This window comes from Streptomyces sp. 3-6 (genome assembly GCF_056323165.1).
This window is the reverse complement of sequence record NZ_JBWHZP010000027.1, coordinates 1-51,221: the sequence shown is the minus strand read 5'-3', so window position 1 is coordinate 51,221 and position 51,221 is coordinate 1. Positions and strand designations below refer to the sequence as shown.

Sequence of the window (51,221 nt, the reverse complement as noted above, 5' to 3'; positions counted from 1 at the left end):
CTCCCGGCCCGGTGACACCACCCCCCGGGTCATGGTCGACAGGGGGCAAAAGTCATGCCGGGCCAGAAGGCCGGGAGCCTCATGATCGAGGCCGTCTAGAAGGTAACGGGGCCGTCGACTCCGGGAGTGGCATGACTGCCTCAGTGCCTTCGCGGAGTTTTCGCGGAACTCGTGGCGGCGCGAACCGGTGCACCGCGTGCGGCGACGTACGTCGCGGACCGTCCGGCGGGGGCGGCCGGGTCGTCGTCGGACCGCCGTGGCCGGCGGCGCGGCGGCCCGGTGGCGTCCCGAAACCGATGCCGTCACGTCTCAAATGGCGGACGTTCCGGCCGGGGCCCTTGGCCTTCCCGTTTACACATGGGTAACACTGAAGGGTCGACTGTTGTCCGGAGCGACCGCCCGGACCGTCGTGTCCTGCGCGCGGCAATGGCGCCGAGCGCCCATCACCGGTTCCCGGAACCGGTGTCAGCCGCGCCAGAAAGGGACCGCCGTGACCTCACGCCACGCCTCCACGCCCGCCATCGACCAACTGCGCACCGACATCCTGCGGCGCAACCCGGCCGAACCCGAGTTTCACCAGGCGGCGCGCGAGGTGCTGGACACGCTGGCGCCGGTGCTCGCGGCGCGGCCCGAGTACGCCGTGCCGGGGCTCGTCGAGCGCTTGATCGAGCCGGAGCGGCAGATCATCTTCCGGGTGCCGTGGGAGGACGACAACGGTCGCGTGCACGTCAACCGGGGCTTCCGGATCGAATACAACAGCGCCCTCGGCCCCTACAAGGGCGGGCTGCGGTTCCACCCCTCGGTGAACCTCGGGATCGTGAAGTTCCTCGGCTTCGAGCAGGTCTTCAAGAACGCGCTCACCGGCCTCGGCATCGGCGGCGGCAAGGGCGGCAGCGACTTCGACCCGCAGGGCCGCAGCGACTCCGAGGTCATGCGCTTCTGCCAGTCCTTCATGACCGAGCTGCACCGGCACATCGGTGAGTACACCGACGTGCCCGCCGGTGACATCGGCGTCGGCGCCCGCGAGATCGGCTACCTCTTCGGCCAGTACCGGCGCATCACCAACCGGTGGGAGGGCGGCGTGCTCACCGGCAAGCGGGCCGGCTGGGGCGGTTCGCTGATACGGCCGGAGGCCACCGGCTACGGCAACGTGCTGTTCGCCGAGGCGATGCTGCGGGTGCGCGGCGAGGACCTGCAGGGGCAGACGGCCGTCGTGTCCGGCTCCGGCAACGTGGCCATCTACACCATCCAGAAGCTGGCGGCCCTCGGCGCCAACCCGGTGACCTGCTCCGACTCCAGCGGCTACGTCGTGGACGAGAAGGGCATCGACCTGGAGCTGCTGCGCCAGGTCAAGGAGGTCGAGCGCGGGCGCGTGAGTGACTACGCCGAGCGCCGGGGCGGCTCCGCCCGGTTCGTGCCCGGCGGGCGCGTCTGGGAGGTCCCGGCGGACGTGGCGCTGCCGTCGGCCACGCAGAACGAGCTGAACGCGCAGGACGCCGCCACCCTGATCCGGCACGGTGTGAAGGCGGTGTCCGAGGGCGCGAACATGCCGACGACGCCCGAGGCGGTCCAGCTGCTCCAGCAGGCCGGGGTCGCCTTCGGCCCGGGCAAGGCGGCCAACGCGGGCGGGGTCGCGGTGAGCGCGCTGGAGATGACGCAGAACGCCTCGCGCACCTCCTGGAAGGCCGACCAGGTCGAGAACGAGCTGGCCCGGATCATGACCGACATCCACACCACCTGCGCCGAGACCGCCGAGCGCTACGGCTCCCCCGGCGACTACGTGACCGGCGCGAACATCGCCGGGTTCGAGCGGGTGGCCGACGCGATGCTGGCCCAGGGCGTCATCTGACGCACCCGCGTCATCACGGAAGGGGCGGCGGTCCCAGGTGCCGCACGAGCGGACCTGGGACCGCCGCCCTTTCGCGCCGCTCGGTGGACCGCACGGCAGTACCCGGCTGCGGCCGGCGGCGGTACGGGCGCCTGCCGCCGCCGGCGGCCACCACGGGGACGTGGGGCGCGCTGCACCGAGCCCGGCGCCGTACGGCCGTCCCGTCACGCGCTGAGCAGCCCTTCCGGTCACCGGGGCGGGACGACGGGCCGGGCACCGATGGATCCCGCCCCCACCTCGGCCCAGACGGTCTTGAGCGGGGGCGGGCCGGGGACGACTCCCCACCGGTCGGCGAGGGCGTCCACGAGCAGCAGACCACGGCCGGACTCGGCGTCGGTGATGGAGGTCTGCGGGCACGGCAGCCGGTCACCGCGCGTGTCCGTGACCTCGATGCGGAGCGTGTCGCCGACGACGTACAGCAACAGCCGGAAGTCTCGGCCGGAGACACGGCCATGGGTGACGGCGTTGGCCGCCAGCTCCCCGACGATCAGCTCCGCGGGTTGGGACGGCATCCCCCACGTGCGCAGTCGCTCGGTGGCGAGCAGCCGGGCGAGACGGGCGCCGCGAGGTGTGGAGGACAGCTTGAGGCTGAAGTTCCGGACCGGGACGGCGGCAGTTCGGCGCGTGAAGTCGCTGATTTCCTGATTCACGTCACTCAGCGTGTCGGAGCCTGCTTCCGTGGAGGAGTGACAACGTCACCACGTACCGTCACTGTCCCGGCTTTTGTCTCGGCTGTCTCGGCTGTCCCGGGCGTTGTACGAGTACAAGCACGCGTACGCGCGAAGGAGGAGCCGTGGACGAGGGCGTCGACGAGGCGGGCTGGGACGTCGAACCGGACGACGAGATCGAGCCGGCGGTGCAGGCGGTGGGCCGCCTGCTCAAGGTCTGCCGGGAGTCCGCCGGGACGAGCGTGTCCGAGCTGGCGGCCTCGCTCGGGTACGGCGAGGACATGATCCGCAAGATCGAACGCGGGGCCCGCATCCCGCGCCCCGAGTTCCTGGACCGGGCGGACCGGATCCTGAAGGCGCAGGGGCATCTGCGGGCCTTCATGGAGGACATGCGGAAGGCCCGGTATCCGAAGAAGGTGCGGCAGCTGGCCGAGCTGGAGGGGCGGGCGGTGGACGTGCTGCTGTACAGCAACCTCCACATCCACGGACTCTTGCAGACCGAGGAGTACGCACGGTCGATGTTCGGGGTCTATCGGCCTGCGCACTCACCGGACGTGCTGGAGGCCGGTGTCGCTGCGCGCATGGCCCGGCAGTCCATCTTCGAGCGAACTCCCATGCCGGAACTGAGTTTTATCCAGGAGCAGGCGACACTCCAACGCCCGGTCGGGGGGACAATGGTGCTGCGTGGGCAGCTCGAACGCCTCCTTCAGGTGGCGGAACGGCCCAACGTGGAGCTCCAGGTGATGCCGACCGCGCGGTGGGACCATCCTGGACTGAACGGCCCGATCGAGTTGCTGAGGTTCGCGGACGGCACGGCCATCGGGCGCTCCGACGGAATGTTCAACGGCCGTCCGACCCGGGACCCCCGACAGCTGCGGGTCCTCGAACTGCGGTATGGCATCATCCGGGCGCAGGCGCTCTCGCCAGGGGAGTCCCTGGCCTTCATCGAGCAAGTGCTGGGAGCACTATGAGTACCCCTGAACTCCACTGGTTCAAGAGCAGCTACAGCAGCGGCCCCGATGTGAACGACTGCCTCGAAGTCGCCCCCACCCCCACCGCCGTCCACGTCCGAGACACCAAGAACGTCTCCGGCCCGCGGCTGGTGCTCACGCCGGCGGCGTGGGCGGACTTCGTCACCTACGCCTCGCGGGGCTGACCCTCGCCCGGCGCACATTGTCGAATACGGAGCGCCTTAGCGGTGGGGTCCGCGCGCGACCCCGGCCGGTCACGGTGTGGCGGCCGCGCCGGCCCCCCGCGGGGCGGGGATGGTCCCGTCGCCGACCAGCTCCGCCACCGCATCGCCGTGGTTGCGGACGAGGTAGTCCATGGCGTGCTCGTTGGAGGACTGGTACTCCAGCTGCTCGCTGTGGAAGCGCAAGCGCTCCTGACAGTCCTCGATGATCTCTCCCCACGTCTTCACCATGATCCGGAAGCCGGGAGTGGAGACCGCACATCCAGGGACGCGGTCCGTCTGGTGGGCCAGCTGCCGCAGGGTGTTGTCCACGGCGTTACCGACGAGCCAGAAATCCCAGATCACCGTCGGATCGCGGAACCGGTCGTCGGACATCACCGCTTCCGCGTAGCTGTTGATCTGGCCGAACTCGGCCATTCCGAGAACCAGGCCGGGGCGTTTCAGCTCGACGACCAGATGGTGGCGCTCCCCCTTCCGATGCCGTGCGGCGCGGGACAGCATGAGATCGACCCGGCCGGGCCGCCCGTCCTCGCGCAGTACAGGACCCGGCGTGGGAGCGTCGCGACCGAGGAGCCGGCAGTGCTGGACGAGCACTTCGTTGAGGCTGCGGTCACTGACGTGCAGCGCGTACTCCTCGCCGAACACCCAGCAGCTGTCCTCCAGAATGCGGTGGAGTTCGTCCCGCTCCTTGACGCGCGGTTTCGCCTCCGGGGCGAAGACGAGATGCTCCAGAGCGGCCAGGAAATCGATGCGGTCGGCCACTGCGGTCGAGGCCTTGATCAGAGCTGACAGGCTGGTCCGCTCCAGAAGGCGGTTCAGCTCCTCCCTCTCCTGCCTGGACAGGGCGAAGAGCTCGTCCGCGATCCGCAGAACATCCGAGGGCTCATGAGCCAGTACGGATCGAAGGAGTGCGAAGGTTGTCCTGCGTGTGCCCTTCGATTTCGGCAGGTGCCGGAAGACGGTAGTGGCCACCGCGTCGAAGGTTTCACGCTCCGCTCGCTCCCTCTCGTCGGCCGGATCGGCGGAGTACGGATAGATGCCGTCGCGCTGCCACCCGGCGACCTGCTCACGTCGGCGCTCGTCGACACGGGCGCGGAAGTGCGCGCGCAACTGTTCACGAGCTGCCGCAAGCATTTCGCTCAGGGGGCCTTCCGTCGCCCAATCGGTGAAGGCGAGTTCCTCGGGGTCCACGTCGTCGAAGCCGCCCCAGCTCAGATGAGCAGTGAACTCGAAGCCGGGAGCCTGAATGCCCGGTTTGAGCTGGGCCCGGGACATGCCCTCGGCGTCGCACAGGAAGAGTGCGCGGGGGACCGGCCTGCGCCACTCGACGACCCTGAGTTTCGCGGGTCCGCCGCTCCCGTTGAAGGGCACGTCGAGGGCGTAGTCGACGGCGTACAGCTGTTCGGCTGCGGGGTCGAGGGCACGGCCGTCGTACTCGATCCGGACGTCCGGGTACTTCTCCAGGTAAGTGGCGAACGTCGTGGTGAGCGATGACCTGGCCCGTTCGTCGCCGAGCCCGTCCAACTCATCACTGCCGAAGGCCTCGAACAACGTGCCGGTGGGCTCGTCCGTCGGCTCCGGCTCCCCGATGTCGAACTCGTCCATGGATTGCCTGTCGGCCTCGATGACAAGCTGGCGTCTGCCCTGAGGGGTCTCGCTCACGCTGGTCCAGCGGACGAAGGACCCCAGGGCGAAGGCACGGACTCGGCCTCGTCCATTCTTGCCGTGCAGTGCACGGTTCCTGACCGGCGTGCCCTTCGCCCGCTTCTTCCAGGACGAACCGATGGGCCGGAAGTACTCCTCGCACTGCTCGGCGGACATGCCGCATCCGTCGTCCTGGATCTGGACACGGTCCACACCACCGAGATCGTTGCGTTCCAGGCTGACGACGACGCATCCGCCGTCCGCGTCGAGCGCGTTCCACAACAGCTCTTCGACCGCACCGACCGGATCCCGCAGGCGTGCCAGTTCGGCGACATGCTCACGGCTGGTCTCCAGCCTCACCCTGACCATGATCGGGCCCTCCCGGCCTCCATGAATGCGTGCGGGGTCAGTCTGCCCTGCTCATACCGGGCCGTGTGCCGCAACTCATGGGGGTCACCCGGCGGGGGAGGGAGGTAGTTACGGTGGTCGCCAGGACTGGAGCCGCCGATCCGGCGGCCGTCCCTGTCGCCCGGCGTCCGCCCGTGTCCGGGCCGTGCGCGCGGCGGGCGTTTGACCTACGTCACCCTCGGGGTATTCTCTCCGGCTCGATTGGCCAGGCTCCCGCCCGCTGTGGCAGACTGTCCGAGTTGCTCGGTCGAGTGTTGATGCTGCGCGCCTCCCGCCGGGAGGACCGGAAGCGAGTCCCACAGTACTCGTCGTCCCATGCAATGCGCCGGAAGGCGTAGGGGCGGACGTACGGGAATCTTCCGGGAAGCGTGGGCGCGGCGCCGGCCAGGCGCCCGGTGGGCCGTCCGCCCCCGGTCCGCGGTTCTGGTAGGGCCGTGTCAATCCCGCAGGGATGTTCGAACAAGGGACATCTGTGTCAGCGGGACTGCGACACGCCCGACCGCGTGGGTCGGAGGAACGGGCATCAGGAACCACCGGGTACCAGAGCGTTCACGAGAGACAGGACTACGAAGTAGCCATGGCGGGACAGAAGATCCGCATCCGGCTCAAGGCCTACGACCACGAGGTCATCGACTCCTCGGCGAAGAAGATCGTCGAGACGGTGACCCGTACTGGTGCGTCGGTCGCGGGCCCGGTGCCGCTGCCCACTGAGAAGAACGTGTACTGCGTCATCAAGTCGCCGCACAAGTACAAGGACTCGCGCGAGCACTTCGAGATGCGCACGCACAAGCGCCTGATCGACATCCTCGACCCGACTCCCAAGACCGTTGACTCTCTGATGCGACTCGACCTCCCGGCCGGTGTCGACATCGAGATCAAGCTCTGAGGGCCGGTGATCTGAGAATGGCTAAGCAGATCAAGGGCATCCTGGGCGAGAAGCTCGGCATGACGCAGGTGTGGGACGAGAACAACCGCGTTGTTCCGGTCACCGTCGTCAAGGCCGGCCCCAACGTCGTCACCCAGGTCCGCACGAACGACGTCGACGGCTACGAGTCGGTCCAGATCGCCTTCGGCGAGATCGACCCGCGCAAGGTGAACAAGCCCCTCAAGGGTCACTTCGCCAAGGCCGACGTCACCCCCCGTCGTCACCTCGTCGAGATCCGCACCGCAGACGCCTCCGAGTACACGCTGGGCCAGGAAGTCACCGCCGAGGTGTTCGAGGCCGGCGTGAAGGTCGACGTGACCGGCAAGAGCAAGGGCAAGGGCTTCGCCGGTGTCATGAAGCGCCACAACTTCCGTGGTCTCGGCGCCGGACACGGTACCCAGCGCAAGCACCGCTCGCCCGGTTCCATCGGTGGCTGCGCCACCCCGGGTCGTGTGTTCAAGGGCCTGCGCATGGCGGGTCGCATGGGCAACGAGCGGGTCACCACCCAGAACCTGACCGTCCACGCCGTTGACGCGGAGAAGGGTCTGCTGCTCATCAAGGGCGCGGTTCCCGGTCCGAACGGCGGCCTCGTCCTGGTCCGCACCGCGGCCAAGGGGGCCTGAGGTAACCGATGAGCACTGTTGACATCCTTTCGCCGGCGGGCGACAAGGCCGGTACCGTCGAGCTCCCCTCGGAGATCTTCGACGTCGAGAAGGTCAGCATTCCGCTGATCCACCAGGTCGTCGTCGCACAGCTGGCCGCTGCCCGCCAGGGCACGCACAAGACGAAGACGCGTGGCGAGGTCCGCGGCGGTGGCCGCAAGCCGTACCGCCAGAAGGGCACCGGTCGCGCCCGCCAGGGTTCGACCCGCGCCCCGCAGTTCGCCGGCGGTGGCGTCGTCCACGGCCCGCAGCCGCGCGACTACTCGCAGCGGACCCCGAAGAAGATGAAGGCCGCGGCCCTGCGCCACGCCCTCACCGACCGGGCCCGCCACAACCGCATCCACGTCGTCACCGGCGTGGTCGAGGGCGAGACCCCCTCCACGAAGGCCGCCAAGAGCCTGTTCGGCAAGATCAGCGAGCGCAAGAACCTGCTCCTGGTCGTCGACCGCGCCGACGAGGCCGCGTGGCTGTCCGCCCGCAACCTGCCCCAGGTCCACATCCTGGAGCCGGGCCAGCTGAACACGTACGACGTTCTCGTCTCGGACGACGTGGTCTTCACCAAGGCCGCTTTCGAGTCCTTCGTCGCCGGCCCGAACAAGGCCAACGACAACGAAGGGAGCGAGGTCTGATGGCTGCCCGTCACCCCTCGATCGCCTCGAAGGCCGCCAAGGCGGCCAAGGCCCGTCGCGTCGCCAAGGCGCGCCGCCACGAGGCCGAAGGCAAGAACACCGTCGTCACCCCGGCGAGCAAGGCGTTCACGGACCCCCGTGACGTGCTGCTCAAGCCGGTCGTGTCGGAGAAGAGCTACGCGCTCATCGACGAGAACAAGTACACGTTCCTCGTCGCGCCTGGCTCCAACAAGACCCAGATCAAGGAGGCCGTGCAGGCGGTCTTCTCGGTCAAGGTCACCGGCGTCAACACGATCAACCGCGTCGGCAAGCGCAAGCGGACCCGTACGGGCTTCGGCCAGCGTGCCGCCACCAAGCGCGCGATCGTGACCCTCGCCGAGGGCGACCGTATCGACATCTTCGGCGGTCCGACCGCGTAAGCGGTCGGAATCGTCCAGATTTCGGAATCACTTCCGAGGACTGAGAGACAATGGGTATCCGCAAGTACAAGCCGACGACCCCGGGCCGTCGTGGCTCCAGCGTCGCCGACTTCGTCGAGGTCACGCGGTCCACGCCGGAGAAGTCGCTGGTCCGCCCGCTGCACAACAAGGGCGGCCGTAACAATTCCGGTCGTGTGACCGTCCGCCACCAGGGCGGTGGCCACAAGCGCGCCTACCGCGTGATCGACTTCCGTCGTCACGACAAGGACGGCGTGCCGGCGAAGGTCGCGCACATCGAGTACGACCCCAACCGCACCGCGCGCATCGCGCTGCTGCACTACGCGGACGGCGAGAAGCGCTACATTCTCGCGCCGCGCGACCTGAAGCAGGGCGACCGCGTCGAGAACGGTCCCGGGGCCGACATCAAGCCGGGCAACAACCTCGCCCTGCGCAACATCCCGGTCGGTACGACGCTGCACGCCATCGAGCTGCGTCCCGGCGGCGGCGCCAAGCTCGCCCGCTCCGCCGGCGCCTCGGTACAGCTGCTCGCGAAGGAGGGCACCATGGCCCACCTGCGCATGCCGTCCGGCGAGATCCGCCTGGTCGACGCCCGCTGCCGCGCCACGGTCGGCGAGGTCGGCAACGCCGAGCAGAGCAACATCAACTGGGGCAAGGCCGGCCGTAAGCGGTGGCTGGGCGTCCGCCCGTCCGTCCGCGGTGTCGTGATGAACCCGGTGGACCACCCGCACGGTGGTGGTGAGGGCCGGACCTCCGGTGGCCGTCACCCCGTGTCCCCCTGGGGCCAGAAGGAAGGCCGTACTCGTTCGCCCAAGAAGGCGTCGAACAAGTACATCGTCCGCCGCCGCAAGACGAACAAGAAGCGCTAAGGACGGGTTGAGATGCCTCGTAGCTTGAAGAAGGGACCCTTCGTCGACGACCACCTGATCAAGAAGGTGGACGCACAGAACGAAGCCGGTACCAAGAACGTCATCAAGACCTGGTCCCGTCGCTCGATGATCGTCCCGGCGATGCTGGGCCACACGATCGCGGTGCACAACGGCAAGACCCACATTCCGGTGTTTGTCACCGAGTCGATGGTCGGCCACAAGCTCGGCGAGTTCTCGCCGACCCGCACCTTCCGGGGCCACGTCAAGGACGACCGGAAGTCGAAGCGCCGCTAGTCGGCGGGGTGCAATCGACCATGACAGACACTGAAGGGACAACCATGGAAGCCAGGGCCCAGGCGCGGTACATCCGCGTCACGCCCATGAAGGCCCGCCGCGTGGTGGACCTCATCCGTGGCATGGATGCCACGGAGGCTCAGGCGGTCCTGCGTTTCGCCCCGCAGGCCGCGAGCGTGCCGGTGGGCAAGGTGCTGGACAGCGCCATTGCCAACGCCGCGCACAACTACGACCACACCGATGTCGACAGCCTCTTCATCTCCGAGGCCTACGTCGACGAGGGCCCGACTCTGAAGCGGTTCCGTCCGCGCGCCCAGGGCCGCGCCTACCGGATCCGCAAGCGGACCAGCCACATCACCGTGGTCGTCAGCAGCAAGGAAGGAACCCGGTAATGGGCCAGAAGGTAAACCCGCACGGGTTCCGGCTCGGTGTCACGACCGACTTCAAGTCGCGTTGGTACGCCGACAAGCTGTACAAGGACTACGTCAAGGAAGACGTCGCCATCCGTCGGATGATGACGTCCGGCATGGAGCGCGCCGGCATCTCCAAGGTCGAGATCGAGCGCACCCGTGACCGCGTCCGTGTGGACATCCACACGGCCCGTCCGGGCATCGTCATCGGCCGCCGCGGCGCCGAGGCCGACCGCATCCGCGGTGACCTCGAGAAGCTCACCGGCAAGCAGGTCCAGCTGAACATCCTCGAGGTCAAGAACCCCGAGACGGACGCTCAGCTCGTGGCCCAGGCCGTCGCCGAGCAGCTCTCCTCCCGCGTCTCCTTCCGCCGCGCCATGCGCAAGAGCATGCAGTCGGCGATGAAGGCGGGCGCCAAGGGCATCAAGATCCAGTGCGGTGGCCGCCTCGGTGGCGCCGAGATGTCCCGCTCGGAGTTCTACCGCGAGGGCCGCGTGCCCCTGCACACGCTCCGCGCGAACGTGGACTACGGCTTCTTCGAGGCCAAGACGACCTTCGGCCGCATCGGCGTGAAGGTCTGGATCTACAAGGGCGACGTCAAGAACATCGCCGAGGTCCGCGCCGAGAACGCCGCAGCCCGCGCGGGTAACCGCCCGGCGCGCGGCGGTGCCGACCGCCCGGCCCGTGGTGGCCGCGGTGGCGAGCGGCGCGGTCGCAAGCCGCAGCAGCAGGCTCCGGCCGCCGAGGCCCCCAAGGCCGAGGCTCCCGCCGCTGCTCCGGCTGAGAGCACCGGAACGGAGGCCTGACCGACATGCTGATCCCCCGTAGGGTCAAGCACCGCAAGCAGCACCACCCCAAGCGCACCGGTATGTCGAAGGGTGGCACGCAGGTTGCGTTCGGCGAGTACGGCATCCAGGCGCTGACCCCGGCGTACGTGACGAACCGCCAGATCGAGGCGGCTCGTATCGCGATGACCCGTCACATCAAGCGTGGCGGCAAGGTCTGGATCAACATCTACCCGGACCGCCCCCTCACCAAGAAGCCGGCCGAGACCCGCATGGGTTCCGGTAAGGGTTCCCCGGAGTGGTGGGTGGCCAACGTCAAGCCCGGACGCGTGATGTTCGAGCTGTCGTACCCCAACGAGAAGATCGCGCGCGAGGCCCTGACCCGTGCGGCCCACAAGCTGCCGATGAAGTGCAAGATCGTCAAGCGCGAGGCAGGTGAAGCGTGATGTCGGCCGGTACCAAGGCGTCAGAGCTGCGCGAGCTGGGCAACGAGGAGCTTCTCGCGAAGCTCCGCGAGGCCAAGGAAGAGCTGTTCAACCTCCGCTTCCAGGCGGCGACCGGGCAGCTCGAGAACCACGGCCGTCTGAAGGCGGTCCGCAAGGACATCGCGCGGATCTACACCCTGATGCGCGAGCGTGAGCTGGGCATCGAAACGGTGGAGAACGCCTGATGAGCGAGAACAACGTGACTGAGACGAACACTGAGGCTCGGGGCTTCCGCAAGACCCGCGAGGGCATCGTCGTCAGCGACAAGATGGACAAGACCGTCGTCGTCGCCGTCGAGGACCGCAAGAAGCACGCGCTGTACGGCAAGGTCATCCGCAGCACGAGCAAGCTCAAGGCCCACGACGAGCAGAACGCCGCCGGCGTCGGTGACCGCGTCCTCCTGATGGAGACCCGGCCGCTGTCCGCGACGAAGCACTGGCGCATCGTCGAGATCCTCGAGAAGGCCAAGTAAGCAATTCCCGCAAGGGAGTTGCACCAGTACGTTCCCGCGGGGCACCCCTCGCAGGACAAGTTCCGCCAGGCTCCGGGGGCCGTCCGCTCAAGGTGAGCGGCCCCCGGGGAACCGGCAGACATTCAGGAGATAGACGTGATCCAGCAGGAGTCGCGACTGCGTGTCGCCGACAACACGGGTGCGAAGGAGATCCTTTGCATCCGTGTGCTCGGTGGCTCCGGTCGCCGCTACGCGGGCATCGGTGACGTCATCGTCGCCACCGTCAAGGACGCGATCCCCGGCGGCAACGTGAAGAAGGGTGACGTCATCAAGGCGGTCATCGTTCGCACCGTCAAGGAGCGCCGCCGTCCGGACGGCTCGTACATCCGCTTCGACGAGAACGCCGCCGTCATCCTCAAGAACGACGGCGACCCTCGTGGCACCCGTATCTTCGGCCCGGTCGGCCGTGAGCTGCGCGAGAAGAAGTTCATGAAGATCATCTCCCTCGCGCCGGAGGTGCTGTGAGCATGAAGATCAAGAAGGGCGATCTGGTCCAGGTCATCACCGGCAAGGACAAGGGCAAGCAGGGCAAGGTCATTGCCGCTTACCCGCGCGAGGAGCGCGTCCTGGTCGAGGGTGTCAACCGGGTCAAGAAGCACACCAAGGCCGGTCCGACCGCAGGCGGTTCGCAGGCCGGCGGCATCGTGACCACCGAGGCGCCGGTCCACGTCTCCAACGTCCAGCTGGTCGTGGAGAAGGACGGCAACAAGGTCGTCACGCGCGTCGGTTACCGCTTCGACGACGAGGGCAACAAGATCCGCGTTGCCAAGCGGACGGGTGAGGACATCTGATGGCTACCACCACCACTCCGCGTCTGAAGACGAAGTACCGCGAGGAGATCGCGGGCAAGCTGCGTGAGGAGTTCTCCTACGAGAACGTCATGCAGGTTCCCGGCCTCGTCAAGATCGTGGTCAACATGGGTGTGGGCGACGCCGCCCGCGACTCCAAGCTGATCGAGGGCGCCATCCGCGACCTCACCACGATCACCGGTCAGAAGCCGGCCGTCACCAAGGCCCGCAAGTCCATCGCGCAGTTCAAGCTGCGCGAGGGCCAGCCGATCGGTGCCCACGTCACGCTCCGTGGCGACCGCATGTGGGAGTTCCTGGACCGCACCCTGTCGCTGGCGCTGCCGCGCATCCGCGACTTCCGCGGCCTGTCCCCCAAGCAGTTCGACGGCCGTGGCAACTACACCTTCGGTCTCACGGAGCAGGTCATGTTCCACGAGATCGACCAGGACAAGATCGACCGCGTCCGGGGTATGGACATCACCGTGGTGACCACGGCGACCAACGACGCTGAGGGCCGCGCGCTCCTTCGTCACCTCGGCTTCCCCTTCAAGGAGGCGTGAGCGAGATGGCGAAGAAGGCTCTGATCGCTAAGGCTGCTCGCAAGCCCAAGTTCGGTGTGCGTGGCTACACCCGCTGCCAGCGCTGTGGCCGCCCGCACTCCGTGTACCGCAAGTTCGGCCTGTGCCGCGTGTGCCTTCGTGAGATGGCTCACCGCGGCGAGCTGCCGGGCGTGACCAAGAGCTCCTGGTAAACCGGTCTTTCCGGACCACCAGGGCTCTCGGTAAGCAACCGGTACGGCAGGGGGCCCACTCCGCATGCCTTAGGCTTGTGGGGTTGGGCGCCTGCCGTACCCGTACGCCACGCGGGCACACCGCCCGCCAATGATTGCTTACTACGCCGTAGGTCCACCGCGCCGCACCCGTCCCGTCTCGGATCGGGGAGAGGGATGGCGCACCAGGAAACCACGGCGAGAGAGGCCGAAGGCCAATTCATGACCATGACTGATCCGATCGCAGACATGCTGACGCGTCTGCGGAACGCGAACTCGGCATACCACGACTCCGTGGCGATGCCGCACTCGAAGATCAAGTCGCACATCGCGGAGATCCTCCAGCAGGAGGGCTTCATCACGGGCTGGAAGGTCGAGGACGCCGAGGTCGGCAAGAGCCTCGTCCTGGAGCTGAAGTTCGGCCCCAACCGTGAGCGCTCCATCGCGGGCATCAAGCGGATCTCCAAGCCCGGTCTCCGGGTGTACGCGAAGTCCACCTCCCTGCCGAAGGTGCTGGGCGGCCTCGGCGTGGCGATCATCTCCACGTCGCACGGGCTCCTCACCGACAAGCAGGCCGGCAAGAAGGGCGTGGGTGGGGAAGTCCTCGCCTACGTCTGGTAGCAGAAGGGAACGGAGGAAACAGCTATGTCGCGCATCGGCAAGCTCCCCATCGCGGTTCCCGCCGGCGTGGACGTCACCATCGACGGCCGTACGGTCGCGGTCAAGGGCCCGAAGGGCACGCTGACCCACACCGTCGTGGCGCCGATCGAGATCGCCAAGGGTGAGGACGGCGTGCTCAACGTCACCCGCCCCAACGACGAGCGTCAGAACAAGGCCCTGCACGGCCTGTCGCGCACGCTGGTGGCGAACATGATCACCGGCGTGACCCAGGGTTACGTGAAGAAGCTCGAGATCAGCGGTGTCGGTTACCGCGTGCTCGCCAAGGGTTCGAACCTGGAGTTCTCCCTCGGTTACAGCCACCCGATCCTGGTCGAGGCCCCCGAGGGCATCACCTTCAAGGTGGAGTCCCCGACCCGTTTCTCGGTCGAGGGCATCGACAAGCAGAAGGTCGGCGAGGTTGCGGCCAACATCCGCAAGCTGCGCAAGCCCGACCCGTACAAGGCCAAGGGCGTCAAGTACGAGGGCGAAGTCATCCGCCGCAAGGTCGGAAAGGCGGGTAAGTAAGCCATGGCATACGGGCAGAAGATCCTCAAGGGCGACGCCTACAAGCGCGCCGCGATCAAGCGCCGTCACATCCGGATCCGCAAGAAGGTCGCGGGTACGGCGGAGCGTCCCCGTCTCGTCGTGACCCGCTCGAACCGCCACATCGTGGCGCAGGTCATCGACGACCTGAAGGGCCACACCGTGGCGTCGGCGTCCACCCTGGACAGCTCGATCCGCAGTGGCGAGGGCGACAAGTCCGCGCAGGCCAAGCAGGTCGGTGCCCTGGTCGCCGAGCGCGCCAAGGCCGCCGGTGTCGAGGCCGTCGTGTTCGACCGTGGTGGCAACCAGTACGCCGGGCGCATCGCCGCCCTGGCGGACGCCGCCCGCGAAGCCGGGCTCAAGTTCTGAGCCGGTTCCGGAGCTAGCGGAAACAGAGAGAGGTAATTCCAATGGCTGGACCCCAGCGCCGCGGTGGCGGTGGCGGCGAGCGGCGGGACCGGAAGGGCCGTGACGGCGGCGCTGCTGCCGCCGAGAAGACCGCGTACGTTGAGCGCGTCGTCGCGATCAACCGCGTCGCCAAGGTTGTGAAGGGTGGTCGTCGCTTCAGCTTCACCGCGCTGGTCGTGGTGGGCGACGGTGACGGCACCGTGGGTGTCGGATACGGCAAGGCCAAGGAGGTGCCGGCCGCCATCGCCAAGGGCGTTGAGGAGGCCAAGAAGCACTTCTTCAAGGTCCCCCGCATCCAGGGCACCATCCCGCACCCCATTCAGGGTGAGAAGGCTGCCGGCGTCGTGCTGCTCAAGCCCGCCTCCCCGGGTACCGGTGTGATCGCCGGTGGTCCGGTGCGTGCCGTGCTCGAGTGCGCCGGTATTCACGACGTGCTGTCGAAGTCGCTCGGCTCCGACAACGCGATCAACATCGTGCACGCGACCGTGGCGGCCCTCCGTGGCCTGCAGCGTCCCGAGGAGATCGCGGCCCGCCGCGGTCTGCCGCTCGAGGACGTCGCCCCCGCGGCTCTTCTCCGTGCACGTGCCGGGGCGGGTGCGTAATCATGGCGCAGCTCAGGATTACGCAGGTCAAGTCCTACATCGGCAGCAAGCAGAACCACCGTGACACCCTGCGCTCCCTTGGTCTCAAGGGGATCAACACGCAGGTCGTCAAGGAGGATCGTCCCGAGTTCCGCGGCATGGTGCACACCGTCCGCCACCTCGTGACGGTCGAGGAGGTCGACTGATCATGGCGGAGCAGAACCCGCTCAAGGTCCACAACCTCCGTCCCGCCCCGGGCGCCAAGACCGCCAAGACCCGTGTGGGTCGTGGTGAGGCGTCGAAGGGTAAGACGGCCGGTCGTGGTACCAAGGGCACCAAGGCCCGCTACCAGGTTCCGGAGCGCTTCGAGGGCGGCCAGATGCCGCTGCACATGCGCCTCCCGAAGCTGAAGGGCTTCAAGAACCCGTTCAAGACCGAGTTCCAGGTCGTCAACCTGGACCGTCTCGCCTCCCTCTACCCCGAGGGCGGGGAGGTCACGGTCGAGGACCTGGTCGCCAAGGGCGCCGTTCGCAAGAACAGCCTCGTCAAGGTGCTCGGCCAGGGCGAGATCTCCGTGGCGCTGCAGGTGACGGTCGACGCCGTCTCCGGCTCCGCCAAGGAGAAGATCACCGCCGCCGGCGGCACCGTCACCGAGCTCGTCTGAACCCCTCGGACGAGCCGATGACTTGAGCGATCCCGACCGGGGATACCCCACATTTGGGGTATCCCCGGTTGGTCGTTCCTAGGGCGGCAGTCTCGCCGGTAAGGTGGCCTGCGCTGCCCAATTTCACCGGGCGCCCCACACGGGCACTCGGAGCGGCAGTTGACCGTTACGTATTTGTCGAACCTCAAGACCGTCACCCTTGACGCAGACGCGCGGGGGTCGCAGGAGGCACCGTGCTCACCGCGTTCGCCCGGGCGTTCAAGACGCCCGACCTGCGCAAGAAGCTGCTCTTCACGCTCGGCATCATCGTGGTGTACCGGCTCGGTACCAACGTGCCGATCCCGGGCGTCGACTACCGGAACGTCCAGGCCTGCATCGACAACGCCGAGGCCAACCAGGGTCTGTTCGGGCTGGTCAACATGTTCAGCGGTGGCGCGTTGCTTCAGATCACGATCTTCGCGCTGGGCATCATGCCGTACATCACGGCGGCCATCATCCTGCAGCTGCTGACCGTGGTGATCCCGCGCCTGGAGGCCCTGAAGAAGGAGGGCCAGGCCGGCACCGCGAAGATCACGCAGTACACGCGGTACCTGACGGTGGCGCTCGCCATCCTCCAGGGCACCGGTCTGGTGGCCACGGCCCGCAGCGGCGCGCTCTTCCAGGACTGCCCGGTCGCGAACCAGATCGTTCCCGACCAGTCGATCTTCGTGACCATCACCATGGTCATCACCATGACCGCCGGTACGGCCGTCGTGATGTGGCTCGGCGAGCTCATCACCGACCGCGGCGTGGGCAACGGCATGTCGATCCTGATGTTCATCTCGATCGCCGCGACCTTCCCCTCCGCCCTGTGGGCCATCAAGGAGCAGGGCAGCCTGGCGGACGGCTGGATCGAGTTCGGCACCGTGATGCTCGTCGGCTTCGTGATGGTCGGCCTGGTCGTCTTCGTGGAGCAGGCCCAGCGCCGGATCCCCGTGCAGTACGCCAAGCGCATGATCGGCCGGCGTTCCTACGGCGGGACGTCCACCTACATCCCGCTCAAGGTGAACCAGGCCGGTGTGATCCCGGTCATCTTCGCCGCGTCGCTGCTCTACATCCCGGCGCTGATCGTGCAGTTCGCCGGCTCCACGGCCGGCTGGGCGACCTGGATCCAGAAGAACCTGGCCGACCCGTCCGCGACGCCGCACATCATTCTCTACTTCTTCCTCATCGTGTTCTTCGCGTTCTTCTACGTGGCGATCACCTTCAACCCCGAGGAAGTCGCGGACAACATGAAGAAGTATGGTGGCTTCATCCCGGGCATCCGGGCTGGCCGACCGACCGCTGAGTACCTGAGCTACGTACTCAACCGGATCACCTGGCCGGGTTCGCTGTATCTGGGCCTGATCTCTCTCGTGCCGACAATGGCGTTGGCTGGTTTCGGGGCGAACCAGAACTTCCCGTTCGGCGGGACCAGCATCCTGATCATCGTGGGTGTCGGTCTCGAGACGGTGAGGCAGATCGAGAGCCAGCTCCAGCAGCGCAATTACGAAGGGTTCCTCCGCTGATGCGAATCGTCCTCGTCGGGCCGCCGGGTGCCGGAAAGGGTACGCAGGCCACCCGCCTTGCCGAGAAACTGCGCATCCCCCACATCTCGACGGGCGATCTGTTCCGCGCCAACATCAGCCGGCAGACCGAGCTCGGCAAGCTGGCGAAGTCCTACATGGACGCGGGCAACCTCGTACCGGACGAGGTGACGATCGCCATGGCCAAAGACCGCATGGAGCAGCCCGACGCCGAGGGCGGCTTCCTGCTGGACGGCTTCCCGCGCAACGTCTCCCAGGCCGAGGCGCTCGACGAGCTGCTGACCACCGAGGGCATCGAGCTGGACGCGGTGCTCGACCTGGAGGCTCCCGAGGCCGAGGTGGTCAAGCGGATCGCGGGTCGGCGCATCTGCCGCAAAGACTCCAGCCACGTGTTCCACGTGACCTACAGCCCGCCCGAGGTGGAGGGTGTCTGCGACCGCTGCGGCGGCGAGCTGTACCAGCGCGACGACGACTCCGAGGAGACCGTGCGCACGCGCCTGGAGGTCTACCACACGCAGACCGAGCCGATCATCGACTACTACAAGGCCCAGGGCCTCGTGGTGACGATCTCCGCGCTGGGTCCGGTCGACGAGGTCACCGGACGGGCGCTGGAGGCGCTCCAGCACGACAAGTAGCCGTCGTCGCCCGGCCGCGGTTCCCTGCGGGGGCCGCGGCCGAGCTGTGTGCGGGGCCGGGCGGCGTCCCCCGTATCGTTGAGGATGTCCGCCGTCGTCCGTCGACCCGCCGCCGGTCCCGTCACCGGCCGAGAAAGGCCCTGGCCCCATGGTGCAGATCAAGACCCCCGAGCAGATCGCCACAATGCGTGAGGCGGGGCTGGTCGTGGCGGCGATCCACGCGGCCACCCGCGAGGCCGCCGTGCCGGGCGCCACCACGAAGGACCTCGACGAGGCCGCCCGCAAGGTGCTCGCGGAGCACAACGCCAAGCCGAACTTCCTCGGCTACGGCGGCTTCCCCGCGACGATCTGCACCTCGGTCAACGAGGTCGTGGTGCACGGCATCCCCTCCGACGACGTGGTCCTCAAGGACGGCGACATCATCTCGATCGACTGCGGTGCGATCGTCGACGGCTGGCACGGGGACGCGGCCTACACCGCCTTCGTCGGCTCGGGTCACTCCCCGGAGCTGATCGAGCTCTCCCGGGTGACCGAGGAGTCGATGTGGGCCGGCATCGCCGCCATGAAGCAGGGCAACCGGCTGGTCGACATCTCCCGGGCCATCGAGACCTACATCCGCCGCCAGCCCAAGCCGGGCGGCGGCAAGTACGGGATCATCGAGGACTACGGCGGCCACGGCATCGGCACCGAGATGCACATGGACCCCCACCTGCTGAACTACGTCGACCGGCGCCGCGGCAAGGGCCCCAAGCTGGTCCCCGGCTTCTGCCTGGCCATCGAGCCGATGGTGTCCCTGGGCACCCCGAAGACGGAGGTCCTGTCGGACGACTGGACCGTGATCACCACCGACGGCACCTGGTCCTCGCACTGGGAGCACTCGGTGGCGCTGACCGAGCAGGGACCGCTGGTGCTGACCGCCCCGGACGGCGGCAAGGCCAAGCTGGCGGAGATGGGCATCACGGCCGCTCCCGACCCGCTCGGTTAAAGATCTCCCGGTCGGGGCAGACTTCTCCGATTCGTGTTTCCGGGGGCCCTGACGTAGACTGACTCGTCGGCTCTTGTGCACCCGCATGTCCGCATGCGCTTCGAATCCCGAAGGGTGCGCGCCCGAGCCGATCAAGGTAGTCGATTCGAAGGGCGAAGCGTGGCCAAGAAGCAAGGTGCCATCGAGATCGAGGGCACTGTCGTCGAGTCTCTTCCGAACGCCATGTTCAAGGTCGAGCTCCAGAACGGCCACCAGGTCCTGGCACACATCAGCGGCAAGATGCGCATGCACTACATCCGCATCCTCCCTGACGACCGGGTCGTGGTGGAGCTGTCTCCGTACGACCTGACGCGTGGCCGGATCGTCTACCGGTACAAGTAGATCTTGCCCGCGCCCCGGTCCGCCGGGGTGATGGCACTGACCCGGAGAACCTCACATCCCATGAAGGTCAAGCCGAGCGTCAAGAAGATCTGCGACAAGTGCAGGGTGATCCGCCGTCACGGCCGGGTCATGGTCATCTGCGACAACCCGCGCCACAAGCAGCGCCAGGGCTGATCGCAGCACGTCCACCCTCTGCGTCTTTTCCGCAGAACTTCGCGCGACGCGAGCAACACATGTTCATACGCAGGTCCCGAGCCGCACGGCTCGACACCCCCGGCTCGGAGGCCGGGGACCCGGTCCGTACCTGGTACGGCGGGCTGGGATCCGGTCCTGTGGAAGACCTCCGACAACTAACTGGAGCCATTGAATGGCACGCGTTTCCGGTGTTGACATTCCGCGCGAAAAGCGCGTGGAGATCGCCCTCACCTACGTGTTCGGCATCGGCCGGACCCTTTCGCAGCAGACGCTGGCCGCCACCGGCGTCGACCCGAACACCCGCGTCCGCGACCTCTCCGAGGAGCAGCTCGTCGCGATCCGCGAGTACGTCGACAACAACCTGAAGACCGAGGGTGACCTCCGTCGCGAGATCCAGGCCGACATCCGCCGCAAGGTCGAGATCGGTACCTACCAGGGTCTGCGTCACCGTCGTGGTCTGCCCGTCCGCGGTCAGCGCACCAGCACCAACGCGCGTACCCGCAAGGGCCCGCGTCGCGCCATCGCCGGCAAGAAGAAGCCGGGCAAGAAGTAGTCCGCAGCGGACGCCTGTCCACGGTCTTCGCTGTAGGACCGACCACCTCCCGTAGGAGTTAAGAGATGCCCCCCAAGGGACGTCAGGGCGCTGCCAAGAAGGTGCGCCGCAAGGAAAAGAAGAACGTCGCTCACGGCCACGCGCACATCAAGAGCACGTTCAACAACACGATCGTGTCGATCACGGACCCGTCCGGCAACGTGATCTCCTGGGCCTCCGCCGGCCACGTCGGCTTCAAGGGCTCGCGGAAGTCCACGCCGTTCGCCGCGCAGATGGCCGCCGAGTCGGCCGCCCGCCGCGCCCAGGAGCACGGCATGCGCAAGGTCGACGTGTTCGTCAAGGGCCCGGGCTCCGGTCGTGAGACCGCGATCCGTTCCCTGCAGGCCACGGGCCTCGAGGTCGGCTCCATCCAGGACGTCACCCCGACCCCGCACAACGGCTGCCGCCCGCCGAAGCGCCGTCGCGTCTGAGGCACCGGCTTCCTGAGGTTCCGGGCGGTACGGCTCACCTGGGCCGTATCGCCCGTACCCTTGCAGTACCCGCACTTTTCACCGGGTGCGGTTTCCGTCGGACGTCAAATAGCGGGCGTCCACGAATGAAGGAACTGATCCACACATGCTGATCGCTCAGCGTCCCTCGTTGACCGAAGAGGTCGTCGACGAATTCCGCTCCCGGTTCGTGATCGAGCCGCTGGAGCCGGGCTTCGGCTACACCCTCGGCAACTCCCTCCGCCGCACCCTCCTGTCGTCGATCCCCGGAGCCGCTGTCACCAGCATCCGCATCGACGGCGTCCTGCACGAGTTCACCACCGTGCCGGGCGTCAAGGAGGACGTCACCGACCTGATCCTCAACATCAAGCAGCTGGTCGTCTCCTCGGAGCACGACGAGCCGGTCGTGATGTACCTGCGCAAGCAGGGCCCGGGTCTGGTCACCGCCGCCGACATCGCGCCGCCGGCCGGTGTCGAGGTGCACAACCCCGACCTCGTCCTCGCCTCGCTCAACGGCAAGGGCAAGCTGGAGATGGAGCTGACCGTGGAGCGCGGTCGCGGCTACGTCTCCGCCGTGCAGAACAAGCAGGTCGGCCAGGAGATCGGCCGGATCCCGGTCGACTCGATCTACTCGCCGGTCCTCAAGGTCACCTACAAGGTCGAGGCGACCCGTGTCGAGCAGCGCACCGACTTCGACAAGCTGATCGTCGACGTCGAGACCAAGCAGGCCATGCGTCCGCGTGACGCCATGGCGTCGGCCGGTAAGACCCTGGTCGAGCTGTTCGGTCTGGCGCGCGAGCTCAACATCGACGCCGAGGGCATCGACATGGGCCCGTCCCCCACGGACGCCGCCCTCGCCGCCGACCTGGCGCTGCCGATCGAGGAGCTCGAGCTCACCGTCCGGTCGTACAACTGCCTCAAGCGTGAGGGCATCCACTCCGTGGGTGAGCTCGTCGCCCGCTCCGAGGCGGACCTCCTCGACATCCGCAACTTCGGTGCGAAGTCGATCGACGAGGTCAAGGCGAAGCTGGCGGGCATGGGGCTCGCGTTGAAAGACAGCCCGCCTGGATTCGACCCCACCGCTGCCGCCGACGCCTTCGGCGCGGACGACGACGCGGATGCCGGGTTCGTAGAGACCGAGCAGTACTGACTGCTCCGCGGAGGGGCCGCCGCACGGCGGCCCGCCGCACCCTCCGGACAGGTCCCCCCACCGGGGACCGGTCCGGATCTCCGACAGGCGGCCGCCTGCTCGGATACTGACTCCGGTACCTGATACGGCCGGGGCAGACACACGGGAGAAGAACCATGCCGAAGCCCACCAAGGGCGCCCGTATGGGCGGCAGCGCCGCGCACGAGAAGCTGATGCTCGCGAACCTCGCGAAGTCGCTCTTCGAGCACGGCCGCATCACCACCACCGAGGCCAAGGCGCGCAAGCTGCGCCCGTACGCCGAGCGTCTGGTCACCAAGGCGAAGAAGGGCGACCTTCACAACCGCCGTCAGGTGCTCCAGGTCATCACGGACAAGAGCATCGTCCACACGCTCTTCACCGAGATCGGCCCGCGGTACGAGAACCGTCCCGGTGGCTACACCCGCATCACCAAGATCGGCAACCGCCGTGGCGACAACGCGCCCATGGCCGTCATCGAGCTGGTCGAGGCGCTGACGGTGCAGCAGAAGGCCGTCGGTGAGGCCGAGGCCGCGACGAAGCGCGCGGTCAAGGAGGACGCCCTCAAGAAGGACGAGGCCGCCGAGGCCCCGGCCGAGGACGCCAAGGCCGACCTGACCAAGGACGAGGCCGCCGAGGCCCCGGCCGAGGAGTCGAAGGACGCGTAGGCGTTCCGCGGTTCCAGGGTCATCACGGGCCCGTTCCCTCCGGGGAGCGGGCCCGTTCCCGTGTTCTGAGAGGATGCCGAGGTGAGTGACGAAGTACAGCCCGGACACGTCCGCATCCGTCTCGACCTCTCCTACGACGGTGCCGCCTTCCACGGCTGGGCCAAGCAGGCCGGGGGTCGGCGGACCGTGCAGGGGGAGATCGAGGACGCCCTGCGCACCGTGACGCGGTCGGGGGAGCGGACGTACGAGCTGACCGTGGCCGGGCGCACCGACGCCGGGGTGCACGCGCGGGGCCAGGTCGCGCACGTGGACCTGCCCGGGGAGCTGTGGGAGGCGCACCGGGAGAAGCTGCTGAAGCGGCTCGCCGGAAGGCTGCCGCGCGACGTGCGGATCTGGTCCCTCACCGAAGCCCCGGCGGGCTTCGACGCGCGGTTCTCCGCGATCTGGCGGCGCTACGCCTACCGGGTCACCGACCACCCGGGCGGGGTCGACCCGCTGCTGCGCGGACATGTGCTGTGGCACGACTGGCCGTTGGATGTCGACGCCATGAACCAGGCGGCGCGGGCGCTGCTGGGCGAGCACGACTTCGCCGCCTACTGCAAGCGGCGCGAGGGCGCGACGACCATCCGCACGCTCCAGGAGCTGAGTCTGGAACGGGGCCCGGACGGGGTGATCACGGCGACGGTGCGGGCCGACGCGTTCTGCCACAACATGGTGCGCTCGCTCATCGGCGCGCTGTTGTTCGTCGGCGACGGCCACCGCCCGCCGGACTGGCCCGGCAAGGTGCTGGCGGCGGGCGTGCGGGACTCGGCCGTGCACGTGGTCCGGCCGCACGGGCTGACGCTGGAGGAGGTCGGCTACCCGGCCGACGACCTGCTGGCCGCCCGCAACAAGGAGGCGCGCAACCGGCGTTCACTGCCGTCGGCGGGCTGCTGCTGAGCGGCGGGGGCGGGGCGGGGTGCGCCCGGGGGCACGGTCAGTCCTCCGCCCAGGTGGCGAGCAGCCCCGACAGACCTCGGGCGGCCTCGCGCGCGTCGGGTCCGTCGCCCCGGGCGTCCGGCGTGAGTTCGACGTGGACGAAGGTCGCGTGCCGGCGCTGTGCTGCCTTGCCCTGGACGTTGGTCCTGCCTTCCAGCGGGCAGCGGGCCGACCATCCCCGGCAGACCCGCAGGCCGTCCGTCTCCAGGCGGTCGGCCAGGGCGGCCACCTCGCCGGGAGCGCCCTGCGCGGCGCCGGTGGACAGGATGGCGTCGTAGCGGTCCTCGGTGGACTCGGCGAAGCCGTGCAGCTGGACGCCGGGGACGCCGCGCTTGTGCAGTTCCAGGACGGTGGTGTGGAACGCGCTGTCCTCGCGGTGCGCGACGTCGGCGGCGTCCGTGCGGCCGGCCCGGCGGTGGGCGCCGGCCAGCACGAGCGCGCCGCCCGGGGTGTCCTCCAGCAGGCGCACGCCGAGGTCCTCGGTGTTCCGGTCGGAGACCGGGTGGGGGACCTGCACGTTCCAGCGGACCGTGGAGTCGGCGTTCAGGTAGAGCCTGCCCCAGTGGGCGCTCGCACCGTCACCGGTGGCCGCGATCTCGTCGTAGCGGCGGCCCGAGGAGGTGTCGGTGAGCCGGGTGACGCCGAGGCCGATCGGGCGGAGCGACCGCTCCGCCGCCCGCGCGTCCCCGTCCAGCAGGTGCCCGACGCCCCGCGCGAGCCGGTCGCGCTCGTCGGCGTCCGGAGGTGTGTAAGGGCCTCCGGCACGGAAGCCGGCCGTGTACGACAGGATGCGGCTGTCCAGGTCCACGAGTTCCCGGGCCGCCGGATCCGTGCGCTCCGGCGGAGGGTCCGATTCCGACTGGCACGCGGAGAGCGGCACGATCAGTCCGAACAGGCCGATGAGTGTGAAGATGCGAGGAAAACGTGACTGTCTTGTGATGGCTGCACTCCTGTGGCGTGTGTGCTCCATGTAAATATGACTCAGTGACATTTCGTAAACCTCTCCGCATGGGTCGAGCGGTCTCCATTCTGGTCCTGGCCGGGATGACCGCCTCCTGCACCTCCGGGGTCGAGGAACCGCAGGTGAAGGCGGGGGGACGGTCCTTCACCGTGGCCGCCGCGGGGGACGTGCTCATCCATCCGGAGCTGGTCGAGCAGGCCGCCAAGGACGCCGAGAAGGCGGGCGAGGGGGAGGCCGGGCTCGACTTCGGGCCGATGCTCGCCGGGGTGAAGCCGGTCATCAGCAAGGCCGACCTGGCGATCTGTCACATGGAGACACCGGTCGGGAAGCCCGAGGGCCCCTTCGAGGGATACCCGGAGTTCCTGGTCCCGCCGCAGGTCCTGACGGCCCTGAAGGGCGTGGGGTACGACACCTGCTCGACGGCCTCGAACCACACCTATGACCACGGGATGAAGGGCGTCCGGCGCACCCTGGACGTCATGGACGAGCTGGAGCTCGGGCACACCGGCTCCTCGCGCTCCGCCGAGGAGGCGGAGCGGATCAACATCCGCGAGGTCAAGGGCGTCAAGGTCGCTCATCTCGCCTACTCCTGGGAGTCCTTCCTCAACCCGACGCCCGAGAAGCGGAAGTGGGCGTTCAACCGGCTCGGCACCGACGAGATCAAGAAGGCGGAGACCCGCGCCCGGAACGAGGGCGCCGAGGTGGTCATCCTCTCGGTCCACTGGGGGCTGGAGCACCACAACGAGCCGAGCGTGCCGCAGTTGCAGTTGGCGCAGCGGCTCACCGAGGAGACCGGGATCGACCTCGTGATCGGTCATCACGCGCACGTGGTGCAGCCGATCCAGAAGGTGAACGGCACCTGGATCGCCTACAGCCTCGGCAACCAGATCGCCCGGCACTCCTCTCCCAAGGGGACCACCGAGGAGGGCGCCATCGGCTGGTTCGAGTTCCGGGAGACGGTCGACGGCTGGGACGTCACCGCCCGGTACCGCACCACCCTGGTGGACATTCCGCCCGAGCTGGAGGCCGGGGAGAAGGCACCGGACGGGTCGGTCGTGGACCACCGCCTCGTGGACGTGCAGCAGGTGATCGACGAGCCGGGTGACCTCTCCGAGGAGCGGCTCGCCCGCTACCGCCTCGCGGAGGACCGCACGCGCGGCTTCCTCTACAACCGCGGGACGCCCGGCGGCGACGGCCTGAAGCAGCTCTCGCTGGATGAGTGACGAGACGTAGAGCACATCTCCTGCCAGGGATACAACCTTGGCAGCATTTATCAGTCTTTCGAGTGATGGCGTCGCGCGGCCGCGGCAGCGGTGTGTCCGGCAGGCGCTGAACACACCCGTAGCGACCAAGGATGAACTCCGTGACATCGAGCCACGTCCTGCCTCCCGCGCAGGGGCGGCGGCGCAGCCGCAGGCGGGCGGACATGCCCCTCCTGGGTGGCATCCGACCCCCGATCGCGGTGCTGTGCGTGCTGATCCTCGCCCTGGCCGGGCTCACCGCGAAGGTGCTCGGCCCCAGCGGCGAGCCGGCCGTGCCGCAGGCGGTGCTGTCCTCGCAGAAGCACTTCGCGGAGGACGGCGCCATCGCGCTGCGCGCCTCGGTCGACGAGCGGATCACGGATCTGCGCCGCACCGTCGCCGCGCTGGAGGCGGGCGAGCCGGCCGAGCCCGAGCAGGTGCTGTCCGACCTGGGCCGGACGTACCAGAAGTGGACCGGCACCACGATCCTGGACCTCAAGAGCGGAGAGGTGCTCGCCGCCCGAGGAGAAAGGGTTCCTCTCGCCTGGCTGGACGAGGAGGTCCTCACCGGGAAGCACGCGCTCGCGCCCCGCATGGTCCGGCTGGAGACCGGTGACGTCCGGCTGATGACGCTGGCCGTCCTCGACTTCGAGGACCAGCCGCAGCAACTGCTGATCGCGTCCAACAGCCTGTCCGTGCCCGCGATCAACCTGGGCCCGTTCCGCAGCATGGCCGTCGTGGCCCAGGACGGCGAAGTCCTCGCCACGGCGGGCTTCGAACAGAACGAGGCGCTCAACTCCGACCAGCAGCGCAAGGAACTGACGTTCCTGCAGAAGCAGATGTCCCGCCTGGCCGAGCAGGCGGCCGAACGCTCGGCCGAGCACCCCGTGAGCGCCAAGGAGCCCGGTTCCCGCGGTTACCCCGGCGTCAGCGGCACCCTGCTGGGCGACGCCTACAATGGCCGTGTCGCCACCGCCGGCTACGCCTCCCTGGCGTCCTCCGACCCGGAGGAGAAGAGGAGCGTCGCGGCCGGTCTCGGTCTCACGGTCGTGGCCATGCTGCCCGTGGTCCAGCAGCAGGGGGGCGCGGCACCCGACCGGGGGCTGTTCGGGCTGATCGCGGCCGGTGCCCTGGTGGTGCTCGGACTGCTGGCGGCCGCCGTGCTGTGGGTGAGCGTCCAGCGCCCGCTGCTGCGGCTGTTCCTGGAGTCCCGCCGACTGGCCCGGGGCGACCTGACCCGTCCCGTCTCCGTGCCCCGCTGGGGCGAGGCCGCCCGGGTCGGCATGGCCCTGGAACGCCTGCGCGGGCAGCTCGGTGGCCCGGTCGGGACCGACGGCGCGTCCGGCGGCAAGGTGCGGGTGGGACTGCGGGTGCCGCTGGCGGCGACCGCCGTCCTGCTCCTGCTGTGGTGCGTGCCCGTCGGCCTGGTGCTGAACCGCACCGACGGTTCCGTCAGCGTGCCCGCCACCATGGTCAACGACCAGCGTGAGCGCACCGACCTGGTCGCCGACCGGGTCCGCCGGGCCCTGAACGAGGCCCAGGCCGACCTGGTCTCCACCTCCCGCCTGATCGACGTCGGCGACCCCGACGCCACGGCCGCCCGGCTGCGGGACGCCCTGCGCGAACACACCCGCTACCAGGCGCTGTACGTGGTGGACGACGCCGGCCGGGTCGTCGCCCGGGCCGGTGGCGCCCCGCACGACTGGAGCGACGACAAGGACCTGCCCCTGATCCGCGTGTCCGGCAAGGGCGGGACGAAACCCGTGATCCAGGCCGGCGCACCGGTGCCCGAGCACAAGGGCACCACGCTCGTCGGCGAGGTGCGTGTGGAATTCCTGAACTCGCTCCTGAAGCGGCCCGGCCTCGGCGAGGTCCGGGTGGTGAACGCCGAGGCCGAGACGCTCGCCGCCAGCGGCGGCTTCCTCGCCTTCGAGGACCTGCCGGACAACGCCCTGGCCGACCTGGTGCGCGCGGGCAACGTGCCGGTCGGCGCCGGGCCGGTGGAGAACGGCCTGCTCATCCGGGACGGCGGCGGCGTCACCGTCGCCGCGGCGGCCCCCTTCTCCGGCGGCGGCGTCGCCTCCGACATCGGCTGGAGCGTCGTCAGCCGGCAGGACGCCGAGCACTTCCAGATCACCCCCTACGAGCGCGAGGACCGCAGCGTGCTCGCCGGCCTGCTCGGTCTCGCCGCGATCGTCCTCTGCCTCGGCTGGGTGTACCTGGTCGTCGCCCGGCCGCTGCGGGCGCTGGCCACCAGCGCCGAGAAGCTGGCCGACGGGGACCTGAAGACCGTGCACTACCCGCGTTACCAGGACGAGGTGGGTGCGGTCGTGCGCAGCCTCGAACTGATCCGCCAGCAGCTGCAGGCCCGCCGTCAGAACCAGGCCCGCCGGCCCGCCGAGCCCTCGCTCGGCGCCGGAGGAAGGTGACCCCGCCGTGCTCTACCTCTACTTCGTCCTGCTGGCCGGCAGCGCGTTCCTGCTCGTCGCGGGCATCGTGGAGCAGCGCCGGCACTATGCCGCCCTCCACTCCATCCCCTCCCGGGTGCTGGTCAACGGCATCCGCGGCAAGTCCTCCATCACCCGGCTGTGCGCCGGGGCGCTGCGCGGCGGTGACCTGGTCACCGTGGCCAAGACCACCGGTACGGCGGCGCGTTTCATCCACCCGGACGCCACGGAGGAGCCGGTCTACCGCAAGTTCGGCATCGCCAACGTCGTCGAGCAGATCGGCATCGTCCGCCGGGCCGCCACCTACCGCCCCGACGCTCTCGTCATCGAGTGCATGGCGGTCATGCCCGCCCTGCAGGAGGTCAACCAGAGCAAGCTGATCCGCTCCACGATCGGCGTGCTGTGCAACGTCCGCGAGGACCACCTCGCGGAGATGGGCCCCACCCTCGACGACGTGGCCCGCTCGCTGTGCCGCTCGATGCCCGAGGACGGCATCTGCGTCACCGCCGAGAAGGAGCGTTTCCACATCCTCCAGGAGGAGGCGGACGCCCGTAACTGCAAGCTGGTCTACGCGGATCCCGAGATGGTCACCGACGAGGAGCTGCGCGGCTTCAGCTGGTTCACCTTCAAGGAGAACGTGGCCATCGCCCTGGTCGTCGCCGAACTGCTCGGCGTGGAGCGGGAGGTCGCCCTCCAGGGCATGTACGACGCCCCGCCGGACCCGGGTGTGCTCTCCGTGGAGCGTTACGTGGCCCCCGACGGCAAGCGGCTCGCCTTCGCCAACGTCTTCGCGGCCAACGACCCCGAGTCGACGCTGATGAACATCAACCAGCTGCTCGACCTCGGCGCCATCCGCCGCCCGCTGAACGTCGTGATCAACTGCCGCCCGGACCGTGTCGAGCGCAACGGGCAGATGGGCGAGATCATCCCTGACCTCCAGCCGGACCACGTCTTCGTCATCGGCCACCCCGCGAAGAGCGCCATCGACGCCATCCCCGCGCAGTGGCGGGACCGGGCGGTGGACCTCGGCGGCGACCGCCGCGCCGCGGACGAGTTCATGCCAGCCCTGCTCGGCCGCATGGCCGACGGCTCCTCGCTGGTCGCCATCGGCAACATCCACGGTCAGGGCGAGGAACTCCTGGAGTACCTGGCCGAGCTCCCGGCGGACGACAGCGACGCCGCCCCCGCGGCCCCGGCACCCGCCGCCGCCCCGGCGGTCCAGCCGCCGCGCCTGGACCCGTTCGCCTCGTACCCGACGGCCTACGAGGAGCGCTACCAGGCCTCCCGGACGCAGGAGATCCCGGTCGTGCGCCTCCCCGCCCAGCCTGCGGACCCGCACCGGCAGCGGTACGGGCACCAGCCCGACCGGCAGCAGTTCGACCGGCAGCGGTACGAGCAGCAGTCCGACCCGCAGCAGTTCGACCGGCAGCAGTACGGGCAGCAGTCCGACCCGCAGCAGTACCGGCAGCAGTACGGGCAGCAGTCCGACCCGCACCAGTACGGGCACCAGCCGGACCGGCAGCAGTCCGACCGGCAGCAGTCCGACCGGCAGCGGTACGAGCAGCAGTCCGACCGGCAGCAGTACGGGCAGCAGTCCGACCCCGCCCGGCAGGACTGGCCGAACGGCGACGCGTCGTACGACGACCCGCACGGCCCCCACGGCGGGCACCGGTACCCGACCACCGAGGGCGGCGGACCGCCCACCCGTCACCGCCCCGTGTGACGACCGCCCCGCCCACCCCCGCCCACCTGCCCGGAGACCTCGTTGACCACCGCCGCCCTGACCCCCGAGATGGCTGCCCTGGGCATCGCCATAGGCCTGTTCTTCTCGCTGCTGTGCTACCTCACCACCAACCTGTCGCCGGGCGGCATGATCACGCCCGGCTGGATCGCCCTGACCCTCATCGAGGACCTCCAGCGCGCGGCCATGATGGTCGGCGTCACCGCCCTGACCTACGCCGGCACCAAGCTGATGCAGCGGCTGGTGATCCTCTACGGCAAGCGGCTGTTCGCCGCGGTGGTGCTGCTGGGCGTGCTGCTCCAGTCCACGGTGATGATCGTGCTCTCGCTCGAGTTCCCGCTGCTGTACGGCAACCAGACCCTCGGGTTCATCGTGCCCGGTCTGATCGCCTACCAGCTGGTGCGCCAGCCCAAGGGCGCCACCCTGCTCGCCACCGGCACGGTCTCGCTGATGGCCTACATCGTCGTGGCCGCCGGCCTGCTGCTCGGCGTCATGCCCACCGTCTGAACCCGTCGTACCGGAACAATCGAGGAAGTGACCGATGGCAGGGAAGAAGAAGGCGCGGCCGGTCGTCTCGGCTCTCGCGGTGCTGGCACTCGTCGGGACCTCCGGCTACCTCACCGTGGAACTGCGCAAGCAGGAGGCCCCCGGTGTCACGGAGGTCCGCGACATCGGCATCCTGAAGGGCGGCCGGGGCTCCGGCGGCGGCTCCGGTGACCGGGGCGAGACGACCTGGTCCCGGCTGGAGAACCCCGCGCGCTCGGTGCTGCGCGGCAGCGACGGCCAGATCCTGGCCGTCTTCACGGACGGCGCGCGCACCGCGACGCTGACCGGCCCGGCCCGCACCTTCGAGGAGCCGACGTCCACCTCCTCCAAGGTCTCCACCACGGACTGGGTCCGCCTCATGCCCGAGACCTGGGAGAAGGGCGCCGAGAAGAAGAAGTGGTTCGAGCAGTGGTACGCCGAGTACCGGGACAGCAAGGAGGACGACCTCTTCGCCATCGCGTTCCAGTACGTGGCGGGCGCTCCGCAGAAGAAGGACGAACAGGGCACCGTCTACGCCGGTGACGCCCACTTCGGCCCGCTGAACACCACCGGCGCCGAGGGCGGCGACCTGCGCCTGGAGCAGTCCGACTTCTACGACTACCTCGGCGTTCCGTACCCGTTCCGGGACGGCGTGACCGGGACTCCGGAGGCCATGCGCGCCAACTCCCTGGACTGCTCGGGCTTCATCCGCATGGTGCTCGGCTACCGGGCCCGCTACCCGCTGATGTCCTCGGACGCCTCCGGCAACGGCCTGCCCCGCACCGCCAACGGCATGGCCCGCTCCGAGGAGGGCGCCGACGTCCTTCCGCTGACCGGGGTGTCGCCGGACGACCGGCCGTCCGCCATCGACCAGCTCCAGCCCGGTGACCTGGTCTTCTTCAAGCTCGACGCGCGTACCAAGGAGCGGCTGGACCACGTGGGCATGGTGCTCGGGTACGACACCGAGGGACACCTGATCTTCGTGTCCAGCCGAGAGGAGGTCAACGGCCCCACCATCGGCGACATCGGCGGTGTCTCCCGGCTGGACGGCAACGGCTACTACGCCAAGACGCTGCGCAGCGCCAAGCGGCTGTGAGGCGCCGGCACCGCGGTGGCCCGGTGCCGGCCGGCTACTCGCTCGCCGCCGCCGACGCCTGGGCCTCGCCCCGGCGGCGGATCTGACGGAAGGTGAACTCCGCGAGGTCGTCGCCCGCGGCGAACACGGCGGTGTCCTTCTCCGTGACGTCCTTGCCGTCGGTGAACCCGGCCAGCGTGAAGTAGGCGTAGCGGCCGACCGAGTTGGTGGTGGAGCGGCACACCGCGCCGTCGCAGAACTCCTTGACGCCGCCGCCCGCGAGGGACTTGACGATGCTCCGCTTGTCGGCCTGCTTCTTCGCCGCGGCTGCCCGCTCCTCGGTGTCGAAGACGGCGACGCCGACGGTGACCGCGACACCGTCCTTGGTGTAGGTGACGCGCATCAGGCGGGTGCAGTCGTTGTCCGCCAGCACCTTGGGGAGGGTCGCCTTGGCGGCGGACCCGCAGTTGCGGGTGTCGGCCGTCGGGCCCTTCTTGTAGACCGTCTCGCCCATGGTGAGCTGCGTGCCGGGGAAGAGGACGTCCGGGGCCAGGGGCGCCCGGTCCTTCTTCGCGCTGGCGATGAAGTCCGCCGGGTCCAGCGGGGGCGGGGCGCTGGTCGGGGCGAACGACGGCACGGTGGCCTCGGCGCTCGGGATCGTGGTGGTCCCGGGCAGCTGGGACGACGGGCCGCCGGCGGTCCGGTTGTCACCGCCCGCGGAGACGACGGCCACCGCAACGGCCGTGCCTATCGCGACGGCGGCCAGCGCACCGCCGCCGATGAAGAACAGACGGCGTCGTTTGTGACGGGCCTCGGAGGCGTCGGCCAGCGCGGCCCAGTCGGGCGACTGGCTGGAGCCCCCGCTGTTCCAGGGCTGCTGAGACTGCGGTTTCCAGGGATCCCACGACTGTTGAGGTCCCCCCTGCCCATAACTCATGGGGCGCATCTTAGACGGGGCACGGGGTGTGCTGGTCCGCCTCAACGGGCCGCGCAACCCTTGGCGTTGCCCGCGCGACGAGGGGCAAAAGCGACAACTGCGGGTGGTTGGTGCGACCCGTCCACGGGGTCCCGCGGGCGGTGCGCGGGACCTCCGTGGCGGCGCCTGCGGGGTGCGGGGCGCCTGCGACCTCGGGCAGAGGCGCGTCGGGCGCCCGCGCGCGGTGCCCGGCCGGGGTGCGTCGGGGTCTGGCGTGCGCTGCGGGCGGTGGGTGCGCGCCCGTATGACGAGGCGCACGTGAGTGGGGGCGGTACGGCCGGCGCCGGGCGGCCCGGCCGGAGCGTCGGTGGTGACGGTTCCGGCCGTGGCCCCCGCCGCCCCGCCCCGCGGGCCGGGCGCCCCGCCGGGGCGGCAGCACTCCGCGAGGCGCTGCGCCCCCGGAGGGGCCGGCGTACCGTGGTCGCATCGGTGCGGGGCGCCGGTGCCGGGCCGGGTGGCCGAGGGCACGGGCCCCGTTTTGACCCGTCCGGCCGCGGGCGGGTAGTCTGCAGGTTCGTTATGTGTATTGGCTTGCTCATTCTCACGTGAGGGGCCCTTACACCGGTCCACCGGGCCGATGACCAGCGACCAGCACGCGGTTTGCGTCACCGCTGTGCGGTCAGGGCTGTCGTGATCGTCTTCGGTGACCTTGTCAGGACCATTCACTGAAGAAGCGAAGGCTACGAACCGTGCGTACGTACAGCCCCAAGCCCGGCGATGTGACGCGCCAGTGGCACGTCATCGATGCTCAGGACGTCGTCCTGGGTCGTCTGGCCTCCACTGCGGCCTCCATCCTGCGCGGCAAGCACAAGCCGATCTACGCCCCTCACGTCGACACCGGTGACTTCGTCATCATCATCAACGCCGACAAGGTGCACCTCTCCGGCAACAAGCGGACCCAGAAGATGGCGTACCGCCACTCGGGCTACCCGGGCGGTCTGCGCTCCGTCCGCTACGACGAGCTGCTGGCGAAGAACCCCGAGAAGGCCATCGAGAAGGCCGTCAAGGGCATGCTCCCCAAGAACACCCTGGGCCGTCAGATGCTCTCGAAGCTGAAGGTCTACTCGGGCGACCAGCACCCGCACGCTGCCCAGCAGCCGGTGCCGTTCGAGATCACCCAGGTCGCGCAGTAAGTCCGGCCACCCCCTAAGACTGAACAGAATCTGAGGAGAATCGTGGCCGAGACCACTGCCGAGCAGCCGCTCGAAGAGCTTGACATCGACAGCTACACCACCGAGTCCGAGGCCCCCGTCGAGGGCGAGTACACCTCGGAGTCCATGGCGTCCCGCTTCGGCGAGCCCCAGCCGGCCGCCGGCCTGGGCCGTCGCAAGAACGCCATCGCCCGCGTCCGGATCGTCCCGGGCTCCGGCAAGTGGAAGATCAACGGTCGCACCCTCGAGGACTACTTCCCGAACAAGGTGCACCAGCAGGAAGTCAACGAGCCCTTCAAGGTGCTCGAGCTCGAGGGCCGCTACGACGTCATCGCCCGCATCGCGGGTGGCGGCGTCTCCGGTCAGGCCGGTGCGCTCCGTCTCGGTGTCGCCCGTGCGCTGAACGAGGCCGACGTCGACAACAACCGCGGCCCGCTCAAGAAGGCCGGCTTCCTGCGCCGCGACGACCGTGCGGTCGAGCGGAAGAAGGCCGGTCTGAAGAAGGCCCGCAAGGCCCCGCAGTACAGCAAGCGCTAGTCGCAGCTGGCCGAAGCAGGTCATCCGAACGCCCCGGCGGCACGCCCCGTGCCGCCGGGGCGTTCGTTTCTTCACCGCCATGGGCGTATAACGACACAAGGCGCTCAAACGCTAATGTGATCGGATGGTCGGGCCCGGTGTGGCCATGGATGCGCGAGCCGCACACGCATCACGACCGCGGAACACATCACATCTTTCGTCAGCGGCACAACCGTCGAACGCGCGGGCGGGTCCAACGTCCCGGCACGGCCGGGACGTCACCACGGCACGGTCATTCGACACTGACGCTTCCTCAGGAGGACAAGTGGGACGACTCTTCGGCACGGACGGCGTGCGTGGCGTCGCCAACGCGGGCCTGACGGCGGAGATGGCGATGGGCCTCTCCGTGGCCGCCGCGCACGTACTGGCCGAGGCGGGCACCTTCGCGGGGCACCGCCCGACCGCCGTGGTGGGACGTGACCCGCGTGCCTCCGGGGAGTTCCTGGAGGCCGCCGTGGTGGCCGGTCTGGCCAGCGCGGGCGTGGACGTGCTGCGGGTCGGTGTGCTGCCGACGCCCGCCGTCGCCCACCTCACCGGTGCGCTCCGCGCCGACCTCGGGGTGATGCTGTCCGCCAGTCACAACGCCATGCCCGACAACGGCATCAAGTTCTTCGCGCGCGGCGGCCACAAACTGGCCGACGAGCTGGAGGACCGCATCGAGGCCCTGTACGACGAGCACCGCACCGGTGCCCCCTGGGACCGCCCGACCGGCGCCGGCGTGGGCCGGGTGCGGGACTACGCGGAGGGACTCGACACCTACGTCTCCCACCTCGTCGGCGTCCTGCCGAACCGGTTGGACGGCTTGCGGATCGTCCTCGACGAGGCGCACGGTGCCGCCGCCCGGGTCTCGCCGGAGGCGTTCGCGCGGGCCGGCGCCGAGGTCGTCACCATCGGTGCCGAACCGGACGGGCTCAACATCAACGACGGCTGCGGCTCCACCCACCTCGAACGGCTGCAGGCCGCCGTCGTGGAGCACGGCGCCGACTTCGGCATCGCCCACGACGGCGACGCCGACCGCTGCCTGGCCGTGGACCACACCGGGGAGGAGGTCGACGGCGATCAGATCCTCGCCGTCCTCGCCCTGGCGATGCGGGAGCGGTCCGCGCTGCGCTCCGACACCGTCGTCGCCACCGTGATGTCCAACCTCGGTTTCAAGCTGGCCATGGAGCGCGAGGGCATCCGCCTGGTGCAGACCGGCGTCGGTGACCGGTACGTGCTGGAGGAGATGAAGCGCAACGGCTACGCCCTCGGGGGCGAGCAGTCCGGCCACGTGATCATCCTCGACCACGCCACCACCGGCGACGGCACGCTCACCGGCCTGATGCTCGCGGCCCGGGTCGCCGAGACCGGGCGCCCGCTGCGGGAACTGGCGTCGGTCATGGAGCGGCTGCCGCAGGTCCTCATCAACGTGCCGGACGTGGACAAGTCCCGGGTGACCACGTCCCCGGAACTCGCCGCCGCCGTGTCGGACGCCGAGCGGGAGCTGGGCGCCACCGGCCGCGTGCTGCTGCGCTCCTCCGGGACGGAACCGCTGGTCCGCGTCATGGTGGAGGCCGCCGACATCGACCAGGCCCGCTCCGTCGCCGGCCGTCTCGCGGACACCGTGAAGTCGGCGCTGGGCTGACGGGGGCGGGGGCGGCCCCCGGAAGTGGGGCGGCCCGGTGCCCGTGGGGGCGCGGGCTGCCCGGCGCCCTCCGCCGCCGCTCGGCGGGGATCGGCGGAGGGCGGCGGACAGCAGCCGAGAGCGGCGGGCTCGGCCGGGGTGGGGCAGGCGGTCCGGGGACTCACTGTCCGGGGGAGTCCCACTGTCGTGGAGCGTCCGCCGGACCCCCGGCCGCCGTCAGAGTTTGCGCAGGCGCAGGCGCTGCACCTTGTGGTCCGGTCCCTTGCGGACTATGAGGGTGGCCCGGCCGCGGGTGGGGGCGATGTTCTCCACCAGGTTGGGCCGGTTGATCGTGCGCCACATGGTGCGGGCGTAGTCCAGCGCCTCCTCCTCCGCGACCTGCGTGTAGCGGCGGAAGTAGGACGACGGGTCCTGGAAGGCCGTCTCGCGCAGCCGCTTGAAGCGGTTGAGGTACCAGCGCTCGATGTCCTCGGTCCGGGCGTCCACGTACACGCTGAAGTCGAAGTAGTCGGCGAGTCCGACCCGGGTCCGGCCGTCCTTGCCGGGCAGCGCCGGCTGCAGGACGTTGAGCCCCTCGACGATCAGGATGTCCGGGCGGCGCACCGTGAGCACCTCGCCGGGGACGATGTCGTAGATCAGGTGGGAGTAGACCGGCGCGGTCACCTCGTCCTTGCCGGCCTTGATGTCGGCGACGAACCGGGTGAGCGCGCGCCGGTCGTAGGACTCGGGGAAGCCCTTGCGGGACATCAGCCCGCGGGCCTGGAGCTCCTGGGTGGGCAGCAGGAAGCCGTCGGTCGTCACCAGTTCGACGCGGGGGTGCTCGGGCCAGCGCGACAGCAGGGCCCGCAGCAGCCGGGCGACGGTGGACTTGCCCACGGCCACCGATCCGGCGACCCCGATGACGAAGGGCGTACCGGCCTGGGACCCCTGCTCGCCGAGGAAGGTGTTCAGCGCGCCCCGCAGCTTGTCCGTGGCCCCCACGTACAGATTGAGCAGCCGGGACAGCGGGAGGTAGATGTCCCGCACCTCGTCGAGGTCGATGACGTCACCGAGTCCGCGCAGCCGCTCCACCTCCTCGGCGGTCAGCGGCAGCGGCGTCTTCTCGCGCAGGGCGCTCCACTCCGCACGGGTGAGGTCCACGTACGGGGACGCCTCCGGCCGCTGCCGGTGGGCGTTGCGAGACATCGAGGAGACCGGTGAGATCACAGTCCATTGTTAACGGAGGACGAACGGGTCGGCGGGTGGGGTGCGTCACGCGCCCGGCCCCGGCGCGGGGAGGGGGAGCCGCGAGGGAGGCCGGCGGGCCGTGGAGGTGTGCGGAGCGGCGGCTTCCGGCGCAGGCCACAGGGGGTGGGACCGTCAGGATCACGTCGGTGTCACGGTCATGTACCGGATAGTCGCATGCTTGATCATCTGTGGAGTCCCTGTGCATAAAGTGCGAACACGCGTGCGGAATTGTCCGCACTTTCCTGAAGAGAGACCACAGTGACGTCCACCGCCGTGCGCCGTACCGCGCTCGCCGCCTCCGCCGCCGCCCTCGCCCTGCTCGTCACCGCCTGTGGCGGCTCCGGTGACGACAAGGCCGCCGAGGACAAGAAGGGGGACGCGTCGGCCCCCGCCTCGTCCGCGCCCGCGTCCTCGGGCAAGGCGCTGACCGCCGCCGAACTGGAGAAGGCGGCGCTGGCCCAGGCCGACGTCAAGGACGGCAAGGTGGTCACCAAGCTGCCCGCGTCGGACGACGCCTCCGCCGATCAGGTCACCGCCGCGGACAAGGCGTGCCAGCCCCTCGCCCTCCTCCAGGGCGGTGTGCCGGTGGGTTCGCCGGCCGCGACGGTGAAGCGGTCGTGGACGGGCGAGGCCGAGAAGCCCGCCGCCGACGCCGACCCCGAGGAGGCGCTGCTCGCCGGCCTCGGCGGCGGCAAGATGATCATCACCCTCGCCTCCTACGAGGACGGTGGCGCCGAGCAGGTCATCAAGGACGTCGACGCCGCCACCGAGAAGTGCGCCGGCGGCTACGCGTACACCGCGGTCGGCGAGAAGACCAAGGCGGTCAAGGTCACCGCGGCCGACCGGCCCGAGGGGGCCGACGAGGGCCGTTCCGTGACGGTCGACATGGAGCTCGAGGAGGGTCTGTCGGCGCCGATGAAGGTGGTCGTCGCCCGCAAGGGCTCCACGGTCGTCTCCTTCGCCGCCGTCGACTTCGCGGCGCTCGCCAAGGGCGAGGACTTCGACTTCCCGGCCGAGATCGCGGACGCCCAGCTGGCCAAGCTGGACTGACCGGGCGGGACGGCGCGTCCGGCGGCCGGGGCCTCTCCGTCCGCTGCGGCGCGCCGTCGCCCGCGGCCGTAGGGTGACCGCATGAGCATCATCGGGGTCGGGATCGACGTCGCCGAGATCGAACGGTTCGCGGCGTCCCTGGAACGCACGCCGGCACTGGCTCACCGTCTCTTCGTCGAGGGCGAGTTGCTGTTGCCCGGCGGGGAACGGCGGGGCGTCGCCTCGCTGGCCGCCCGGTTCGCCGCCAAGGAGGCGCTGGCCAAGGCCCTGGGGGCGCCCGGCGGCATGCACTGGACCGACGCCGAGGTGTACTGCGAGGACAGCGGCCGGCCCCGGATCCGGGTGCGGGGCACCGTGGCCGCCCGCGCCGCCGAACTGGGCGTCCGCTCCTGGCACGTGTCGCTGAGCCACGACGCGGGCGTGGCCTCGGCGGTCGTGGTGGCGGAGGGATGACGGGCCCGGGCCCGGCCGCCGGAACGGGCGGCACCGTCCCGCTCGCCTTCCCCGGCGTGGCGGTCGACCTGCCGGTCTGGGGCGAGGCGATGCTCGTCGTCGCCGCCTCGCTGAGCATCCTCTTCGCCCTGATCCGGCTGCGGCGCAACCGGCGGCGGTAGCGGGGAATTCCCGGGACCGCGCACAGGGGTGGCCCGGCCCCCGGGCGTCCGGGCTGCCGGGTTGTTCGGGCTTCAGGGTGTTCGGGCTGCCGGGCGTAGGGGCTTCCGGGCGTCAGGGCTTCCGGGAGTGCGGGCGGGACGGCTTCGTGCCGGTGCCCGGCAGCCCCGCTCACGGGGCCGTGCCCTCCTTCGGTGCCGCAGCCCTGCTGCGCCCCCGGCTCCCCTCCGCGCTCCCGCACGCTGCACCGCCCGTTCACCCTCTCGGCTCATGCTGCCTTCGTCTCCGCCTTCGCCTCCATGCCCGTCTGACACCTCCCCTCCGTGGTGCCGGTCCGGCCGCTCCGTGGTGCCGGTCCGGGAGTCGGGGCGGCCGGTGCGGGACACTCGGACGCATGCGGACTGCGTACAGCGTTCAGACGGTCAGGGCGGCGGAACGGGACCTGATGGCGCGGCTGCCGGAGGGGGCGCTGATGCAGCGCGCCGCCGCCGGACTCGCCGCGGCCTGCGCGGAGTTGCTCGGGCGGGTCTACGGCAGCCGGGTGGTGCTGCTGGTCGGCAGCGGCGACAACGGCGGCGACGCCCTGTACGCCGGTGCCCGGCTCGCCCGGCGCGGCGCGGGCGTCACGGCGGTGCTGCTCGCGCCGGAACGCGCCCACCCCGGCGGGCTCGCGGCACTGCGCCGGGCGGGCGGCCGGACCGTGGGGGTGGACGGCGCCGTCGGCCTGGTCGAGGGGGCCGACCTCGTCGTGGACGGCATCGTCGGGATCGGCGGCACGGGGGGACTCCGGCCGGAGGCGGTGCCGCTGGCCGAGGCGGCCCGCCGGTCACGTGGCGCGGTGGTCGCCGTGGACCTGCCGAGCGGGGTCGACGCCGACACCGGGGAGGTGCACGGGACGGCCGTCCGCGCCGACCTGACGGTGACGTTCGGGACGCACAAGCCGGGCCTGCTGATCGATCCCGCGCGGGAGTACGCCGGGTCGGTGCGGCTGGTCGACATCGGACTGACCCTGCCGGCCGAAGCGGAACTCCAGGCCCTCCAGCACGCCGACGTGGCCCGGATCCTGCCCGAGCCCGGGGCCGAGAGCGACAAGTACCGGCGGGGTGTCGTCGGCGTCGCCGCCGGTTCCGCCCGCTACCCGGGCGCCGCCGTGCTCGCCGTCGCCGGGGCGCTGCGGGGCGGCGCGGGCGCCGTGCGGTACGTCGGCCCCGCCGGCGACGCGGTGATCGCCCGCTTCCCCGAGACGCTCGTGTCGGACCGGGGCCCCGCGCACGCGGGCCGGGTGCAGGCGTGGGTGACGGGGCCGGGGGCCGGGGAGGACGCGGCGACCGTGGCGGAGGTACTGGCCGCCGACGTACCGGTGCTGATCGACGCCGACGGGCTGCGGCTGGCCGACCCCGACGCCGTACGGGCCCGGCGGGCGCCGACCCTGATGACCCCGCACGCCGGGGAGGCCGCCGCCCTGCTCGGCGTCGACCGGGGGGAGGTCGAGGGGGCGCGGCTGCGGTCCGCGCGCGAGCTGGCCGGGCGGTACCGGGCGACCGTGCTCCTCAAGGGCTCCACGACTCTGGTCGCCGACCCCGACGGGGGTCCCGTACGGGTGAACCCGACCGGGACCTCCTGGCTGGCGACCGCGGGCAGCGGGGACGTGCTGTCGGGACTCGCCGGCTCGCTGCTGGCGGCGGGGCTGTCGACACGGGACGCCGGCAGCGTCGCGGCCTATCTCCACGGCCTGGCCGGCCGATTCGCGGCGGACGGGGCACCGACGGGGGCGCAGGACGTGGCCGGACACATCATCCGGGCGTGGCGGGACGTGATGCGCGGCTGACCCTCTCGACCGGTGAGGGGCGGCTGGTCCTCACGGCCGGTGGCGGGCGGTGTGGCGGCGGACCAGAGGGGACCGGGTGCGGGCGGATGGTCCCGCTCCCGTCGTGCGCATCCCTCGTCGGCCGGCGGCCGGTCCCGCCCCCGCCGCTCGGCTCCCCGTCCGGCGACCTCCGGCGACCTCCGGCTCCATGGACCGGTCCCTTCCCGGCCGCGGACCCCGGACCCCGGTGCGCAAGGGCCGGCGCCGGGATGCTTGGGTGCAGACGTCGTTGATGAGCTCCGGTGCCGGGGCGGTGTCCGAAGGGGCGGACGCCGGTGCCCCGGGGCCGTCCACCCCCTCTGAGAGACTGAGCGCGATGAACGAGACACCTGCCTCACCGGGGACCGCGCACCTGCGGGCCCGTGCGGAGATCGACCTCGCCGCGGTGCGCGCCAACGTGCGCAGCCTGCGGTCCCACGCGCCGGGCGCCGCCTTCATGGCCGTCGTCAAGGCCGACGGGTACGGGCACGGCGCGCTCCCCTGTGCCCGGGCTGCCGTCGAGGCCGGGGCGACCTGGCTGGGCGCGGCCACCCCGCACGAGGCGCTCGCGCTGCGCGCCCCCGGGGCGGGTGTGCCGGCCGACGTGCGGGTGATGTGCTGGCTGTGGACGCCGGGCGGGCCGTGGCGGGAGGCCGTCGAGGCCGACATCGACGTCTCGGTCAGCGGCCTGTGGGCCCTGGAGGAGGTCACGGCGGCCGTGCGTCTCGCCGGGCGTCCGGCCAGGGTGCACCTCAAGGCCGACACCGGCCTCGGGCGCGGCGGCTGCCAGCCCGGCGACTGGGCCGACCTGGTCGCCGCCGCGCTGCGCGCCGAGGCCGACGGGCTGGTGCGGCTCGTCGGCATCTGGTCCCACCTGGCGTGCGCCGACGAGCCCGGCCACCCGGCCACCACGGACCAGCTCACCCGCTTCCGGGAGATGATCGCGGCCGCCGAGGCCCGGGGGGTCCGGCCCGAGGTCCGGCACATCGCCAACTCGCCGGCCGTCCTCACCCGCCCCGACAGCCACTTCGACCTCGTACGGTCCGGCGTCTCGGTCTACGGCATCGCCCCGAGCCCCGCCCTCGGCACCCCGGCCGACTTCGGGCTGCGTCCGGCGATGACCCTGTCCGCCTCCCTGGCCCTGGTGAAGCACACCCCCGGCGGCCACGGCGTCGGCTACGGCCACCGGTACGTCACCCCGGGCCCGACCACCCTCGGCCTGGTCCCGGTCGGCTACGCGGACGGGGTGCCGCGGCAGGCCTCCGGCGCGGGCCCGGTGCTCGTCGACGGCAAGCTGCGCACGGTGGCCGGCGGGATCGCGATGGACCAGTTCGTGGTCGACCTGGGCGGGGACGAGCCCCCGGCCGGCGCCGAGGTGGTGCTCTTCGGCCCCGGCGACCGGGGCGAGCCCACCGCCCAGGACTGGGCCCAGGCCGCCGGTACGATCGCGTACGACATCGTCACCCGGATCGGCGGCCGTGTCCCCCGCGTCCACCTGCACGCGTCCCCGGAAGGCGCGGGTGCCCCGTCCCCGGCCGAGGGCCGGGAGGGCGGCGGCCCGCGGGACGGGAGCGGCGCGCCCGCCCGGCGGGAGGGCCCCGGCGCATCCGGCGCGCCCTGAGCGGGCATCCGGGGAACGAGGCCCCGGCGGCCGGGTGAACCACGCCCGGCGCGGGGACGTCACACGACGTGAGACAGCGTCCGGCGGGAGCGTCCCCGCCCGACCGGCCCCGGGAGCCCGCCCTGAGACCCACAGCCCCCGCGACCGGCGGCCCGGTGGCCCCGGCCGACCCGGCGGACCCGACGCACCGGTGAACCCGGTGCATCCGGTGAATCCCTCGGACCCCCTGGACCCCTTGGACCCCGCGAAGAGGAGCGGTACGTGAGCGAGACGAGTGCGGAGACCGTCGCGTCCGCCGCCACGGCGGCCGCCGCTTCCGCCGCCGGGGCCCCCGCCGGCTGGCGCCGGGCGACCGGGGTCGCCGGCGTCGCGATAGGCGTGCTCGCCACCGGTGCCGCGGCCGGGGTCGCCCTGGAACGGATGACGGTCGGCCGGGGAATACGGCGCAAGGCGCGGCTCGCCCTCGACTCCGCCGGGCCCTACGGCGCGCTGCGCGGCACCCCCGGCAAGGCGTACGCCGACGACGGCACCGAGCTGTACTACGAGGTCGACGACCTGGACCCGGAGCCCGCCCCCGCCCGCCGGCGGCGGCTGTTCGGGCGCAGGTCACCGGCCCCGGTCACCGTGATCTTCTGCCACGGCTACTGCCTCAACCAGGACTCCTGGCACTTCCAGCGGGCGGCCCTGCGGGGCGTGGTGCGCACCGTCCACTGGGACCAGCGCAGCCACGGGCGCAGCGGCCGGGGGGCGGCCCAGACGGAGCGCGGCGAGCCCGTCACCATCGAACAGCTCGGCCGCGACCTGAAGGCCGTCGTCGACGCGGCGGCGCCGGAGGGGCCGATCGTGCTGGTCGGGCACTCCATGGGCGGGATGACGGTGATGGCCTTCGCCGACCTCCACCCCGAGGTGGTCCGCGAACGGGTCGTCGGCGTGGCCCTGGTGGGCACGTCCTCGGGGCGGCTCGGCGAGGTCAACTTCGGGCTGCCCGTGGCCGGGGTCAACGCGGTGCGGCGGGTGCTGCCGGGCGTGTTGAAGGCGCTGGGGCAGCGTGCCGAGCTCGTGGAGAAGGGCCGCCGGGCCACCGCCGACCTGTTCGCGGGGATCATCAAGCGCTATTCGTTCGCCTCCCGGGACGTCGATCCGGCCGTCGCCCGGTTCGCCGAGCGGATGATCGAGGGCACGCCCATCGACGTCGTCGCCGAGTACTACCCGGCGTTCAACGACCACGACAAGACCGAGGCCCTCGCCCACTTCGCGGACCTGCCGGTGCTGGTGCTGGCCGGGGTGGACGACCTGGTCACCCCCAGCGAGCACAGCGAGGAGATCGCGGGCCTGCTCCCGGACGCGGAGCTCGTCCTGGTCCCGGACGCCGGGCACCTGGTCATCCTGGAGCACCCGGAGGTGGTGACCGACCGGCTCGCCGACCTCCTCGTCCGTGCGGGGGCGCTGCCGGCAGCGGCTACCGTGAAGGGCTATGGAAGCACCAGCAGCACCGCACGGCCCGGCTGAGCCGCCGTCCGCGCCTCCCGTAGAGCTGACCGTCACCTCACCCGAGCAGATGCGGGACCTCGGCCGCCGCCTCGCGAAGCTGCTGCGCGCCGGTGACCTCGTGATGCTCAGCGGCGAACTCGGCGCCGGGAAGACCACGCTGACCCGCGGGCTCGGGGAAGGGCTGGGGGTGCGCGGCGCCGTCACCTCCCCGACGTTCGTGATCGCGCGCGTGCACCCGTCCCTCGGCGACGGGCCGCCGCTGGTCCACGTGGACGCCTACCGGCTGTCCGGCGGCCTGGACGAGATGGAGGACCTCGATCTCGACGTCTCGCTGCCCGAGTCGGTGGTGGTGGTCGAGTGGGGCGAGGGCAAGGTCGAGGAGCTGACCGACGACCGCCTCCAGGTCGTCATCCACCGGGCCGTCGGGGACACCACCGACGAGGTCCGGCACGTGACGCTCACCGGCGTGGGCGACCGCTGGGCGGGCACCGACCCGAGCGTGCTGTCGGCCTGAGCCGCGGATCCCGCACGCGGGCGCCCGGACGAGGGCGCGGCGCGGCGGGCTGGTGCGTGAGGGCCGCGGAATCGCGGGAGCGAGAGGGGCTCACGGGACGGCAGGGGGCGCGCGGGCGGGGCCGGGTGGCTCCGGTCCGGCTCGGGCACAGGGCTCCCGGGCGCCGGTGCGCTGCGCGCGGGACTGCTCCGGTGCGCTCCGTCGTGCTCCGTCCGTTCGTGCGCTGCCGTCGGGGGTACCGGATGCTCTGCGCCGCCGTCATCGCGGGCGTGTCACCGGAACCACCGGGAGGACGCGGGCTCAGGACCGGCGTCGCGGGAGTTTCCGACAGGGTGTCGGGAAAATGTTGCGTTCCGCCTCATCGACGTGTTCACATGGTACCCAGAGCGTAGTTAGGTTTACCTAACCACGTCCGCCCCCGACTCGCAGGAGGCGTCCATGGCGGCCACCGAGAGTGCCCGTTCGTCCCCGACGCGGCCGGTGTCGCCGCCGTCGTCGCCCACGGTGTCCATGCGTGAGCTGCTGGCGTCCTGCGCCGCCGCCGCCGCGGTCTCCACCCCGCCTCCGCCCCCGGAGCCGCGTGTCTACGGGCCCGAGGAGCATCGCCGCGAGGCCGCGTAGCGACGGTCCCCCACGGTCCGGCCCCGCGGACCTACCACCGGACCGCACCGCTCGGACCCGTCGACCGTCGACCGTCGACGGCCCACGCCGACGACGCCGGACGTCGTGCCGGCGGAAGGTGGCTGTGTCCGTGTGAGACGTGCCGGCCGGCGCGGTCCCGGCCGGGGCGGTGCCGGCGCGCCCGGCGTCAGGGGACGACGACGACCTCGCGCCCGATCGTCGCGAAGGACCACATCGCCGCGCCGTCCGCACGCTTCTCGCGGATGCCCCCGGTCCGCACGCCGGGGTCGAGCGCGGGCGTCGAACCGTCGACCGCCGCGCTGAAGCCGATCACCGTGCCCTCGACACTCGTGAACCGCACGACGTGCTCGACCGGAATGCCGTCCGAACCGGTGATCCGCTTGGAGCGCGAGGTGACCCGGTAGGTGCCGGGCGCCGGGTCCACCGTGCTGGGGCTGACCGTGAAGGTGCGCTTGATCTTTCCGCCGTCCTCGACGAGCCACACCCGGTCGCTGCCGAGCGAGTACACCACCCGGACGCCCCGTCCGGATCCGGCGGGCACGGCGTTCGGCCCCCGCTCGGCCGCGGGTGCCTCGGAGGCCGCCGCCGGGGCGGCGCCGGAGGAGGCGGCCCGGCGCAGTTCGGGGGGCACGTTCGCCGACGCCTGGTAGCCGAGGTAGCCGACCGCCGCGAGGGCCGCCGCGGTGAGTCCCGCGACGATCGCCGAACTGCTGCCTGCCACCGTGGTCACCTCTGTCCCGGTCTGCCCGTTGTGTGCGTACGCGGCACCGACGGTAGCAGTCCGTGACCGTTCGCCCCGTGCGGCCGTGGCGCCGCCGCGAGCGCCGTAGGCTGTTTGCGTGCTCTTGCTCGCTCTGGATACCGCCACCCCCGCCGTCACCGTCGCGCTGCACGACGGCGACGACGTCATCGCCTCCTCCAGCCAGGTGGACGCCCGCCGCCACGGGGAGCTGCTGCTTCCGGCGATCGACCGGGTCCTCTCCGAGGCCGGCCGGGGGCTGGACGCGGTCACCGGCATCGTCGTCGGCATCGGCCCCGGTCCGTACACGGGACTGCGCGTCGGCCTGATGACGGCCGACACCTTCGGACTCGCGCTCGGGGTCCCCGTGCACGGTGTGTGCACGCTGGACGGTCTCGCCCACGCCGCCGCGGTGGACGGCCCCTTCGTGGTGGCGACCGACGCCCGCCGCAAGGAGGTCTACTGGGCCCGGTACGCGGACCCGCGCACCCGGGTCACCGACCCGGCCGTGGACCGGCCCGCCGACATCGCCGAGCAGGTCAGGGGCCTGCCCGCGGTCGGTGCGGGTGCGCTGCTCTACCCCGAGACCTTCCCGCGCGCCCACGAACCCGAGCACGTGTCCGCCGCCGCGCTGGCCCGGCTGGCCGCCGAGAGACTCGCGGCCGGTGCGGAGCTGCCCGCGCCCCGGCCGCTGTACCTGCGCCGTCCCGATGCCCAGGTCCCCAAGAACTACAAGGTGGTCACCCCGAAGTGACGGGAGCCGAGACAGTCGTGTTGCGTGAGATGCGGTGGTGGGACATCGAGCCCGTCCTGGAACTGGAACGCGAACTGTTCCCGGAGGACGCCTGGTCCCGCGGGATGTTCTGGTCCGAACTCGCCCACGCCCGCGGCCCCGGGGCGAGTCGGCGGTACGTGGTCGCCCAGGAGGGCGACCGCATCGTCGGCTACGCCGGGCTCGCCGCCTCCGGCGCGGCCCAGGACGGCGCGCCGGACGCTTCCGCGGGCGGGGAGCGCGCGGGCGGTTCCCCCGGCGGCGGGTCCGCCGGGGGCGACTCCCCGGAGGACGGATCCCCAGGCGGCGGCGCGGACGTCCAGACCATCGCCGTCACCCGGGACCACTGGGGCACCGGCCTCGGCTCGCGGCTGCTGACCGACCTGCTGCGGGCCGCGACCGCCTTCGAGTGCAGCGAGGTGCTGCTGGAGTGCCGCGTCGACAACGTCCGCGCCCAGAAGCTCTACGAGCGCTTCGGCTTCGAGACCATCGGAGTCCGGCGCGGCTACTACCAGCCGGGGAACGTGGACGCCCTGGTGATGCGCCTGACCGACCCCTCCACCCCGCCCACCGCCCCGGACCGATCCGTGAACGGCGTACAAGGAACCGAGAACCATGGCTGACGAACCCCTCGTTCTGGGGATCGAGACCTCCTGCGACGAGACCGGTGTCGGTGTCGTGCGCGGCACCACCCTGCTGGCCGACGCCGTCGCGTCCAGCGTCGACGAGCACGCCCGCTTCGGCGGAGTGGTCCCGGAGGTCGCCTCCCGCGCGCACCTGGAGGCGATGGTCCCCACCATCCGGCGCGCGCTGAAGGACGCCGGGGTGAGCGCCCGCGACCTGGACGGCATCGCCGTCACCGCCGGCCCCGGCCTCGCCGGCGCGCTCCTGGTCGGCGTCACGGCGGCCAAGGCGTACGCCTACGCCCTCGGCAAGCCGCTCTACGGGGTCAACCACCTCGCCTCCCACATCTGCGTCGACCAGCTGGAGCACGGCTCGCTCCCCGAACCGACGATGGCGCTGCTGGTGTCCGGCGGGCACTCCTCCCTCCTGCTGTCCACGGACATCACCTCCGACGTCCGCCCCCTGGGCGCGACCATCGACGACGCGGCGGGCGAGGCGTTCGACAAGGTCGCCCGGGTGCTGAACCTCGGCTTTCCCGGCGGTCCGGTCATCGACCGGTACGCCCGCGAGGGCGACCCGCACGCCATCGCGTTCCCGCGCGGCCTGACCGGCCCGCGCGACCCGGCGTACGACTTCTCCTTCTCCGGGCTGAAGACGGCCGTGGCCCGCTGGATCGAGGCCAAGCGGGCGGCGGGGGAGGAGGTGCCGGTGCGCGACGTGTCGGCCTCCTTCCAGGAGGCGGTCGTGGACGTCCTCACCCGCAAGGCCGTGCGCGCGTGCAAGGACGAGGGTGTCGACCATCTGATGATCGGCGGGGGAGTCGCCGCCAACTCGCGTCTGCGGGCCCTGGCCCAGGAGCGCTGCGACGCGGCCGGCGTCCGGCTGCGCGTGCCCCGCCCCAAGCTGTGCACGGACAACGGCGCGATGGTCGCCGCCCTGGGCGCGGAGATGGTGGCCCGCAACCGGCCCGCCTCCGACTGGGACCTCTCGGCCGACTCGTCCCTGCCGGTGACGGAACCGCACGTGCCGGGCAGCGCCCCCCTCGACGCCGACGGGCGGCCCCACGGGCACGCGCACGGCCACGGCCACGCCCACAGTCATGACCACGACCACGTGCACGAGACCGCCAAGGAGAACCTGTACTCATGACGGTCGCCCTGATGTGGGAGGCCCGCGCGCTCCCCGGGAAGGGGCCCGACCTGCTGGCCTGGGCCGAGGAGCGGCTGCGGGAACTCCCCGCGCCGCCCGTCCGCCGCGAGGTCCTCCGGGCGCCTCAGGACCGGGTCCTGGTGATCACCTGGTGGGACGCCCCGTACGACGCCGACCTCCCCGAACTGCCCGAGCCGGACGCGGGGACGACCGCCCGGCCCGTGCACCGCTGGCGATTCGAGTCCGTCGGGTCCGTCGGCGGCGCGTGACCCGCGGTCCACCGGGGACGGGTGGGCCGAGCGGGAGCCGGCCGGGACCGCTGAGGGGAACAGGCCGTGCGCTGGTGAGGTCCTTCCCCGGGGGAGGTCTCGCGAATGTTTAGCCGGTGAGGGCGAAAGTTCCGGGCGTCGGTCGGAAACCGGTCGTCCTTTCCTGTCTTCCCCAGCACTACGCCACCCGCGCCCCACGGGGTTACGATCGCCGCCATGACTTCCCCGCAGCCCGCCGAAGCCCGGCCGCGACGGCGCACCGCACAGTCCGCGACCCTCGCCGAGATCGCCCGTGAGGCGGGTGTCTCCGCACCGACTGTTTCGAAGGTGCTCAACGGTCGCGCCGACGTCGCGCCCGGCACCCGCAACCGGGTGGAGGAGCTGCTGCGCGCCCACGGCTACCGGCGCCGACGCGCCGAGGCCACCCGCTCGCCGCTGATCGACCTGGTCTTCCACGAACTGGAGAGCGCCTGGGCGATGGAGGTCATCCGGGGCGTGGAGAACGTCGCCAGGAGCACCGGGCTGAGCGTCGTGCTGTCCGAGAGCGCCGGCCGGCTCACGCCGGGCCGCACCTGGGCCGACCAGGTCGCCGCCCGGCGCCCGCACGGTGTGATCCTGGTGCTCTCGGGCCTCGACGCCTCCGGGCAGGCGCTGCTGACCAGCCGTTCGATCCCCTTCGTGGTGATGGACCCGGCCGGGGACCCGGGCACCGACGTGCCGTCCATCGGTGCCACCAACTGGCAGGGCGGGCTCGCCGCCACCCGCCACCTCATCGAACTCGGCCACACCCGGATCGGCGCCATCAGCGGGCCCTCGCGGATGATGTGCAGCCGCGCACGCGTCGACGGCTACCGGGCCGCCCTGGAGACCGCCGGACTGCCGGTGGACCCGGGACTGGTCGTGACCGGCGACTTCCACCACGAGGCCGGCTACCGGCAGGGCCTCGCCCTGCTGCGCCGGCCCGACCGGCCCACCGCCGTCTTCGCCGGCAACGACCTGCAGGCGCTCGGGCTGTACGAGGCCGCGCGCGAGCTGGGCCTGCGGATCCCGGAGGACGTGAGCGTGGTCGGGTTCGACGACCTGCCGATCGCGCGCTGGGTGGGACCGCCGCTGACGACCGTCCGACAGCCGCTGACCGAGATGGCGGAGGCGGCGGCGAGGCTGGTGCTCGACCTCGGCCGCTCCGACGAGGCGCCGCCCGCGACCCGGGTCGAACTGGCCACCAGCCTGGTCGTCCGCAGCAGCACGGCACCGCCGGGGGCCGCTGCGGGGAGCTAGCCCCAAGGCCGTGAAGTTTGCGGGCTGGGTGGGGTTGTCCAGGGGTTGTGAACTGCGGTTTCGCCGGACGTGAGGAGCGGAGCCCCGGTAGAACTGGCAGTCGACCAAGACAAGCCGTTCACAAGTACCGGAGGCTCCGCTGTCCGAACAGTGTGCCATCACGCGTGTCGTCACGGTGGCCGGAGGCCGGTTCGCGCCCGGCCACCTCGGTGAACTCACCCAGCTCATACCCTTCGAGATGGTCGACGAGGCATTGAAGGCGACCGGCAGGGTCCAGGAACGACTGCGGGATCTGCCGTCTCGGGTGGTCGTCTACCTGCTGCTGGCCGCGTGTCTGTTCCCGGAGGTGGGATACCCCGGGGTCTGGCGCAAGCTCACGGGTGCGCTGGCCGGTCTGCCCCTGGCCGCGCCGTCGGCGAGCGCGCTGGCCCAGGCCCGCCGCCGTATCGGCGCCGCACCGCTGAAATGGCTGTTCGACCTGTTGAAGGGCCCCGTGGCCGGGCCACGGACACCGGGAGCGTGGTGGCGCGGTCTGCTGGTGGTCGCGGTCGACGGCACCACCATGACTGTGCCCGACAACCCCGCGGTCCTGACCCGGTTCACCAAGCAGGCGGGCAACCACGGCGGGACCGGCTACCCGCAGGTCCGTCTGCTGGCCCTGGTCGCCTGCGGCACCCGCACTCTCATCGACGCCGTCTTCGGACCCACCACCTCGGGTGAGACCACCTACGCCCCACGCCTGCTGCCCAGCCTGCGACCGGGAATGATCCTTCTGGCCGACCGCAACTTCGCCGCCCAAGGGTTGATCAACGACATCGCGGTCACCGGGGCCGAGGTCCTGGTCCGGCTCAAGAACGGCCGCCGGATGCCGGTTCTGGCCCGCTACCGGGACGGCTCCTACCTCTCCGTCCTCGGGCCGGTACAAGTCCGCGTCGTCGACTGCGAGATCACGGTCACCACCAGAACCGGGAAACACACCGGCCTCTACCGGCTGGCCACCACCCTGCTCGACCACCACCGCCACCCCGCCGGTGAACTGGCCACGCTCTACCACCAGCGCTGGGAGATCGAAACCACCTACCTGGAACTGAAGTCGACCATCCTGGGCGGCAGGGTCCTTCGCGCCCGGACTCCCGAAGGCATCAACCAGGAGATCCACGCACTCCTCGTGGTCTACCAACTGCTGCGGACCGCGATGGCGGACGCCACCGGCACCCGGCCCGGCACCGATCCGGAC

The 51,221-nt window shown here is 70.8% G+C and carries 62 protein-coding genes; 55 read left to right on the top strand and 7 right to left on the bottom strand.

The window, feature by feature from the left end; genetic code table 11:
- Positions 1-490: 490 nt before the first annotated feature.
- Positions 491-1,849, top strand: a complete 1,359-nt coding sequence (gdhA, locus tag AC02VZ_RS24485) for an NADP-specific glutamate dehydrogenase (protein WP_432055006.1) — start codon at positions 491-493, stop codon at positions 1,847-1,849.
- A gap of 227 nt (positions 1,850-2,076) precedes the next feature.
- Here gdhA and AC02VZ_RS24480 read toward each other — a convergent pair whose 3' ends face one another.
- A complete protein-coding gene (locus AC02VZ_RS24480; protein ID WP_476476392.1) occupies positions 2,077-2,538 on the bottom strand; it encodes an ATP-binding protein in 462 nt (153 codons plus the stop codon).
- A gap of 143 nt (positions 2,539-2,681) precedes the next feature.
- Here AC02VZ_RS24480 and AC02VZ_RS24475 point away from each other — a divergent pair, with 143 nt between their 5' ends.
- Both AC02VZ_RS24475 and AC02VZ_RS24470 read left to right on the top strand, forming a co-directional pair.
- Positions 2,682-3,527, top strand: a complete 846-nt coding sequence (locus AC02VZ_RS24475) for a helix-turn-helix domain-containing protein (protein ID WP_476476391.1) — start codon at positions 2,682-2,684, stop codon at positions 3,525-3,527.
- Positions 3,524-3,712: a DUF397 domain-containing protein gene (locus AC02VZ_RS24470; RefSeq protein ID WP_432055008.1), complete on the top strand. Its 189-nt coding sequence runs from the start codon at positions 3,524-3,526 to the stop codon at positions 3,710-3,712. The genes AC02VZ_RS24475 and AC02VZ_RS24470 overlap by 4 nt, the downstream gene beginning before the upstream one ends.
- A 69-nt stretch (positions 3,713-3,781) precedes the next feature.
- Here the strand turns inward: AC02VZ_RS24470 and AC02VZ_RS24465 are convergent, their stop codons facing one another.
- The gene (locus tag AC02VZ_RS24465; RefSeq protein WP_476476390.1) at positions 3,782-5,761 is read right to left on the bottom strand and encodes an ATP-binding protein; all 1,980 of its coding nucleotides are present in this window, start codon (positions 5,759-5,761) and stop codon (positions 3,782-3,784) included.
- 616 nt (positions 5,762-6,377) lie between these two features.
- Between AC02VZ_RS24465 and rpsJ the strand changes: the two genes are divergently transcribed.
- The 31 genes from rpsJ (at position 6,378) to truA (ending at position 23,794) form a co-directional block, all read left to right on the top strand.
- A complete protein-coding gene (gene rpsJ / locus AC02VZ_RS24460) occupies positions 6,378-6,686 on the top strand; it encodes a 30S ribosomal protein S10 (protein ID WP_003948644.1) in 309 nt (102 codons plus the stop codon).
- A 17-nt stretch (positions 6,687-6,703) separates the two neighbouring features.
- Positions 6,704-7,348, top strand: coding sequence for a 50S ribosomal protein L3 (rplC, locus tag AC02VZ_RS24455; RefSeq protein WP_030571197.1), 645 nt, complete (start codon positions 6,704-6,706; stop codon positions 7,346-7,348).
- 8 nt (positions 7,349-7,356) lie between these two features.
- On the top strand, positions 7,357-8,016 hold the full coding sequence (gene rplD, locus AC02VZ_RS24450) for a 50S ribosomal protein L4 (protein WP_362090610.1): 660 nt from the start codon (positions 7,357-7,359) through the stop codon (positions 8,014-8,016).
- A complete protein-coding gene (gene rplW / locus AC02VZ_RS24445) occupies positions 8,016-8,435 on the top strand; it encodes a 50S ribosomal protein L23 (RefSeq protein ID WP_362090612.1) in 420 nt (139 codons plus the stop codon). The genes rplD and rplW overlap by 1 nt, the downstream gene beginning before the upstream one ends.
- Before the next feature lie 50 nt (positions 8,436-8,485).
- A complete protein-coding gene (gene rplB, locus AC02VZ_RS24440) occupies positions 8,486-9,322 on the top strand; it encodes a 50S ribosomal protein L2 (protein ID WP_476476389.1) in 837 nt (278 codons plus the stop codon).
- 12 nt (positions 9,323-9,334) lie between these two features.
- The gene (gene rpsS, locus AC02VZ_RS24435) at positions 9,335-9,616 is read left to right on the top strand and encodes a 30S ribosomal protein S19 (RefSeq protein ID WP_010036728.1); all 282 of its coding nucleotides are present in this window, start codon (positions 9,335-9,337) and stop codon (positions 9,614-9,616) included.
- Between the two features lie 44 nt (positions 9,617-9,660).
- Complete coding sequence (rplV, locus tag AC02VZ_RS24430) at positions 9,661-10,008, top strand: 50S ribosomal protein L22 (protein WP_006130776.1); 348 nt, start codon at positions 9,661-9,663, stop codon at positions 10,006-10,008.
- Positions 10,008-10,832: a 30S ribosomal protein S3 gene (gene rpsC / locus AC02VZ_RS24425; protein WP_164332810.1), complete on the top strand. Its 825-nt coding sequence runs from the start codon at positions 10,008-10,010 to the stop codon at positions 10,830-10,832. The genes rplV and rpsC overlap by 1 nt, the downstream gene beginning before the upstream one ends.
- Positions 10,833-10,837: 5 nt before the next feature.
- Positions 10,838-11,257, top strand: a complete 420-nt coding sequence (gene rplP, locus AC02VZ_RS24420; protein WP_125504725.1) for a 50S ribosomal protein L16 — start codon at positions 10,838-10,840, stop codon at positions 11,255-11,257.
- The gene (gene rpmC / locus AC02VZ_RS24415) at positions 11,257-11,481 is read left to right on the top strand and encodes a 50S ribosomal protein L29 (protein ID WP_007494763.1); all 225 of its coding nucleotides are present in this window, start codon (positions 11,257-11,259) and stop codon (positions 11,479-11,481) included. The genes rplP and rpmC overlap by 1 nt, the downstream gene beginning before the upstream one ends.
- Positions 11,481-11,768 carry a 30S ribosomal protein S17 gene (gene rpsQ, locus AC02VZ_RS24410; RefSeq protein WP_023587024.1) on the top strand — a complete coding sequence of 96 codons (288 nt, stop codon included), beginning with the start codon at positions 11,481-11,483 and terminating at the stop codon, positions 11,766-11,768. Before rpmC ends, rpsQ begins: the two co-directional genes overlap by 1 nt.
- 135 nt (positions 11,769-11,903) lie before the next feature.
- A complete protein-coding gene (gene rplN, locus AC02VZ_RS24405) occupies positions 11,904-12,272 on the top strand; it encodes a 50S ribosomal protein L14 (protein ID WP_003992364.1) in 369 nt (122 codons plus the stop codon).
- A 2-nt stretch (positions 12,273-12,274) separates the two neighbouring features.
- Positions 12,275-12,598, top strand: a complete 324-nt coding sequence (rplX, locus tag AC02VZ_RS24400; RefSeq protein WP_192229674.1) for a 50S ribosomal protein L24 — start codon at positions 12,275-12,277, stop codon at positions 12,596-12,598.
- Positions 12,598-13,155 carry a 50S ribosomal protein L5 gene (gene rplE / locus AC02VZ_RS24395; RefSeq protein WP_019329632.1) on the top strand — a complete coding sequence of 186 codons (558 nt, stop codon included), beginning with the start codon at positions 12,598-12,600 and terminating at the stop codon, positions 13,153-13,155. The genes rplX and rplE overlap by 1 nt, the downstream gene beginning before the upstream one ends.
- A 5-nt stretch (positions 13,156-13,160) precedes the next feature.
- Positions 13,161-13,346, top strand: a complete 186-nt coding sequence (locus AC02VZ_RS24390; RefSeq protein ID WP_003948630.1) for a type Z 30S ribosomal protein S14 — start codon at positions 13,161-13,163, stop codon at positions 13,344-13,346.
- Positions 13,347-13,586: 240 nt separating this feature from the next.
- Positions 13,587-13,985: a 30S ribosomal protein S8 gene (rpsH, locus tag AC02VZ_RS24385; protein ID WP_432055010.1), complete on the top strand. Its 399-nt coding sequence runs from the start codon at positions 13,587-13,589 to the stop codon at positions 13,983-13,985.
- 24 nt (positions 13,986-14,009) lie between these two features.
- Positions 14,010-14,549: a 50S ribosomal protein L6 gene (gene rplF, locus AC02VZ_RS24380; protein WP_164332813.1), complete on the top strand. Its 540-nt coding sequence runs from the start codon at positions 14,010-14,012 to the stop codon at positions 14,547-14,549.
- 3 nt (positions 14,550-14,552) lie between these two features.
- A complete protein-coding gene (rplR, locus tag AC02VZ_RS24375; protein WP_164332814.1) occupies positions 14,553-14,936 on the top strand; it encodes a 50S ribosomal protein L18 in 384 nt (127 codons plus the stop codon).
- A gap of 41 nt (positions 14,937-14,977) precedes the next feature.
- Positions 14,978-15,577, top strand: a complete 600-nt coding sequence (rpsE, locus tag AC02VZ_RS24370) for a 30S ribosomal protein S5 (protein ID WP_476476388.1) — start codon at positions 14,978-14,980, stop codon at positions 15,575-15,577.
- Between the two features lie 2 nt (positions 15,578-15,579).
- Positions 15,580-15,762 carry a 50S ribosomal protein L30 gene (gene rpmD, locus AC02VZ_RS24365; RefSeq protein WP_004927226.1) on the top strand — a complete coding sequence of 61 codons (183 nt, stop codon included), beginning with the start codon at positions 15,580-15,582 and terminating at the stop codon, positions 15,760-15,762.
- Between the two features lie 2 nt (positions 15,763-15,764).
- A complete protein-coding gene (gene rplO / locus AC02VZ_RS24360; protein WP_362090621.1) occupies positions 15,765-16,220 on the top strand; it encodes a 50S ribosomal protein L15 in 456 nt (151 codons plus the stop codon).
- 233 nt (positions 16,221-16,453) lie between these two features.
- Positions 16,454-17,767: a preprotein translocase subunit SecY gene (gene secY, locus AC02VZ_RS24355; protein ID WP_432055011.1), complete on the top strand. Its 1,314-nt coding sequence runs from the start codon at positions 16,454-16,456 to the stop codon at positions 17,765-17,767.
- Positions 17,767-18,420 (top strand): adenylate kinase, encoded by a 654-nt coding sequence (locus tag AC02VZ_RS24350; RefSeq protein WP_432055012.1) that lies wholly within the window; start codon positions 17,767-17,769, stop codon positions 18,418-18,420. Before secY ends, AC02VZ_RS24350 begins: the two co-directional genes overlap by 1 nt.
- Positions 18,421-18,568: 148 nt before the next feature.
- The gene (gene map / locus AC02VZ_RS24345; protein ID WP_362090626.1) at positions 18,569-19,405 is read left to right on the top strand and encodes a type I methionyl aminopeptidase; all 837 of its coding nucleotides are present in this window, start codon (positions 18,569-18,571) and stop codon (positions 19,403-19,405) included.
- Between the two features lie 159 nt (positions 19,406-19,564).
- A complete protein-coding gene (gene infA / locus AC02VZ_RS24340) occupies positions 19,565-19,786 on the top strand; it encodes a translation initiation factor IF-1 (RefSeq protein WP_003948620.1) in 222 nt (73 codons plus the stop codon).
- A 60-nt stretch (positions 19,787-19,846) separates the two neighbouring features.
- Entirely contained in the window at positions 19,847-19,960 is a 114-nt protein-coding gene (rpmJ, locus tag AC02VZ_RS24335) for a 50S ribosomal protein L36 (RefSeq protein ID WP_003974245.1), read from the top strand.
- A gap of 193 nt (positions 19,961-20,153) precedes the next feature.
- On the top strand, positions 20,154-20,534 hold the full coding sequence (rpsM, locus tag AC02VZ_RS24330) for a 30S ribosomal protein S13 (protein ID WP_164332821.1): 381 nt from the start codon (positions 20,154-20,156) through the stop codon (positions 20,532-20,534).
- A 65-nt stretch (positions 20,535-20,599) separates the two neighbouring features.
- Positions 20,600-21,004, top strand: a complete 405-nt coding sequence (rpsK, locus tag AC02VZ_RS24325) for a 30S ribosomal protein S11 (protein WP_003956432.1) — start codon at positions 20,600-20,602, stop codon at positions 21,002-21,004.
- Between the two features lie 145 nt (positions 21,005-21,149).
- On the top strand, positions 21,150-22,172 hold the full coding sequence (locus AC02VZ_RS24320; protein WP_362090629.1) for a DNA-directed RNA polymerase subunit alpha: 1,023 nt from the start codon (positions 21,150-21,152) through the stop codon (positions 22,170-22,172).
- A 155-nt stretch (positions 22,173-22,327) separates the two neighbouring features.
- Positions 22,328-22,855, top strand: a complete 528-nt coding sequence (gene rplQ, locus AC02VZ_RS24315) for a 50S ribosomal protein L17 (RefSeq protein WP_164332822.1) — start codon at positions 22,328-22,330, stop codon at positions 22,853-22,855.
- Between the two features lie 81 nt (positions 22,856-22,936).
- Positions 22,937-23,794, top strand: a complete 858-nt coding sequence (gene truA, locus AC02VZ_RS24310; protein ID WP_432055013.1) for a tRNA pseudouridine(38-40) synthase TruA — start codon at positions 22,937-22,939, stop codon at positions 23,792-23,794.
- 37 nt (positions 23,795-23,831) lie between these two features.
- Here the strand turns inward: truA and AC02VZ_RS24305 are convergent, their stop codons facing one another.
- Positions 23,832-24,803, bottom strand: coding sequence for a hypothetical protein (locus tag AC02VZ_RS24305; protein ID WP_432055014.1), 972 nt, complete (start codon positions 24,801-24,803; stop codon positions 23,832-23,834).
- A 38-nt stretch (positions 24,804-24,841) separates the two neighbouring features.
- Between AC02VZ_RS24305 and AC02VZ_RS24300 the strand changes: the two genes are divergently transcribed.
- From AC02VZ_RS24300 to AC02VZ_RS24280, 5 genes are all read left to right on the top strand, one after another.
- Positions 24,842-26,017: a CapA family protein gene (locus AC02VZ_RS24300; protein WP_432055015.1), complete on the top strand. Its 1,176-nt coding sequence runs from the start codon at positions 24,842-24,844 to the stop codon at positions 26,015-26,017.
- 203 nt (positions 26,018-26,220) lie between these two features.
- The gene (locus AC02VZ_RS24295; RefSeq protein WP_432055071.1) at positions 26,221-28,464 is read left to right on the top strand and encodes a HAMP domain-containing protein; all 2,244 of its coding nucleotides are present in this window, start codon (positions 26,221-26,223) and stop codon (positions 28,462-28,464) included.
- Positions 28,465-28,471: 7 nt separating this feature from the next.
- On the top strand, positions 28,472-30,205 hold the full coding sequence (gene pgsB, locus AC02VZ_RS24290; protein ID WP_432055016.1) for a poly-gamma-glutamate synthase PgsB: 1,734 nt from the start codon (positions 28,472-28,474) through the stop codon (positions 30,203-30,205).
- Positions 30,206-30,247: 42 nt separating this feature from the next.
- Complete coding sequence (locus AC02VZ_RS24285) at positions 30,248-30,730, top strand: poly-gamma-glutamate biosynthesis protein PgsC/CapC (protein ID WP_004984495.1); 483 nt, start codon at positions 30,248-30,250, stop codon at positions 30,728-30,730.
- Between the two features lie 34 nt (positions 30,731-30,764).
- Positions 30,765-31,844, top strand: coding sequence for a C40 family peptidase (locus tag AC02VZ_RS24280; protein WP_432055017.1), 1,080 nt, complete (start codon positions 30,765-30,767; stop codon positions 31,842-31,844).
- 34 nt (positions 31,845-31,878) lie between these two features.
- On the opposite strand, the gene AC02VZ_RS24275 is transcribed toward AC02VZ_RS24280, so the two are convergent.
- Positions 31,879-32,760 (bottom strand): hypothetical protein, encoded by an 882-nt coding sequence (locus AC02VZ_RS24275; RefSeq protein WP_432055018.1) that lies wholly within the window; start codon positions 32,758-32,760, stop codon positions 31,879-31,881.
- Positions 32,761-33,488: 728 nt separating this feature from the next.
- Here AC02VZ_RS24275 and rplM point away from each other — a divergent pair.
- The 3 genes from rplM to glmM all read left to right on the top strand — a co-directional run bounded on the left by rplM (position 33,489) and on the right by glmM (position 36,150).
- On the top strand, positions 33,489-33,932 hold the full coding sequence (gene rplM / locus AC02VZ_RS24270; protein ID WP_019526965.1) for a 50S ribosomal protein L13: 444 nt from the start codon (positions 33,489-33,491) through the stop codon (positions 33,930-33,932).
- Positions 33,933-33,974: 42 nt separating this feature from the next.
- Positions 33,975-34,487 carry a 30S ribosomal protein S9 gene (gene rpsI, locus AC02VZ_RS24265; RefSeq protein ID WP_164335014.1) on the top strand — a complete coding sequence of 171 codons (513 nt, stop codon included), beginning with the start codon at positions 33,975-33,977 and terminating at the stop codon, positions 34,485-34,487.
- Positions 34,488-34,791: 304 nt separating this feature from the next.
- A complete protein-coding gene (glmM, locus tag AC02VZ_RS24260; protein ID WP_432055019.1) occupies positions 34,792-36,150 on the top strand; it encodes a phosphoglucosamine mutase in 1,359 nt (452 codons plus the stop codon).
- Positions 36,151-36,366: 216 nt separating this feature from the next.
- Here the strand turns inward: glmM and coaA are convergent, their stop codons facing one another.
- Positions 36,367-37,335: a type I pantothenate kinase gene (gene coaA, locus AC02VZ_RS24255; protein WP_362092474.1), complete on the bottom strand. Its 969-nt coding sequence runs from the start codon at positions 37,333-37,335 to the stop codon at positions 36,367-36,369.
- 300 nt (positions 37,336-37,635) lie between these two features.
- Between coaA and AC02VZ_RS24250 the strand changes: the two genes are divergently transcribed.
- From AC02VZ_RS24250 to tsaE, 7 genes are all read left to right on the top strand, one after another.
- Complete coding sequence (locus AC02VZ_RS24250) at positions 37,636-38,427, top strand: hypothetical protein (RefSeq protein WP_432055020.1); 792 nt, start codon at positions 37,636-37,638, stop codon at positions 38,425-38,427.
- A gap of 81 nt (positions 38,428-38,508) precedes the next feature.
- Complete coding sequence (locus AC02VZ_RS24245) at positions 38,509-38,880, top strand: holo-ACP synthase (protein WP_432055021.1); 372 nt, start codon at positions 38,509-38,511, stop codon at positions 38,878-38,880.
- The gene (locus AC02VZ_RS24240; RefSeq protein ID WP_432055022.1) at positions 38,877-39,041 is read left to right on the top strand and encodes a hypothetical protein; all 165 of its coding nucleotides are present in this window, start codon (positions 38,877-38,879) and stop codon (positions 39,039-39,041) included. The genes AC02VZ_RS24245 and AC02VZ_RS24240 overlap by 4 nt, the downstream gene beginning before the upstream one ends.
- Positions 39,042-39,433: 392 nt before the next feature.
- Complete coding sequence (locus tag AC02VZ_RS24235; protein WP_476476387.1) at positions 39,434-40,867, top strand: NAD(P)H-hydrate dehydratase; 1,434 nt, start codon at positions 39,434-39,436, stop codon at positions 40,865-40,867.
- Between the two features lie 355 nt (positions 40,868-41,222).
- Positions 41,223-42,506: an alanine racemase gene (gene alr / locus AC02VZ_RS24230; protein WP_432055024.1), complete on the top strand. Its 1,284-nt coding sequence runs from the start codon at positions 41,223-41,225 to the stop codon at positions 42,504-42,506.
- Between the two features lie 261 nt (positions 42,507-42,767).
- Entirely contained in the window at positions 42,768-44,015 is a 1,248-nt protein-coding gene (locus tag AC02VZ_RS24225) for an alpha/beta fold hydrolase (protein WP_432055025.1), read from the top strand.
- Entirely contained in the window at positions 43,981-44,511 is a 531-nt protein-coding gene (gene tsaE / locus AC02VZ_RS24220) for a tRNA (adenosine(37)-N6)-threonylcarbamoyltransferase complex ATPase subunit type 1 TsaE (protein WP_432055026.1), read from the top strand. Before AC02VZ_RS24225 ends, tsaE begins: the two co-directional genes overlap by 35 nt.
- A 398-nt stretch (positions 44,512-44,909) precedes the next feature.
- On the opposite strand, the gene AC02VZ_RS24215 is transcribed toward tsaE, so the two are convergent.
- Together AC02VZ_RS24215 and AC02VZ_RS24210 are read right to left on the bottom strand one after the other, a co-directional pair.
- Positions 44,910-45,068, bottom strand: coding sequence for a hypothetical protein (locus AC02VZ_RS24215; RefSeq protein WP_476476386.1), 159 nt, complete (start codon positions 45,066-45,068; stop codon positions 44,910-44,912).
- A 251-nt stretch (positions 45,069-45,319) separates the two neighbouring features.
- The gene (locus AC02VZ_RS24210) at positions 45,320-45,874 is read right to left on the bottom strand and encodes a hypothetical protein (RefSeq protein WP_432055028.1); all 555 of its coding nucleotides are present in this window, start codon (positions 45,872-45,874) and stop codon (positions 45,320-45,322) included.
- A gap of 118 nt (positions 45,875-45,992) precedes the next feature.
- Between AC02VZ_RS24210 and tsaB the strand changes: the two genes are divergently transcribed.
- The 6 genes from tsaB to AC02VZ_RS24180 form a co-directional block, all read left to right on the top strand.
- Positions 45,993-46,646 carry a tRNA (adenosine(37)-N6)-threonylcarbamoyltransferase complex dimerization subunit type 1 TsaB gene (gene tsaB / locus AC02VZ_RS24205; protein WP_432055029.1) on the top strand — a complete coding sequence of 218 codons (654 nt, stop codon included), beginning with the start codon at positions 45,993-45,995 and terminating at the stop codon, positions 46,644-46,646.
- Complete coding sequence (locus AC02VZ_RS24200) at positions 46,643-47,287, top strand: GNAT family N-acetyltransferase (protein ID WP_432055030.1); 645 nt, start codon at positions 46,643-46,645, stop codon at positions 47,285-47,287. Before tsaB ends, AC02VZ_RS24200 begins: the two co-directional genes overlap by 4 nt.
- Positions 47,280-48,437: a tRNA (adenosine(37)-N6)-threonylcarbamoyltransferase complex transferase subunit TsaD gene (gene tsaD, locus AC02VZ_RS24195; protein WP_476476385.1), complete on the top strand. Its 1,158-nt coding sequence runs from the start codon at positions 47,280-47,282 to the stop codon at positions 48,435-48,437. The genes AC02VZ_RS24200 and tsaD overlap by 8 nt, the downstream gene beginning before the upstream one ends.
- A complete protein-coding gene (locus AC02VZ_RS24190) occupies positions 48,434-48,706 on the top strand; it encodes a hypothetical protein (protein WP_476476384.1) in 273 nt (90 codons plus the stop codon). The genes tsaD and AC02VZ_RS24190 overlap by 4 nt, the downstream gene beginning before the upstream one ends.
- 216 nt (positions 48,707-48,922) lie before the next feature.
- A complete protein-coding gene (locus AC02VZ_RS24185) occupies positions 48,923-49,984 on the top strand; it encodes a LacI family DNA-binding transcriptional regulator (RefSeq protein ID WP_432055033.1) in 1,062 nt (353 codons plus the stop codon).
- A gap of 175 nt (positions 49,985-50,159) precedes the next feature.
- Positions 50,160-51,221: IS4 family transposase (locus AC02VZ_RS24180; RefSeq protein ID WP_476476383.1), on the top strand; the 1,062-nt coding region annotated here is incomplete at its 3' end.

Coding starts and splice junctions, on each gene's coding strand:
- rplF (WP_164332813.1), top strand. CDS start 14,010: ATGTCGCGCATCGGCAAGCTCCCCATCGCGGTTCCCGCCGGCGTGGAC.
- rplO (WP_362090621.1), top strand. CDS start 15,765: ATGGCGGAGCAGAACCCGCTCAAGGTCCACAACCTCCGTCCCGCCCCG.
- rplC (WP_030571197.1), top strand. CDS start 6,704: ATGGCTAAGCAGATCAAGGGCATCCTGGGCGAGAAGCTCGGCATGACG.
- rpmJ (WP_003974245.1), top strand. CDS start 19,847: ATGAAGGTCAAGCCGAGCGTCAAGAAGATCTGCGACAAGTGCAGGGTG.
- AC02VZ_RS24305 (WP_432055014.1), bottom strand. CDS start 24,803: ATGGAGCACACACGCCACAGGAGTGCAGCCATCACAAGACAGTCACGT.
- rpsM (WP_164332821.1), top strand. CDS start 20,154: ATGGCACGCGTTTCCGGTGTTGACATTCCGCGCGAAAAGCGCGTGGAG.
- AC02VZ_RS24185 (WP_432055033.1), top strand. CDS start 48,923: ATGACTTCCCCGCAGCCCGCCGAAGCCCGGCCGCGACGGCGCACCGCA.
- rplX (WP_192229674.1), top strand. CDS start 12,275: ATGAAGATCAAGAAGGGCGATCTGGTCCAGGTCATCACCGGCAAGGAC.
- rpsQ (WP_023587024.1), top strand. CDS start 11,481: ATGAGCGAGAACAACGTGACTGAGACGAACACTGAGGCTCGGGGCTTC.
- rplR (WP_164332814.1), top strand. CDS start 14,553: ATGGCATACGGGCAGAAGATCCTCAAGGGCGACGCCTACAAGCGCGCC.
- AC02VZ_RS24235 (WP_476476387.1), top strand. CDS start 39,434: ATGCGGACTGCGTACAGCGTTCAGACGGTCAGGGCGGCGGAACGGGAC.
- alr (WP_432055024.1), top strand. CDS start 41,223: ATGAACGAGACACCTGCCTCACCGGGGACCGCGCACCTGCGGGCCCGT.
- tsaD (WP_476476385.1), top strand. CDS start 47,280: ATGGCTGACGAACCCCTCGTTCTGGGGATCGAGACCTCCTGCGACGAG.
- rpsC (WP_164332810.1), top strand. CDS start 10,008: ATGGGCCAGAAGGTAAACCCGCACGGGTTCCGGCTCGGTGTCACGACC.
- rpmD (WP_004927226.1), top strand. CDS start 15,580: ATGGCGCAGCTCAGGATTACGCAGGTCAAGTCCTACATCGGCAGCAAG.
- rpsK (WP_003956432.1), top strand. CDS start 20,600: ATGCCCCCCAAGGGACGTCAGGGCGCTGCCAAGAAGGTGCGCCGCAAG.
- AC02VZ_RS24240 (WP_432055022.1), top strand. CDS start 38,877: ATGACGGGCCCGGGCCCGGCCGCCGGAACGGGCGGCACCGTCCCGCTC.
- tsaE (WP_432055026.1), top strand. CDS start 43,981: ATGGAAGCACCAGCAGCACCGCACGGCCCGGCTGAGCCGCCGTCCGCG.
- map (WP_362090626.1), top strand. CDS start 18,569: ATGGTGCAGATCAAGACCCCCGAGCAGATCGCCACAATGCGTGAGGCG.
- AC02VZ_RS24245 (WP_432055021.1), top strand. CDS start 38,509: ATGAGCATCATCGGGGTCGGGATCGACGTCGCCGAGATCGAACGGTTC.
- coaA (WP_362092474.1), bottom strand. CDS start 37,335: ATGTCTCGCAACGCCCACCGGCAGCGGCCGGAGGCGTCCCCGTACGTG.
- AC02VZ_RS24465 (WP_476476390.1), bottom strand. CDS start 5,761: ATGGTCAGGGTGAGGCTGGAGACCAGCCGTGAGCATGTCGCCGAACTG.
- AC02VZ_RS24275 (WP_432055018.1), bottom strand. CDS start 32,760: ATGAGTTATGGGCAGGGGGGACCTCAACAGTCGTGGGATCCCTGGAAA.
- AC02VZ_RS24390 (WP_003948630.1), top strand. CDS start 13,161: ATGGCGAAGAAGGCTCTGATCGCTAAGGCTGCTCGCAAGCCCAAGTTC.
- rplB (WP_476476389.1), top strand. CDS start 8,486: ATGGGTATCCGCAAGTACAAGCCGACGACCCCGGGCCGTCGTGGCTCC.
- AC02VZ_RS24320 (WP_362090629.1), top strand. CDS start 21,150: ATGCTGATCGCTCAGCGTCCCTCGTTGACCGAAGAGGTCGTCGACGAA.
- AC02VZ_RS24300 (WP_432055015.1), top strand. CDS start 24,842: ATGGGTCGAGCGGTCTCCATTCTGGTCCTGGCCGGGATGACCGCCTCC.
- AC02VZ_RS24470 (WP_432055008.1), top strand. CDS start 3,524: ATGAGTACCCCTGAACTCCACTGGTTCAAGAGCAGCTACAGCAGCGGC.
- rpsS (WP_010036728.1), top strand. CDS start 9,335: ATGCCTCGTAGCTTGAAGAAGGGACCCTTCGTCGACGACCACCTGATC.
- AC02VZ_RS24280 (WP_432055017.1), top strand. CDS start 30,765: ATGGCAGGGAAGAAGAAGGCGCGGCCGGTCGTCTCGGCTCTCGCGGTG.
- rplW (WP_362090612.1), top strand. CDS start 8,016: ATGGCTGCCCGTCACCCCTCGATCGCCTCGAAGGCCGCCAAGGCGGCC.
- AC02VZ_RS24350 (WP_432055012.1), top strand. CDS start 17,767: ATGCGAATCGTCCTCGTCGGGCCGCCGGGTGCCGGAAAGGGTACGCAG.
- AC02VZ_RS24190 (WP_476476384.1), top strand. CDS start 48,434: ATGACGGTCGCCCTGATGTGGGAGGCCCGCGCGCTCCCCGGGAAGGGG.
- rpmC (WP_007494763.1), top strand. CDS start 11,257: ATGTCGGCCGGTACCAAGGCGTCAGAGCTGCGCGAGCTGGGCAACGAG.
- AC02VZ_RS24295 (WP_432055071.1), top strand. CDS start 26,221: ATGCCCCTCCTGGGTGGCATCCGACCCCCGATCGCGGTGCTGTGCGTG.
- rplD (WP_362090610.1), top strand. CDS start 7,357: ATGAGCACTGTTGACATCCTTTCGCCGGCGGGCGACAAGGCCGGTACC.
- rplQ (WP_164332822.1), top strand. CDS start 22,328: ATGCCGAAGCCCACCAAGGGCGCCCGTATGGGCGGCAGCGCCGCGCAC.
- rplE (WP_019329632.1), top strand. CDS start 12,598: ATGGCTACCACCACCACTCCGCGTCTGAAGACGAAGTACCGCGAGGAG.
- rpsJ (WP_003948644.1), top strand. CDS start 6,378: ATGGCGGGACAGAAGATCCGCATCCGGCTCAAGGCCTACGACCACGAG.
- rplP (WP_125504725.1), top strand. CDS start 10,838: ATGCTGATCCCCCGTAGGGTCAAGCACCGCAAGCAGCACCACCCCAAG.
- rpsE (WP_476476388.1), top strand. CDS start 14,978: ATGGCTGGACCCCAGCGCCGCGGTGGCGGTGGCGGCGAGCGGCGGGAC.
- rpsH (WP_432055010.1), top strand. CDS start 13,587: ATGACCATGACTGATCCGATCGCAGACATGCTGACGCGTCTGCGGAAC.
- rplV (WP_006130776.1), top strand. CDS start 9,661: ATGGAAGCCAGGGCCCAGGCGCGGTACATCCGCGTCACGCCCATGAAG.